Source organism: Bartonella rhinolophi (assembly GCF_036576165.1).
Taxonomy (GTDB): Bacteria; Pseudomonadota; Alphaproteobacteria; order Rhizobiales; family Rhizobiaceae; genus Bartonella.
The window spans coordinates 1-57671 of sequence record NZ_JBAFWY010000002.1 but is presented as its reverse complement, the minus strand read 5'-3'; the positions used below and the strand labels follow the sequence as shown (position 1 = coordinate 57671).

At 36.5% G+C, this 57671-nt stretch carries 44 protein-coding genes and 1 tRNA gene (1 of these 45 running past the window's edge); 21 read left to right on the top strand and 24 right to left on the bottom strand.

What is annotated here, in order from left to right; translation table 11 throughout:
* From lepB to rpoZ, 6 genes are all read right to left on the bottom strand, one after another.
* On the bottom strand, positions 1 to 23 hold the 5' portion of the coding sequence (lepB, locus tag V5N67_RS02585) for a signal peptidase I (protein ID WP_332060349.1). 790 nt of this gene lie to the left of the window's left edge; only the first 23 of its 813 coding nucleotides appear in the window; the start codon lies at positions 21 to 23; its stop codon lies off the left edge, out of view.
* An 85-nt stretch (positions 24 to 108) separates the two neighbouring features.
* Positions 109 to 507: a holo-ACP synthase gene (gene acpS / locus V5N67_RS02580; RefSeq protein WP_332060348.1), complete on the bottom strand. Its 399-nt coding sequence runs from the start codon at positions 505 to 507 to the stop codon at positions 109 to 111.
* Positions 504 to 1106: a DUF2062 domain-containing protein gene (locus V5N67_RS02575; RefSeq protein WP_332060347.1), complete on the bottom strand. Its 603-nt coding sequence runs from the start codon at positions 1104 to 1106 to the stop codon at positions 504 to 506. The genes acpS and V5N67_RS02575 overlap by 4 nt, the downstream gene beginning before the upstream one ends.
* Before the next feature lie 97 nt (positions 1107 to 1203).
* Complete coding sequence (gene pyrE / locus V5N67_RS02570; protein ID WP_332060346.1) at positions 1204 to 1782, bottom strand: orotate phosphoribosyltransferase; 579 nt, start codon at positions 1780 to 1782, stop codon at positions 1204 to 1206.
* Between the two features lie 17 nt (positions 1783 to 1799).
* Positions 1800 to 4028 (bottom strand): RelA/SpoT family protein, encoded by a 2229-nt coding sequence (locus V5N67_RS02565; protein WP_332060345.1) that lies wholly within the window; start codon positions 4026 to 4028, stop codon positions 1800 to 1802.
* Between the two features lie 121 nt (positions 4029 to 4149).
* Positions 4150 to 4548, bottom strand: a complete 399-nt coding sequence (gene rpoZ / locus V5N67_RS02560) for a DNA-directed RNA polymerase subunit omega (protein ID WP_332060344.1) — start codon at positions 4546 to 4548, stop codon at positions 4150 to 4152.
* 586 nt (positions 4549 to 5134) lie between these two features.
* On the opposite strand from rpoZ, the gene V5N67_RS02555 reads away from it, so the two are divergent.
* On the top strand, positions 5135 to 5803 hold the full coding sequence (locus V5N67_RS02555; RefSeq protein ID WP_332060431.1) for a uracil-DNA glycosylase: 669 nt from the start codon (positions 5135 to 5137) through the stop codon (positions 5801 to 5803).
* Between the two features lie 47 nt (positions 5804 to 5850).
* Here the strand turns inward: V5N67_RS02555 and smpB are convergent, their stop codons facing one another.
* A complete protein-coding gene (gene smpB, locus V5N67_RS02550; RefSeq protein ID WP_332060343.1) occupies positions 5851 to 6327 on the bottom strand; it encodes an SsrA-binding protein SmpB in 477 nt (158 codons plus the stop codon).
* Between the two features lie 14 nt (positions 6328 to 6341).
* The gene (dapA, locus tag V5N67_RS02545) at positions 6342 to 7226 is read right to left on the bottom strand and encodes a 4-hydroxy-tetrahydrodipicolinate synthase (protein ID WP_332060342.1); all 885 of its coding nucleotides are present in this window, start codon (positions 7224 to 7226) and stop codon (positions 6342 to 6344) included.
* Positions 7227 to 7475: 249 nt separating this feature from the next.
* Between dapA and V5N67_RS02540 the strand changes: the two genes are divergently transcribed.
* Positions 7476 to 9563, top strand: a complete 2088-nt coding sequence (locus V5N67_RS02540) for a lytic transglycosylase domain-containing protein (RefSeq protein WP_332060341.1) — start codon at positions 7476 to 7478, stop codon at positions 9561 to 9563.
* A 95-nt stretch (positions 9564 to 9658) separates the two neighbouring features.
* Here the strand turns inward: V5N67_RS02540 and V5N67_RS02535 are convergent, their stop codons facing one another.
* Entirely contained in the window at positions 9659 to 10441 is a 783-nt protein-coding gene (locus tag V5N67_RS02535; protein WP_332060340.1) for a TonB family protein, read from the bottom strand.
* Positions 10442 to 10686: 245 nt separating this feature from the next.
* On the opposite strand from V5N67_RS02535, the gene V5N67_RS02530 reads away from it, so the two are divergent.
* The 5 genes from V5N67_RS02530 to V5N67_RS02510 all read left to right on the top strand — a co-directional run bounded on the left by V5N67_RS02530 (position 10687) and on the right by V5N67_RS02510 (position 17018).
* Positions 10687 to 12882 (top strand): TonB-dependent hemoglobin/transferrin/lactoferrin family receptor, encoded by a 2196-nt coding sequence (locus V5N67_RS02530; RefSeq protein WP_332060339.1) that lies wholly within the window; start codon positions 10687 to 10689, stop codon positions 12880 to 12882.
* 277 nt (positions 12883 to 13159) lie between these two features.
* On the top strand, positions 13160 to 14197 hold the full coding sequence (locus tag V5N67_RS02525; protein WP_332060338.1) for a hemin-degrading factor: 1038 nt from the start codon (positions 13160 to 13162) through the stop codon (positions 14195 to 14197).
* 21 nt (positions 14198 to 14218) lie between these two features.
* Positions 14219 to 15121: a heme/hemin ABC transporter substrate-binding protein gene (locus V5N67_RS02520; protein WP_332060337.1), complete on the top strand. Its 903-nt coding sequence runs from the start codon at positions 14219 to 14221 to the stop codon at positions 15119 to 15121.
* Positions 15122 to 15126: 5 nt separating this feature from the next.
* On the top strand, positions 15127 to 16227 hold the full coding sequence (locus V5N67_RS02515; RefSeq protein WP_332060336.1) for a FecCD family ABC transporter permease: 1101 nt from the start codon (positions 15127 to 15129) through the stop codon (positions 16225 to 16227).
* A complete protein-coding gene (locus tag V5N67_RS02510; RefSeq protein ID WP_332060335.1) occupies positions 16224 to 17018 on the top strand; it encodes a heme ABC transporter ATP-binding protein in 795 nt (264 codons plus the stop codon). Before V5N67_RS02515 ends, V5N67_RS02510 begins: the two co-directional genes overlap by 4 nt.
* Before the next feature lie 505 nt (positions 17019 to 17523).
* On the opposite strand, the gene bgtC is transcribed toward V5N67_RS02510, so the two are convergent.
* A complete protein-coding gene (gene bgtC, locus V5N67_RS02505; RefSeq protein WP_332060334.1) occupies positions 17524 to 18501 on the bottom strand; it encodes a gene transfer agent tail collar protein BgtC in 978 nt (325 codons plus the stop codon).
* Positions 18502 to 21295: 2794 nt separating this feature from the next.
* On the opposite strand from bgtC, the gene thiC reads away from it, so the two are divergent.
* From thiC to V5N67_RS02460, 9 genes are all read left to right on the top strand, one after another.
* On the top strand, positions 21296 to 23128 hold the full coding sequence (gene thiC, locus V5N67_RS02500) for a phosphomethylpyrimidine synthase ThiC (RefSeq protein ID WP_332060333.1): 1833 nt from the start codon (positions 21296 to 21298) through the stop codon (positions 23126 to 23128).
* A complete protein-coding gene (thiO, locus tag V5N67_RS02495; protein WP_332060332.1) occupies positions 23125 to 24075 on the top strand; it encodes a glycine oxidase ThiO in 951 nt (316 codons plus the stop codon). The genes thiC and thiO overlap by 4 nt, the downstream gene beginning before the upstream one ends.
* Before the next feature lie 3 nt (positions 24076 to 24078).
* Entirely contained in the window at positions 24079 to 24276 is a 198-nt protein-coding gene (gene thiS, locus V5N67_RS02490; protein ID WP_332060331.1) for a sulfur carrier protein ThiS, read from the top strand.
* Between the two features lie 3 nt (positions 24277 to 24279).
* Positions 24280 to 25053 (top strand): thiazole synthase, encoded by a 774-nt coding sequence (locus V5N67_RS02485; RefSeq protein WP_332060330.1) that lies wholly within the window; start codon positions 24280 to 24282, stop codon positions 25051 to 25053.
* Positions 25050 to 25655 (top strand): thiamine phosphate synthase, encoded by a 606-nt coding sequence (locus tag V5N67_RS02480; protein WP_332060329.1) that lies wholly within the window; start codon positions 25050 to 25052, stop codon positions 25653 to 25655. The genes V5N67_RS02485 and V5N67_RS02480 overlap by 4 nt, the downstream gene beginning before the upstream one ends.
* Positions 25646 to 26401 (top strand): hydroxymethylpyrimidine/phosphomethylpyrimidine kinase, encoded by a 756-nt coding sequence (locus V5N67_RS02475; RefSeq protein ID WP_332060328.1) that lies wholly within the window; start codon positions 25646 to 25648, stop codon positions 26399 to 26401. Before V5N67_RS02480 ends, V5N67_RS02475 begins: the two co-directional genes overlap by 10 nt.
* A gap of 137 nt (positions 26402 to 26538) precedes the next feature.
* Positions 26539 to 27366 carry a uracil-DNA glycosylase gene (locus tag V5N67_RS02470; RefSeq protein ID WP_332060327.1) on the top strand — a complete coding sequence of 276 codons (828 nt, stop codon included), beginning with the start codon at positions 26539 to 26541 and terminating at the stop codon, positions 27364 to 27366.
* A 78-nt stretch (positions 27367 to 27444) separates the two neighbouring features.
* On the top strand, positions 27445 to 30072 hold the full coding sequence (gene pepN, locus V5N67_RS02465; RefSeq protein ID WP_332060326.1) for an aminopeptidase N: 2628 nt from the start codon (positions 27445 to 27447) through the stop codon (positions 30070 to 30072).
* Positions 30073 to 30342: 270 nt separating this feature from the next.
* Complete coding sequence (locus tag V5N67_RS02460; protein WP_332060325.1) at positions 30343 to 32673, top strand: ATP-binding protein; 2331 nt, start codon at positions 30343 to 30345, stop codon at positions 32671 to 32673.
* 334 nt (positions 32674 to 33007) lie between these two features.
* Here V5N67_RS02460 and V5N67_RS02455 read toward each other — a convergent pair whose 3' ends face one another.
* From V5N67_RS02455 to V5N67_RS02400, 12 genes are all read right to left on the bottom strand, one after another.
* Positions 33008 to 33835, bottom strand: coding sequence for an outer membrane protein (locus V5N67_RS02455; protein ID WP_332060324.1), 828 nt, complete (start codon positions 33833 to 33835; stop codon positions 33008 to 33010).
* 779 nt (positions 33836 to 34614) lie between these two features.
* The gene (locus tag V5N67_RS02450) at positions 34615 to 37539 is read right to left on the bottom strand and encodes a bifunctional [glutamine synthetase] adenylyltransferase/[glutamine synthetase]-adenylyl-L-tyrosine phosphorylase (protein WP_332060323.1); all 2925 of its coding nucleotides are present in this window, start codon (positions 37537 to 37539) and stop codon (positions 34615 to 34617) included.
* Positions 37540 to 37634: 95 nt separating this feature from the next.
* Complete coding sequence (locus V5N67_RS02445) at positions 37635 to 39017, bottom strand: sensor histidine kinase (protein WP_332060322.1); 1383 nt, start codon at positions 39015 to 39017, stop codon at positions 37635 to 37637.
* Entirely contained in the window at positions 39014 to 39700 is a 687-nt protein-coding gene (locus V5N67_RS02440) for a winged helix-turn-helix domain-containing protein (RefSeq protein WP_332060321.1), read from the bottom strand. The genes V5N67_RS02445 and V5N67_RS02440 overlap by 4 nt, the downstream gene beginning before the upstream one ends.
* A gap of 78 nt (positions 39701 to 39778) precedes the next feature.
* Positions 39779 to 41293 (bottom strand): Do family serine endopeptidase, encoded by a 1515-nt coding sequence (locus V5N67_RS02435; protein ID WP_332060320.1) that lies wholly within the window; start codon positions 41291 to 41293, stop codon positions 39779 to 39781.
* A 246-nt stretch (positions 41294 to 41539) separates the two neighbouring features.
* Entirely contained in the window at positions 41540 to 41932 is a 393-nt protein-coding gene (locus tag V5N67_RS02430) for a cytochrome c-type biogenesis protein (RefSeq protein WP_332060319.1), read from the bottom strand.
* Positions 41929 to 43914, bottom strand: coding sequence for a heme lyase CcmF/NrfE family subunit (locus V5N67_RS02425; RefSeq protein WP_332060430.1), 1986 nt, complete (start codon positions 43912 to 43914; stop codon positions 41929 to 41931). Before V5N67_RS02425 ends, V5N67_RS02430 begins: the two co-directional genes overlap by 4 nt.
* Positions 43904 to 44401 carry a cytochrome c maturation protein CcmE gene (gene ccmE / locus V5N67_RS02420; RefSeq protein WP_332060318.1) on the bottom strand — a complete coding sequence of 166 codons (498 nt, stop codon included), beginning with the start codon at positions 44399 to 44401 and terminating at the stop codon, positions 43904 to 43906. Before ccmE ends, V5N67_RS02425 begins: the two co-directional genes overlap by 11 nt.
* A 193-nt stretch (positions 44402 to 44594) precedes the next feature.
* Complete coding sequence (locus tag V5N67_RS02415; protein ID WP_332060317.1) at positions 44595 to 45329, bottom strand: tetratricopeptide repeat protein; 735 nt, start codon at positions 45327 to 45329, stop codon at positions 44595 to 44597.
* A 279-nt stretch (positions 45330 to 45608) separates the two neighbouring features.
* Positions 45609 to 47021: an ATP-binding protein gene (locus V5N67_RS02410; protein WP_332060316.1), complete on the bottom strand. Its 1413-nt coding sequence runs from the start codon at positions 47019 to 47021 to the stop codon at positions 45609 to 45611.
* A gap of 3 nt (positions 47022 to 47024) precedes the next feature.
* A complete protein-coding gene (locus tag V5N67_RS02405) occupies positions 47025 to 47690 on the bottom strand; it encodes a response regulator transcription factor (protein WP_332060315.1) in 666 nt (221 codons plus the stop codon).
* Positions 47691 to 47708: 18 nt separating this feature from the next.
* A complete protein-coding gene (locus tag V5N67_RS02400; RefSeq protein WP_332060314.1) occupies positions 47709 to 47942 on the bottom strand; it encodes a hypothetical protein in 234 nt (77 codons plus the stop codon).
* Between the two features lie 360 nt (positions 47943 to 48302).
* On the opposite strand from V5N67_RS02400, the gene V5N67_RS02395 reads away from it, so the two are divergent.
* From V5N67_RS02395 to V5N67_RS02380, 4 genes are all read left to right on the top strand, one after another.
* Entirely contained in the window at positions 48303 to 50453 is a 2151-nt protein-coding gene (locus V5N67_RS02395) for a transglycosylase domain-containing protein (RefSeq protein WP_332060313.1), read from the top strand.
* A gap of 17 nt (positions 50454 to 50470) precedes the next feature.
* Positions 50471 to 51067, top strand: a complete 597-nt coding sequence (locus tag V5N67_RS02390; protein ID WP_332060312.1) for a DUF1214 domain-containing protein — start codon at positions 50471 to 50473, stop codon at positions 51065 to 51067.
* Positions 51060 to 51599 (top strand): DUF1254 domain-containing protein, encoded by a 540-nt coding sequence (locus V5N67_RS02385; protein WP_332060311.1) that lies wholly within the window; start codon positions 51060 to 51062, stop codon positions 51597 to 51599. The genes V5N67_RS02390 and V5N67_RS02385 overlap by 8 nt, the downstream gene beginning before the upstream one ends.
* A 601-nt stretch (positions 51600 to 52200) precedes the next feature.
* Complete coding sequence (locus V5N67_RS02380; protein WP_332060310.1) at positions 52201 to 52986, top strand: DUF1499 domain-containing protein; 786 nt, start codon at positions 52201 to 52203, stop codon at positions 52984 to 52986.
* Between the two features lie 166 nt (positions 52987 to 53152).
* On the opposite strand, the gene V5N67_RS02375 is transcribed toward V5N67_RS02380, so the two are convergent.
* Positions 53153 to 53227 (bottom strand) — tRNA-Gln (locus V5N67_RS02375).
* A gap of 1010 nt (positions 53228 to 54237) precedes the next feature.
* On the opposite strand from V5N67_RS02375, the gene V5N67_RS02370 reads away from it, so the two are divergent.
* Complete coding sequence (locus V5N67_RS02370; protein WP_332060309.1) at positions 54238 to 54840, top strand: superoxide dismutase; 603 nt, start codon at positions 54238 to 54240, stop codon at positions 54838 to 54840.
* Positions 54841 to 54921: 81 nt separating this feature from the next.
* Here V5N67_RS02370 and V5N67_RS02365 read toward each other — a convergent pair whose 3' ends face one another.
* Positions 54922 to 57015, bottom strand: coding sequence for a S9 family peptidase (locus V5N67_RS02365; protein WP_332060308.1), 2094 nt, complete (start codon positions 57013 to 57015; stop codon positions 54922 to 54924).
* Positions 57016 to 57671 lie beyond the last annotated feature (656 nt).

Sequence of the window (57671 nt, the reverse complement as noted above, 5' to 3'; positions counted from 1 at the left end):
TACACTTTCTCTTTCTGGATCATGATAGACCACCTTCCCATTACAGATACAATTCATCTGCTCATCATAATATTCAAATAACAAAAACATGATCTTCCACAATATTTATCAACGTGGAAGTGCCTCAATAACAATAAATGCCTGCGCCCAAGGAAAATCATCTGTTAAGCTGAGATGAACAACAGCATCATAATGAGGAGGCAACAACTTTCGCAGCTGCATTTGTGCGCGACTTTTTAATTTCATAATTGGTTTTCCAGATGGTAAATTAACTACCTCCATATCTTGCCAACTCACACCGCAAGCGATTCCCGTGCCTAGAGCTTTAGCACATGCTTCTTTGGCAGCAAATCTCTTGGCGTAAAAAGAAGATTTTTTTACGAGATTTTCAGATTTTTTCTGCTCAATATCCGTAAAAATACGTTGAACAAAACGATCTCCATAACGAATCAACATTCTCTCAATGCGTCTGATATCAATGAGATCATTTCCAAGCCCAATGATCATGAGATATTACCCGAATTTCCTTGCCATAAACGTCTCTTTTTCATAATCTTTTGATATCGCTTTTGTTGAAAACGGGTTATTGCTCTGTAAACACCTATATAAGAAAAACTGCCTAAAATAAAACCTAAAAAGATACCACCGATAATCATCGGCATCATGATCGAATTCCATGCATCCTTGAAAAGAAGAGACGCATTCGAAATCGTCAAACCATCAAATAGAGCACGAATTTGAGAAAGAGAGATTTCATTCACATCGCTAAAAAGCGATAAACACAAGTAACCTATCTTATAATCTACCATAACAATAAACAAAAATGTTACTGGATTAGAAAAAACAGTCCCGATGATCGCTGCTGCAAAATTTCCGCGCAAAATCCAAGAAAAAACTATTGCCAGAATAATGTGCACCCCTAAAAGAGGTGAACAAGCTAAAAAAATACCGATAGCAAAACCCAATGCCACTTTATGCGGTGTTGCCGATATACGCAAAATACGTTTCCGCATATAGCAAAATGAACGAGAAAATGAACGACGCGGCCATAACCAAAGTCGTATACGCTTTACAAAATTCATTGATTCTCGATGGCGAAAAAGCATACGGTTCTCAATATATATCCTATGAAAACGAAATAATTTATATGATTCAAATTAATCGCAGCGAACTTTTGCATAAAAACAAAAAAATATAAAGACATTAAATATTTCGACTTCCTGGCTTGACTGCTGGGATCATCGCAAGCTCAGCAGGCAGTGCATCACTGGCATAAGATACTATCTCACACTCAGCAAGGGCAATCAACGGAACTCCAACATCAACCTTCCCACCAGAACGATCAAAGATACACGCACTTGCCACCACATCTGCTCCTGCCGCAACCAGAGCCTGGATTGTCTCACGAATAGAAAGACCCGTTGTTACAATATCTTCAACAATCACAACCCGCGCACCCTTCTCTATTTCAAAACGACGCAACTGAAATACGCCACTCACACGCTCTACCCAAAGAGAAGGAATACCAAGATGACGCGAAGTTTCGTATGAGGGAATAAGACCGCCAATTGCAGGACCAACCACATAATCAATTTTTCCTTTAACGCATCTTTTGATTTTTTCAGCTAACCCGCAACACAATTTTTCCGTCAAGTCAGCATGCATGAATACTTTCGCTTTCTGCATATAAGTAGCACTATGGCGACCTGATGTTAAAATAAAATGCCCTTCCATAATGGCGTCTGCCTGTTTGAAAATATCAATCACATCCTGTGTATTCATTACAAAATCTCTCATTTTTATCCATGAACCCGATGCACTGTACCAACCGAATCTGCTTCTTTTAACTGAGAAAAGATACGATTCAAATGTTTTAAATCCCAAACCTCTAAATCAATTATAATTTCTGTAAAATCTGGTGCAGTACGAATAAAAGATAAATTTTGAATATTAGCATCATTGGCAGAAATAACCTGAGTAATTTCTGCTAAAGAACCAGGGCTATTAACAACTGAAACATTAATACGAGCAGGAAAACGTTCACTCATTTGGGCATCGATATCCCAGCGGACATCAATCCACCGTTCTGGCTGATCATCATACGCCATCAAAGCCGAAGATTGTATTGGATAAATAACAATCCCTGCACCGGGTTGCATAATGCCAACAATCCGATCTCCTGGCACAGCTCCTTCAGGAGAAAACCGAACCGGAATATCTCCTTGGGTTCCTCGAATAGGTAAGGCTTTACATTGATGCCTCTTCTCTGAAGTTGCACCATTTTCATTTTCTGGTACTTTAAAAATCATACCTTGAGCATTTTCAATGTTGAACCAACCTTCTTCCCCAGGTCTAAAAGATGATTTTTGTACCACACGGTGATCTTGATAATCAGGATAAACCGCTTTAATTACATCAGCAGAAGGCAATTCGCCACGTCCAACAGCTGCCAAGACATCTTCCACATCCTTGCGTGCCAAACGTGGCAACACTTGCTTAAGGACATCTTCTGAAAATTGTTTGCCCATATATTCAAACGAACGCTCAAGAATGCGATATCCTAGACCCGAATATTGCTTACGTACTGCTGCGCGAGTTGCTCGACGAATAGCTGAACGCGCTTTTCCCGTTACGACAAGAAATTCCCAAGCTGCTGGAGGAATTTGAGCTTGTGAACGTATAATGTCAACTTCATCACCATTTTTTAATTTAGTCATTAAAGGCATAATGCGACCATTAATTTTTACCCCCACACAGGAGTCACCAATGTCGGTGTGAACTGCATAAGCAAAATCAATAGGTGTCGCACCTTTAGGAAAGGCAATCAATCGACCTTTCGGAGTAAAACAGAAAACTTGATCCTGAAAAAGTTCAAGCTTTGTATGTTCTAAAAACTCTTCTGGATTATCCCCATCTGATAAAGATTGAATCGTTTGACGCAACCATGCATAAGCGTTAGTTTCATTAGATAATTTTGAAGTAGAATAATGAGAACCATGTTCCTTATAAATGGAATGCGCCGCAACGCCATATTCAGCAATTTCATCCATAGCAGCAGTTCTAATCTGTAATTCAACACGTTGTCTTGAAGGACCTACAATCGTTGTATGGATAGAACGATAATCATTTTGCTTTGGGATAGAAATATAATCTTTAAAACGACCAGGAACCATTGGCCACGTAGTATGGATAACACCAAGAGCACGATAACAATCATTTACCGTTTTAACAATTACACGAAATCCAAAAATATCGGACAATTGTTCAAAAGATAATGCCTTGCTTTCCATTTTACGAAAAACTGAATAAGACTTTTTTTGACGACTTTTAACATCAGCTTTAATGCCATGCTCAAAAAAAAGTTTTGTCAATTCATTTTCAATCGTAGAGAGTAAATCACGATTGCGCTTCGATAATTCAGAAAGTCGATTAGTAATAGTATGATAACCTTCTGGATTCAAATAAAAAAAAGAAAGATCCTCTAATTCTTCGCGCATATCCTGCATCCCCATACGGCCAGCAAGCGGCGCATAAATATCCATTGTCTCCTCAGCAATTCGCCGACGTTTATCATCACGCATAACAGCAAGGGTACGCATATTATGAAGACGATCTGCAAGTTTAACCAAAAGAACACGAACATCATCAGAAATAGCAATAAGAAGTTTACGGAGATTTTCTGCTTGTATTGCCTTCTTCGACACAAGATCAAGCTTGTTAAGCTTTGTAAGTCCTTCAACTAACTTGCCAATTTCAGATCCAAACAGCTGATCAATTTCTGCCCGTGTTGCGCTTGTATCTTCAATGGTATCATGCAAAAGAGCAACAGCAATCGTCGCCTCATCTAACCGCATATCTGTTAAAATAGCGGCAACTTCTAAAGGATGAGAAAAATAAAGATCCCCTGAAGCACGCTTTTGGTGACCATGCTTTCGCATTGCATAATCGTACGCTCTATTTAACAGAGCCTCATCCACGTCAGACTTGTAACGTTGAACACGCTCAACAAGCTCACACTGACGCATCATACAAGAAGATCCTTTATATTTTCACAACCTAACCCTTATTGAACGTGAATACTCTCTCACTAAAAAGCATCTACTCCTCATGACAACCGTATAGTAGTTTTCATGATGCGAACCGCTAAAATTAATAATCGTCACTCTTCTCTGGAACAACCAAACCTTCTATACCTGCTAAAAGATCTTCTTCCGACATATAATCAAACGGACAGTTTTCTTCTTCCGATGATGTACCGAAAACACTGTCGCTTTCCCCTGAGTGAGAAATAAATTCATTCACCGCTTCTGGCTCATCCACTTCTACATGCTTTTGCAACGAATGGATAAGATCTTCTTTCAAATCAGCAGGCGATAACGTTTCTTCTGCTATTTCACGTAAAGCAACGACTGGATTTTTATCATTATCACGATCAATAGTAATCTGCGCACCCTGTGAAATTTGACGCGCCCTATGCCCAGCTAAAAGCACTAACTCAAATCGGTTATCGACTTTATCAATGCAATCTTCTACCGTTACGCGAGCCATCTATGCCTCTTTCTAAAGATTTAAAATTTCGTATTAATATATTTATATACAACAATCAAAATAAAACACAAGAAAAACAACACAAGCTTTAATACTTTTGCAAAAAAGCTTCTTGGAGAAAATTTTTTAAAGCTTCATAAAAAAGCATAACCTCTGCAGCTCAATTATGAATGCTGTGCTAAAAAAGATTCTCATAGTACTAACTTCAAACAAAAACACTATATCCTTAGTTAATGAAATTATGCTCTAAAAACTTTACCCTTTAAAGTTATATCAATCATTCAATTTTATTAAAATTTTTTTAAAGCAATGATAGCCTCATGCAGGCTATTTAATGATAATATATTTGTTAAATATAAAAAATTTTATCCCACTGAATGCTATATTAATTAACCATCCTTTTTATCATGTTAATCGCTAAAAAACTGCCTCTATTTCGAAGCTATATGCAATAATTTTATATCATAAGTGATATTTAAATAGCTCATTTATATTAATCATGCGATTATCTACAAAAACATAATCCGTCATATATCTCATAAACAACTCAAAAGGATTTTGTATAAAAATGATTGATGCCCATGCCATGCATAACCAATTAACATCGCTTTGTCCAAAACCACCGCAAAATTGCGATTTATGCCCCCGCTTGCATAAATTTATCAGCGATTGGCGAATAAAAGAACCAAGCTGGTATAATGCACCAGTAAGCCCATTCTTTCCCTATAAAGGCGCAACCACAACACGTCTTCTGATTGTCGGACTTGCTCCTGGATTACGCGGTGCAAACCGAACTGGCCGCCCATTTACTGGTGATTATGCTGGACGACTACTTTATTCCACTTTAAAAAAATTTGGTTTTGCCCAAGGCACCTTTGAGGAAAGAGCAGACGATAATCTTGAACTCATTGATGTAGCAATTGTCAACTCAGTACGCTGCGTTCCACCAGAAAATAAACCCACTGGTGCCGAAATTAACACTTGCCGATATTTCTTTTCGCCCCTTTTAACAAATCTTCCCAATCTTAAAGCTGTTATCACTCTTGGCACTATTGCTCACCATTCAACTATACGCGCTTTAAATGCAAAAATTTTGGCACACCCTTTCGAACATGGAAGAATCAGTGACGTTGGCAGATTACGTATCTTTTCGAGCTATCACTGTTCGCGCTATAATACCAATACTGGTCGCTTAACAGAGGCTATGTTTCATCAAGTTTTTCAAGCAGCAAAAATATATCTAGATCAAAACTGAAAGCCCATTAAATTGTACAATAAAAAAGGATATATTAACCAATTTTATCATCCATATTTTTTTAAAAGTCGTGCTTTTTCACGTCCCCAATCACGCTTTTTTTCCACTTCACGTTTATCATGAAGTTTTTTTCCACGCGCCAGAGCAATCTCTAACTTAACACGCCCTCGTTCATTAAAGTAAAGTTTAAGTGGAACAATTGTCATTCCTTCGCGAGAAGTCGCGTTAAAAAAACGCGCCATTTCACGTTTTGAAACTAATAATTTACGCAAACGACGCGGCTCATGGTTAAAACGATTAGCCTGTGTATACTCAGGAATATAGCTGTTAACTAACCATAACTCCCCATTTTCAAAACTAGCGTAACTTTCAGCAATATTAGCATGATTGGAGCGTAAAGATTTCACTTCTGCTCCCTGAAGTACAAGGCCAGCTTCAAGATTATCGAGAATTTCAAAATTGAACCGAGCCTTACGATTGTCAGCAATTATTTTTCGTACTAGCGCGTTCTTTTTTTTGTTCATAGCTTTATCAAATCTTACTCTTTAACAAGACCTGCATGTTGCAGAGCCGCATCAATAATCTTCTTTGTACTGTCTGCTAACGGAACAATCGGAGAACGAACTGTTTCACCACAAAGCCCCATTTTTGCAGCAGCATACTTAATCCCCGAAGGATTTGGTTCAATAAACACTGCACGATTGAGAGGCATCAAACGATCATTTAATTCTAATGCTGTTTTATAATCACCACGCAAACAAGCAGCGTGGAGCTCTGCACAAAGCTTTGGAGCAATATTAGATGAAACCGAAATACATCCTACACCTCCATGTGCATTAAAACCTAATGCTGTACAGTCATCACCAGAAAGCTGCACAAAATCCTTGCCACATTTTTCACGTTGTTCACTGACACGCTCAATTTTACTTGTCGCATCCTTAACACCAATGATATTTTTAAAGTCCTGACAAAGATCTCTTATAGTTTCCACAGCCATATCAATAACAGAACGCCCAGGAATATTATAAATCACAATCGGGATAGAAACAGCCTTCGCAATAGAGGAAAAATGCGTATATAAACCACGCTGATTAGGTTTATTATAATAGGGAGTTACAACCAAAACCACATCTGCGCCTGCCTTCTCTGCGTGTTGTGCAAGCTCTACAGCTTCGCCTGTACTATTTGATCCCGCTCCAGCAATAACAGGGACACGCTTAGCAACTTGTGCAACACATAATTCTATAATTCGTTTATGTTCTTCATGACTTAAAGTTGCCGATTCACCTGTGGTACCAACAGGACTTACACCATTGATACCTTGTGTGACCTGCCACTCAACAAACTTGCAAAATGCTTTCTCATCAATAGCGCCACTTTCATCAAAAGGTGTGATAAGCGCGGTCACGGCTCCCTTGAGCATGATAAACTCCCTGTAATGTTAACTTTATTAAAATAGTCGCCTTTACAAACTTTCCACGATAAAGCATAATCTTGCTCTATCGTTGAAGCAAGATGAATTTCACAAAAGCTCTCACAAGGTTAGCACGTATTCTCATTCAATTTAGAGTCTTTCCTAAAAATACTATCTACACATTAACCCGTTTTTCACGCTTCCACTTTAGAAATCGTAGAGTGTTTATAAAAAACAAGGTCTCAAGGTCTTTTTTCTATGCGTACGCTCTCTGCTCCTCTTTTTGTATTAACCTTTACTGTACCTATACTGGCAATAACAACTTTATCTTCAAATACACTTGCGCAAACAGTTCTTTTACCCAAAAAAGTGCCAATCCCTTTAGCGCGGCCTATCACCGTCATAGTAAAAGAAAAACCCACGAAGTCATTAAAGCAGATTACGCCTACGATCAACAGTAACAGTACACTTAATCAACTTAAAGCTGGCTTAAACGCACTTGCAAACAATGATATTGCAAAAACAATAACCCTTCGTAATTCAATGAATAAAAATAGCCTTGATCGACATATTTTGACATGGGCTATCAGTATATCAAACCAAACTAACATCCCAAGTGCTGAAATATTCAATGCTATTAATGAACTCAAAGGATGGCCTGGTATAGCTACCATGCAACAAAATGCTGAACATGCTTTTATCAATGAAGCGCATTCCGCATATGTAATCATCAAAAAATTTGCTCATCGCCCCCCTATCACAGCACAAGGTATGGCTGCATTTGCTAAAGCACTTATCGCAACGGGACAAACCGCCAGTGCACGACAAATCATTGCGCCATGGTGGCATAAAGCAAAGCTTAACGCCAAAGAAGAAGAGCTTATTTTAAAAAGTGCAAGTGCTGCATTAAAGCCTATTGATCATCTCAAGCGCATGCAATTTATGCTCTATGCACATCGAATTACTTCAGCTGAGCGAGTTGCAAAATTAGCTCATGCTCAATCTCTTTTTAACGCTTTTGTTGCCGTTAAAAAAAGTGATCCTAGAGCTATACAAAAATTACGCGCTGCTGCACGATCATGGAAAAAAGATCCTCTTTTACAGTTTGCTCAAATCCGTTATCTTCGACAAACTGGACAATACAGTGCAGCAGCAGCACTCATGATGCAAACGCCCCAAAATGCACAAAGCCTTGTTAACCCTGATGCATGGTGGATAATGCGACGTGCTCTTTCTCGTGAAATGCTCGATTTAAATAAACCTCAAATTGCTTATCAACTCGTTGCAACGCATGTTGGCATAACATCTTCATTAGCTGTCGATGTTGAATTTCACGCAGGATGGTATGCACTAAGATTTCTTCATAACCCTAGATTAGCAATGCACCATTTTGCACGTATTCCTCAATTATCTTCCGCGCCTCTCTCAGCATCCCGTGGATATTACTGGATGGGACAAGCGGCAGAAACTTTAGGTGAACATGAAAATGCTCAGCGGTATTTCCTTCGTGCTGCCCATTTTGGTGCAACATATTATGGTCAATTAGCAGCTTCACGGCTTAACCAAAAAAAACTAAAAATCTCTTATCCAAAACCAACGACTGCCGAACGACAACGTTTTAAGGAGCGAAATGCCATTAAAGTAATTCAACGACTCGAAGCAGCAGGCTATGCTAATTTCGCCAAAATTTTTTATAAAGAACTCGGAAGAAAGATAGAAAGTCCTGGCGAATTAGCTCTTCTGGCTGTGATGGCAGAAAAAAATGGCGACTATCACACTAGCCTTAAAATTGGAAAAACGGCTGTTTTTCAAGGTAAAAATGTCGGTGCACTTTCTCACCCTATTGGTGCTATTCCAACATCTACTAATATTTCTGCAACAAAAAAAGCGCTTGTCTACGCTATTGCACGCCAAGAAAGTGAATTCAATCCAACAGCTTTATCACAAGCAGGTGCACAAGGCATGCTCCAATTACTGCCAACAACAGCAAAAGCACTTGCAAAAAAACATTCAATCACGTGGTTGCCGAACAAACTAGGCAATGATGCCAGTTATAATACTATATTAGGCGTACATTTTTTAGATGAACAATTAGAACATTTTAACGGATCCTACATATTAACTCTTATCGGTTACAATGCAGGTCCTCGTCGCGCCCATGAATGGGTAAGACGTTACGGTGATCCGAGAGGAAAACCTCTCGATAAAGTCATCGATTGGATTGAACGCATCCCTTATGCAGAAACACGTAATTATGTGATGCGTGTTATGGAAAATTATGAAGTTTACAAAGCCAGACTTACTGGAACGGCAGATATAAAAACTGACCTTGTTTCTGGCAGATAGAAACCATAAAGATTCTCTTCACTGAAAGAATATTTTATTCTTTTCTCTTACTCAAAAATCATAAGACACAATTATAAAAACCAACAATGCTAAAATTAGCTAAAGATTAAAGATACTCTGATAATTTTATTCACTTTTGACGCTGGTGGAGGTGGAAAACTACCCACACGCTGCAGCGCTGCCATAGCCAATCGATCAAGTTCTTGATCCCCAGCAGAGAGTACAATACGGCTAGAAAAAATATTCCCCTGTTCGCGCACTCTAAACTCTAACTGTACCGTTCCTTTTGTACGATTGGTACGCTGTCTTGCAACATAATTTCTCTGTCTTTCTAATTGTGCTTGTACCTTTGCCAGCCACTCTACTGACAATGCATCCTCAAGCTCTGCCCCATTACTACCATAGCGCACAGAGGACGAACGCACTGCCTTTGCGCTACGCTGTTTTACTACAGTCTTTGATTGTGGTATCGATTTTTTGACAAGTACCTTGTGCTCCTCTTTTGAGGGAAGAGTCTTTTCCAAAGACTGAGGTACTGTCAAATCATTTTGTTCTACTATATGCTCAGGCTCTGCTGGTTGAACCTCATCATCTGATTCTGATACCTCTGACTCCTGCTCTGAAACATCAGGTTGCAATACTTCTGAACTGGTATCGACATCTGGCAAATCTCTGTTGGTATCCAATAAATCTGTGTCAACATCTGGATGTATAGTCTCTTGCACAAGAGTTAGCATAATAGTTGGCGAGAACGTGCCATTACTTACACCAGCACGGCGAAAATAAAACTGCGCTCCCAATGCTAAATGTAGAGAAAAAGCACCAATAAACGCACCGACCCAAAGAGTTGATAATCGTTTAGTTTTTTCAAAATTCATAATTTTTCTCACCGCTATGCTAGGCTTAATATTTGGTGCTTAACTTCATTAAAACAGGCTATTTTAAAATTGCAACTTTTTTCTTGACTGATTTTGTCATGTTTAATATGGTTTTTCCGTGATTTTGTATTAAATATCGAATCATTCCTGTTTAGCTAGCTACTTTGTAATTGGCAAAGCAGGTGTTTTTTATGCGTAAATTTCAAACTATGGAGGGGGTATTTAAGAAAAGGTTATAATGCGTTATGCGAATAAGACGAAGAAATATCTATAAAAGCTATATAATTTTGGGTGCGCTTTCAGTTTATATACCTTCATTCGTTTTTGCACAAAATAATGATAAAGGTGCTGTAACTGAACTAAAACCAATCGTTATTCAAGGAATGAAAATAAAAGATGTGTCAGATTCAGTAACTATTCTGACAGATCGTAAAACCGCTAAAGATATTAATGAGAAACAAATAACTGATGCCTATGATATTAGTCGTCTTGATCCATCCATAACTTACAATCCAAAGAGTAACAGTTTTGTGATTCGTGGTTTAAATTCAGAGCGTGTTCTTACAACAATAGATGGTATTACTCTTCCGTGGCTTGATGATATAGTACGCAGCCAAGCATTCGAAAAAGCAACGGGAAACACAACGTTTGACTTTAATGCACTTTCCACAATTGATATTATTCAAGGTTCAGATTCTAGTCTTTATGGATCTGGTGCACTAGGAGGAGTTGTTTCTTTACGCACCCTTAATCCTGAAGACCTTATTACTGAGGGAAAAAATTGGGGTGGTCTTATAAAAGGTGGTTATAATTCTGTTGATGACAGTTGGCGCGTAGATCAAGCTATTGCAGTACGAAATTCCCAAACATTTTTGCTTTTTCAAGGATCTCGTACAGAAGGTCATCAACGTAAGAATATGGGAACAATAGAGGGCTATAGAGAACGCACGCGTAAAAATCCTGTCCACTTTGATCAAACTAATTTGCTTTTTAAAATTCACCAATACATTGATAACAACCATCGTCTTAGTTTTACGGCGGAACGCTTCGGTTATAATAGTCTCACTCATTCATTAAATGCATCTGCGAGATATTATCCAGGTTCTGTTTATGAAAAAGACAATAAACGTCGTGAACGTCTCTCTCTTTCTTATGATTATAACGGAAATGGAGATACTATTTTTGATGCGTTTCATGGACAGCTTTATTGGCAAAAACAGTTTAATAATCACATTTTTAATGGATATCGTGTTGCACCACCAAAAGGAGACTATCTGAGAGATAATCTTATACGTAACACTAATTATGGTTTAAATGCCAATGCTCTCAAAAAAGTCAATATTGGTAATGTAAGTAGTACATTTAAGCTTGCCACAAATGTTTTATCATCTAAATTTCATCAGTATATATTAGGTAAAGACAATTGTCATTTGGAAGAAAATGCAAGAGGGTGTGCTTTTTTGCCGGCTAATCGGTCAGAATCACCAGATACGGATAGTTACAGTTTTGGTTTAGCCTTTGAAGATGAAATTGGCTTTGCAGATGACCGTTTCCGTCTAACACCTGGTATTCGTTATGATTGGTACAAGCATATTCCTCAAAAAACAGCCGCTTATGGGAAAACATTAGGTTCTGCAGAATATCCTTCAGAAAGAACTGGCTCACGTTTTTCTCCTAAATTACGTATGGAGTTTGATACTTATAATCACGTGACATTTTATGCTCAATGGGCGCAAGCTTTCCGTGCACCACGTGTCTCAGAACTCTATCTTTCCTATACAAAACCTTCTCTTTATTATTCAAAAGGGAACCCAGATCTGAAGCCAGAGACGAGCAATGGATATGACGTTGGTATACGGTATGGAAATGTAAATTTCGGTGGTTCTGTCAATGCCTTTATTAATCAATATAAGGATTTCGTAGATACTATAGATAAAGGGCCATCAGAAGAATTTAGACTTTCACGTCGACATTACGTAAATCGTTCAAGAGTACGTATTTCAGGCGTTGAAACAAAAATGCATTTGGTTCTTAATAATGGCTTCCGTAGCAATTTTGCTCTTGCCTATTCGCAAGGAAAAGATCTCGAAAAAGGTGAATACCTTAACTCAATTTCACCTTTAAAGGCGGTTATAGGATTAGGATATGCAAAGCAAGTTTGGGGAACAGATGTGGTGTTTACTTTAGCAGCTAAACGTGACAAAGTTGCTCAAAAAGATCCAGAATACCAAAAAATTCCAGGATATAAGGTTGTCGATGTTTCAGGTTGGTGGAAACCATTGGGAGAAAGAGGACCTGTTATAAGAGCTGGCGTTTATAATTTGTTCAATGATAAATATTGGGTTGTATCAGATTTTCCTAGCAGTAAAGGTTCAACACCAAAAGATTATTACAGCCAACCTGGCCGGAACTTTAAGATATCATTGACGCAAAAATTTTAGTTACTTCTGTTAACTCTTGGACTGATTGAAAAAATTATATCGATAAAAAAATAGAGTGTTATGTTTTTGTTTTCATTGTTTTTTGAAGCACAAAAATTTGAAATAAAGACTTTAATTATTCCTGATTTATCGTTTTTTGATCGTCCTAGTATTAATAGTAATGGCTTATTTGGTGATAGGTTGAACTATTAGTTGATAATAGCTCAACTTTTCGCCTTTTAGGTGTGAGATTTGAAAAAATAGCCCTCAAATTAGTGGCATAAAGAAAGTACACTCTATGTTATACACAGCCGAGAAGATCATTAATCTGCATAAAGAAAAAAAAGAGATACTTAATCGTGATTTTGCAGTCTCTATTGGTATATCTGAAGCAGAACTTATTGCTGCTTACTGTACGACTGGAAAAGCAAAAAGACTGCAAGCTGATGTTGCCACTTTTTTAGAAAATGCTCCTAAACTTGGGACAGTTATGGCGTTGACACGCAATGAACATGCTGTTCACGAAATAACAGGATGTTTTGAAAAAATTTTTCAAAGCCAGCATATTCCTTTTACACTTGGTGAAATTGACTTGCGTATTTTTCCTAAACAATGGAAATTTGGTTTTGAATATGACACCATCATCCTTGAAAAGCCCACGAAAAGTCTGCAATTTTTTGACCAATATGGCGCTGCTATTTTCAAACTCTATCCTAAAGATACAACAAATATGGAAGAGTGGGCTAAACTTGTTGACAAATTGCTTCATGAAGACCAATCTTCCGTTCTTAATATACTTCCCGCCCCTACTTTAGCTCAACGTGCCACGGTAGAAATGGATGTTGAAAAATTGAGGGATTCATGGCGACAAATGACCGATGTTCACCAGCTGCATAAGGTTATTTCTGAACTCAAAATTAACCGACATGATGCTGTAAAATATGTAGGAAATGAATTTGCTGATGAATTAAAAAAGGAAGCTGCTGAAATGATGCTCAATCAAGTAGCACAACAGGAAATACCAATTATGTGCTTTGTTGGCAACAAAGGATGTATCCAAATTTTCAGTGGGCAAGTAAAAAATATTAAAAAAATGGAATCTTGGCTGAATATTCTTGATCAAAAATTTCACATGCATTTGTTAGTTTCTGGTGTGGATAGTATATGGCGTGTTCGTAAGCCTACAAGTGATGGCTATGTAAGTTCACTTGAAGTTTTCGATAAAAATGGTGAGATGATTATTCAATTCTTTGGTATGCGCAAAGAAGGTCAAAAAGAACGTGAAGATTGGCGCTCTTTATTGAATAGTTTACCTCCAATACAAGAAAAACAATAACCTAGGAAGGTAAAATCGGATATGTTTGCGTCCCTTTTGCATAGATTTTCGAGCCTTTTTCTTTTTTGTATACTACTTTCTTTTTTCTATTTTTCTAAACAAGTGATTGCTGAACCTACAGAGCATTTTCCTGAAAATGCTCGAATTGTTTCCATTGGTGGAGCACTTACAGAAATTGTTTATGCATTAGGAGCCCAAGATAGGCTTATTGCCCGTGACAGTACAAGTGTCTATCCACAAGAAGCACTCAAACTTCCTGTGCTTGGGTATATGCGTACTCTTTCACCTGAGGGTGTTTTATCACTTGCCCCAGAAGGCATATTGCTTATTGAAGGAAGTGGGCCTCCTTCAACAATTGATATTCTCAAAAAAACATCGATCCCCATAGTGATTGTGCCAGAAGATTATTCTCGTGAAAATGTAATAGAAAAAATTCGTCTTGTTGGAAAGGCTATTCATCGAGAAATGCAGGCAGCTGCATTGATTGAAAAAGTGAATCGTGATTTTATGGATAACGATGCTCTTTTAGCAAAAATACCACAACCAAAGCGTGTCCTTTTTATTTTATCTGTACAGAATGGACGTGTTATGGCGTCTGGAACAGATACAGCCGCCGATGGCATGATAAAACTTTCAGGTGGTATTAACGCTGTCTCCGATTATAAAGGATACAAACTTTTAAATAATGAAGCGTTATTAAAAATAAATCCTGATGTTATTCTACTTGCTAAATATGGTGGCAAACCTGTTAATATTGATGCAATTTTAGCCATACCAGCAATTCAAGCAACAACTGCAGCAAAAAATCATGCCATTAAACAGATGGATGTCATGTATCTTTTAGGATTTGGTCCGCGCACTGCAAATGCATCAAAAGAGGTTATTAATATACTTTATGGTATCAATCAAAAAGATAAGAGCTGATCAAAATGATCGATAATAATACACCCATAACGCATATACCTGAAATAAAAGAAAGTAAAAAAATAAACCGTGCACACTTGGGAAAAATTTTATTATTAAGCTTAATAATGTTTCTTATCTTCAGTGTTTTTGGTGGACTTTTAAATGGCGCATCAAACGTTTCTTTTATTAATCTCCTTCATGTGATGCTTACGCAAGATTTTTCAGTAAGCAGTAAAACTCGTGATTACCTCATATTTATTGATATAAGGCTTCCTCGTATTATTTTGGGGTTGTTGGTTGGAGCGTCTTTAGCTGTCTCTGGTGTTCTTATGCAAGGGCTTTTCCGTAACCCTCTTGCAGACCCTGGAATTGTAGGTGTATCAGCAGGTGCAGGTCTTGGAGCTATTTTAGCAATTGTTGTCGGTATTACCTTTCCTGTTTCACTTGCACCTTTTCTAGAGTCTTACAAAGTTATCATAGGCTCCTTTTTAGGCGGACTTTTATCAACAATTATCCTTTATACAATAGCAACACGTCATAATTGTACCTCTATTGCAACAATGCTTCTTGCAGGTATTGCCCTTGGTGCTTTAAGTAGTGCTATTATCGGAATGTTAATTTTTATTGCAAATGACCAACAATTACGTGACATTACCTTTTGGAATCTTGGCTCTCTTGCAGGTGCAACATGGTTAAAGGTTTGGCTTGTTTTTCCTTTTATCTGCGCTGGTCTTCTTTTTTCTCCTTTTTTATCACGGGCTCTTAATGCCCTTACCCTTGGAGAAGCTGTGGCTAGCCATATTGGGTTTCATATTCAACGGGTTAAAAATATTGCTATTTTCCTTGTTGCACTTATGTGTGGGAGCGCAGTCGCTGTCAGTGGTGGGATTGGCTTTATTGGTATTGTTGTTCCACATATTTTACGTCAACTCATTGGCCCCGATCATCGTTATCTTATCCCCTGTTCAGCTCTCTTAGGAGCGGCATTACTTATTTTTGCCGACACATTTGCACGTTTAATTGTCGCCCCCGCAGAATTGCCTATTGGAATTGTTACAGCGCTCTTTGGCTCTCCTTTTTTTCTTTGGATACTTATATGTAAGCGGGGGACACACTTTTCATGATTGAGGCAATTAATATTTATGTTCGACGTGGAAAAAAGCAGATTCTTAATCGTATTGATCTCCAAGCTAAAAGTGGTGCTCTCACTGTCATTATTGGCCCTAATGGATCTGGAAAAAGTACTTTTATTAAAGCACTAAGTGGAGAAATTCCCTACAGTGGAAAAATAACTCTAAACGGTTACGAAGTTACACAAACAAAAGCTTATGAAATGGCAATAATGCGTGCAGTGCTACCGCAATCAACAACATTAGCATTTCCATTTTTAGTTCATGAAGTGGTGGAACTTGGTATCTCCGTAAACAGATTCACCACCACAAAAACTGAATTACAAACCCTTCCCCAAAAAGCTTTAGAACATGTTGGGTTAGCTGAATATAGCGATCGATATTATCATCAATTATCAGGTGGAGAACAAGCTAGAGTACAGCTTGCCCGTGTACTTTGCCAAATCTGGGAACCCGTTTATAATGGAGTCCCTCGTTGGATGATATTAGATGAGCCTATTGCTAATCTTGACATTCAACATCAGCTTGTTGTTATGGATATTGCAAAAAATTTTGCACGTCGTGGTGGTGGTGTTCTTGCTGTTCTTCATGATCTTAATCTTGCCGCACATTATGCAGATAAAATAATATTGTTAAAACAGGGAGAGATTTATTGTGAAGGAAGTGCCTCTACCGTTTTGACAACACAAAACCTACGTGATGCCTATCATTGTTCTTTAGCCGTTTCTGAATTGCCAAAAACAGACACACCTTTTATTTTGCCGCAAACAGCATCCTCCCTATAAAATTAGTGATTTTTCAACAATCTGCTTGATTAAATCAAAAAATCAGACTGTACGGCAAAATAAAGCACGAAGAACACTCAAAAAAGTTGTTTTAAATGGTACTTTTTTCTATGGGGCAACATTACATATTACAAATATGCTATTTCTTTTGCCCCATATTGAAAATTTTATATATTCACACGTTCTAAAAAACGCACCTTCAACCTTACAACAAATCACTTAGTAACAAATGACCAATAACTTTTATCAATTTTCTTCATATTGTTACACGCAAAAAAACAAATAACTTTCAACTATTTTTTTGTAATATTTTTTGTGATAAATTGAGGTAATAAATACCTAAAATTACTGACTAAAAAATTATTCAAATATCATTTTTGATACTCTCAAATACATCAGTAACACGTCAATTATTTATTATTCACATAAAAAATAACTTGGATTTACTCTACATCAGGAATATTATCATCCAACGGAAAACAATTATTTACCACACAATAAAGCCTCATGATTTTATGGCATAAACAACCGTTGCATTAACAGGGCGTGTTTCTGTCCCACCCGTTGAAGAAATGGTTGCTTTATGCGTGTGTATACCTGCAGGTTTTGTTACATCAAGGAACAATATAGAAACAAAACCTGAACCATGACCAACTCTGTCACTACCAACCTCTTTACCACGATGCGGAAATCTGTGCGTATGCTCGCCTGCCTCCTCAATGGTGCAAGCATGCGTATGCGACTTTATGCTATCTTTTTGCATATCTGCAAAATTTCTATTTTGGTCTAAACCACGACCATCATCAAAGCCACGCAAAAACATCCCTCTAAAATCGGGAACTTTAAAGGTTGTATCACTATCTTTCCCCCATTGTTCACCTATTGCCTTAAATAACTGCGGATAATCTTCACGCTTATAAGCTGTACCATCACATAAAAGCCAACCACTGGGTACCTTTTGCATAGCAAATGTAGCAATGAACCCACAAGGAAAGATCTCTATCTTTGGTGGTGGAAGAGGTGTGGGATTTAATAAATACCAGCCATCACGATCTTTCACTGAAATATCTTTATTATATACCATTTCATAAATAGCATCTGTTTGTAGCTCACCACCTTCTAATGGTGTAACACCTGTATCTGTCGCTTTATAGATAAGCTTCTCTCCTATATTATTAACGGTTACTGTTGTCGTACCAATATTTACGCCACACGCTTTAAAACGTATAATGATATCATTCTTGTATTTTACTATAGGCGAAACCGTTGTCAGCGTAATTGATGTTGTTTTATCTTCTGCATTCACAACAAACTTTGAATCAATAGAACCACCACTATCTGCAAGATACTCACGCACACGCTGCATCATTGCCCGCGCACTATCATTAACAGAACTAGGCGGCTGTCCTTCTGCCCAATTAATGATACTATCTGAATTTGCATTTTCATCAGCCGTTAGCGACCAATCATAAATATCAGACATTACATCCACCCCTTTTTTTTCAATAATTTTTTCGTAATTTTTCGCTACCCAAGAAGCAACCAATTACCTTCTTGATAATCAACTCACAGCGTTAAATTTGTAAATATGTACTAAATTGTGAAAGTCATCTTACTATTATTGGTTTGATATATACTATTTACTATTGTATGTACTATTCGCGTTTAATTGATTTTATTTTTCGCTCCTTTCGAATTCAATAAACTAAGTCCACCACATATTTTTTAATGAACTTAATACCAATTTTTCACTTGCAATGTAATAATCTTATTTAGTTTTGCTCGCTTTATCACTGCCTCACTGTAGTCATTGTGCTGTACATTTTGATCCCTCTCTTGTTATAAATTATAAATATTGTTCATAAAATTCCTTACTATGAGTTCAATATAATCAACGTTGAATATAATCGCTTATTAATTTAACAAAAGGCTACTGAACATTATAAGACCACTTGTATTTTTTAGCATTTTTAGCGTCTTTTAATTGTCCCAAAGCAATTTTTACGCCTTTTATTTATATGCTACCTATGTGCTTTGAAATTGCGCAATAACTTTGATGTTTTGATCTGTAATCGAAAAAATTTTACAAGTTATTTGCTTTACTCTCATCAAAAATGGATTACTATTTTTGATGATAATTTTCTGTGCCAAAAAAACTAAGAGGATTTTCTCTTGTTTTTTATTCTGCCTGCCGTATTTTTAGTCTGCACGCAAATGATTTTTTTACGCATACCTTTTTTTGTTAAGCCTGTTCCTAAACATGTCCGCACAAAATCAACACAAGCATCCTTTTTGAATGCTTTCTCTCCCTCATTCAATGCATCATCAAAGATGACATCTTTCAATACAATAGAATTTTTCCCTCCCCTGACTTAATATGAGAATGACGTACTAACTGCTAACAATGCAATACGCTCTCTCCACCAAGCTTGAAGAACATATAAGAGATGTACTTGATTTACGCGAGCTGACAACCCGCTCATCTAACGCTGCCCCTCTTTGTGTGTAAAGGACACACTCAGCCTTTTAAAATTATCTCGCTGTAACTGCTTGCCCCCATTCAGTACAACTATTAGTCTATATATTTTATTATATGTAGAATTTTTTTGCAAGAACAATAAGTGCCTTTTGAAAAGCTCTTAAGTTATTAGCATTCCATTTTCTCATGTAATATTGAAAAATATGCTTGCCACACCGCTTCAATTACAGCTCTATCTTATCAAACCAACAACAAAAAGCACACCTAATTAATTTAACACTTGCAATATTGCTAATCAATACCAGAATATCGAGATATTATGCGATCATTTAGCGACTTAATCAGTGATTTATCAACTTTATAATAAGCCTTTTTAAAAGTCATAACTTTTAATTGCTTATTTAACCTCTTCTTCCAAAGCAGTTTCAACAAAGCGATTCTGAAATTAACGGACATAAAGAATAATGCTGAATACTCCTTCCATACCATATCTTTAGCCTTGTAAAGCAGCCACATTAATAAGATACCTTATCTTCCCCAAGCAAGAACACCGTAAGCCACATGCACACACTATCCGCTTTTTTCCCCAAATTAATAAACTTCAAGATCATTTAAATTTGTTGTATCGTCCGTTCATTTTTCGATACGCTTTAATAGCATCACTCCTCTTTCCCATCACTAAAAAAGATAAGATTTTTTCTTAACAAACAACGATAAATAAGCAGTCAAAAACTTAAGCACCTATTTTAAAGGTAAAAGATCTAACTACTGTCACCATATTTCTTCTCCATTTGCTTAACAACTTTGATCATCGCCTTTTTATTATTTTTGTCTTTTTTGCACTCATGACCAGATCACTGCCATCATATCTGTCCTATTTTAATCAGATTTATTTTGGCATTTTAAATTTCTGCATATTGATTCATAATAACAACCGTTACTTTATTAGCTCCTGATACTTTGATGATATTTTGGTTATAAATCGTTGTTTCAAAAAGCAAAAGAAGCAACTAAATCATCCTCTATGTATCTTATCTCTTCTTGCAAAAAAGTGAACATTGCTTTTACAATACCATAAATTTTTTACAGCTATGCGCCCACCTATTTAAAAGAAAGCTTTGTTCTAAATTTTGTAAGATGTGCAACCTAATAAAGATATCAAAAAATCAGCACAAAAATTAAAAATTTTTTCAGTAAAATACGCAATATAAATGTAGGTACAACAGTTTCATAACTCAAAACATTTTTTAGATCAGTAGAAGGATAATATAGCATTTTTTCACACAAATTTCATATAAACAAGGAGTATTAGCTGCAAAAATTCGTTACCGAATCAATTAGAAAGCTATAAAAAAGTGAAAAATGAGGTGCAAAAATTTAAGAGAAGCAACAAGATTCAAATCTCTCTTTGTTAAAATAAATTATTGATTTTACTATTTTATTATCACTATATCTTCAATCTTATAGAAAATTGCCTATCATAATACACACTTTAATTTTTAAAAAAACTTACTAAAATCGTTAAAAATGTATCTTTGCGATTGACAATATAAGTATTTAAGCCAACCATGTATACGCTAATAAAAGTGCTTTAAGGGGGGTATAATGCAAATATTCTTAAAAATTTTGCATTGGTTTTTTCAATAAAATTTCTTGAGCATTTACCAAATGCGTTCTTGTGTAAAAGCAGCATTACATGTGCCGCCGAACTCAAGCATATGTAAAATTGATAATTTCAATACATCCTCGTTAACATCACAACCTGTTTTTGAACTCTGTGGCTATAAGGAAAAAATTTGTGCAAAAAAATACTTCATCAATCAATTGCAATCCCTTTCCCGCTTCACGCAAAATTTATCAACAGAGCCCTCTCTTTTCTGATGTGCGCGTACCATTTCGTGAAATTTCATTGGCAGATGGTAGTGGTGAAAAACCTTTAAATATCTATGACACTTCTGGTCCCTACACCGACAAAGATATGGTCATTGATATTACAAAAGGCTTGCCCGCCATTAGCTCATCTTGGCTCTCTAAACGTGCTGATACTGAACCTTATCCTGCACGAACAGTAAAACCTGAAGATAATGGATTCGCCCATGATAAAAACTCCACACCAACCTTTGAACAAAAACGGGTTATTTTACGAGCCAAAAGTGGTAAATCAATTACACAGATGGCTTATGCACGCGCAGGCATTATTACTGCAGAAATGGAATATGTTGCTATACGAGAAAATGAAGGACTAGCAATACAAGACCAGAAAAAAATGCAATCAGGTGAAGTATTTGATGGATCAATTCCAGAAATTTACACTGCAGAATTTGTTCGCAATGAAATTGCCTGCGGACGTGCCATTATTCCACAAAATATTAATCATCCAGAATGCGAACCAATGATTATTGGGCGTAATTTTCGTGTTAAAATTAATGCGAATATTGGCAATTCAGCAGTTACTTCATCTATGGAAGAAGAAGTTGATAAAATGGTTTGGGCCATTCGCTGGGGAGCAGATACAGTTATGGATCTCTCAACAGGTCGAGGAATTCATAACATTCGTGAATGGATTATTCGAAATTCCCCAGTTCCCATTGGAACCGTTCCAATTTATCAAGCGCTCGAAAAAGTACAGGGTGTCGCTGAAAACTTAACATGGGATATTTTCCGTGATACTCTCATTGAACAAGCAGAACAGGGTGTTGATTATTTTACCATTCATGCAGGACTAAGATTACCTTTTATTCCTTTGACCATTGATCGTACAACAGGTATCGTTTCACGAGGTGGTTCTATTATGGCAAAATGGTGTCTGCATCATCACAAAGAAAGTTTTTTATATGAGCATTTTGATGAAATTTGTGATATTGCACGCATGTATGATATCTCTCTTTCATTAGGGGATGGGCTGCGTCCAGGTTCCATTGCAGATGCCAATGATGAGGCTCAATTTGCCGAACTTAAGACTTTGGGAGAATTAACAAAAATTGCTTGGGAAAAAGATGTACAGGTTATGATTGAAGGGCCCGGTCATGTACCGATGCATAAAATTAAAGAAAATATGGACAAACAATTAGATCTTTGCCATGAAGCACCTTTTTATACTTTAGGGCCCCTTACAACCGATATAGCTCCTGGATATGATCATATCACATCAGCAATTGGTGCCGCTATGATTGGGTGGTTTGGAACTGCTATGTTATGCTATGTAACACCTAAAGAACATTTAGGACTTCCTGATAAAAATGACGTCAAAACTGGCGTGATCACTTATAAAATTGCTGCTCATGCTGCAGATCTTGCTAAAGGTTTACCCAGAGCACAACTGCGTGATGATGCTCTATCGCGTGCACGATTTGACTTTCGATGGTATGACCAATTTAACCTCTCTCTTGATCCAGAAACAGCCTGCACTTTTCATGATGAAACAATGCCTAAAGAGGCCCATAAATTGGTGCATTTTTGTTCTATGTGTGGACCAAAGTTCTGTTCCATGCGCATTTCTCATGATATTCGTGACGCAGCAGCAAAAAAAACAAAAGATGAAGGTATGGTTGCTATGGCCGAAAAATATCAAAAGAATGGTGATCTTTATATAGAAGCTATTCCTACTGAAAAAGAGATAGTAAACAGTTGAAGAGTATTCTTATCAAAGGTGCAGGTGTAGGCGGTTTAACAGTCGCTTTTATGCTACAACAAAAAGGCATTTCTGTTACTATATCGTCTCCTCCTCACTCTCCTGTAGGAACTGCTAGTTGGTATGCAGGAGGAATGCTCGCGCCTTATTGTGAAAGAGAAAATACTGAACAAATTGTTGAAGATCTTGGTATACAAGCCATACAATGGTGGCGCAAAACCCTTCCTAATCTCGTAATACAAAAAGGCACTTTAGTTGTTGCACCTATACGAGATATGGTTGAGCTTGAACGATTTTCAGTGCGCACACATAATCACAAAATGATAAATAGTGCAGAAATAACACGCCTTGAACCAGATCTCTCAGAACGTTTTAACTGTGCGCTCTTTTATGAAAATGAAGCGCATATTGATCCTCGCAAAGCGCTTATTACTTTAAAAGAAAACCTCATAAAGAATGGAACATCTTTTGTTGGTACAGAAATATCTGAAACAAATTTTGATATTGTTATTGACGCGACAGGAATAGCACGTTTAGGAAAAGATAAAAATATACGGGGTGTACGCGGTGAAATGCTGCTAGTACGGAGTACAGATATTAAAATTTCTCGGCCAATTCGCCTTCTCCACCCACGTATCCCACTTTACATTGTACCTCGACAAGATAACATTTTCATGATTGGCGCTACAATGATTGAAAGTGATTTCAATGGTGCCATCTCAGCAAGATCAATGATGGAATTACTCAACGCTGCCTACACCTTACATCCGGCTTTTGCCGAAGCAGAAATTATCGAAACTGGTGTTGGTATACGACCGTGCTATCCTGATAACTTCCCTTATGTGCATAAATATGGTAATCATATTTTTGTGAATGGATTTTACAGACATGGTTTTCTTTTATCTCCAGAAATGGCAAAACAAGCAATAAAATTGGCATTGGAGTAAAGCATGCAGATATTTGTCAATGGTGAAGCAATCCAAACAGAGATCGTCTATCTCAATTTATTGCTTGAAGAACTGGGTTATGAAGGAAACTGGCTAGCAACTGCTGTTAACACTGAAGTTATTCCCATAGATGCACGAAACCGATTTATCTTACATGAAGGAGATAAAATTGAAATTTTAAGCCCAATGCAAGGAGGCTAAACTATGCTGAATCTTTATGGACGTACATTTTTTTCTCGTCTTATGTTAGGCACAGCTCAATATCCTTCACCAGCAGTTCTTCGTGATGCTATTCATAAATCTGGTACAGAAATTGTGACTGCCTCATTGCGCCGAGAAACCGCAGGAGGAAAACAAAGCGGCCAATTTTGGCAATTTCTTACAGAACTTAATGTAACAGTACTTCCCAATACCGCGGGTTGTTACACTGTTAAAGAAGCTGTGATAACTGCTCAATTAGCACGAGACCTTTTTAAAACTACTTGGATTAAACTTGAAGTTATCGGAAATCCAGATACCTTACAACCAAATGTTTTTTCCTTAATAGAGGCAGCAAAAATTTTAAACAATGAAGGTTTTAAAGTCTTTGCCTATACAACAGATGATCTCATTGTGGCTGAAAAGCTCGTAGACGTTGGCTGTCGTGTCATTATGCCTTGGTGCGCTCCTATTGGATCTGCCAAAGGCCCTCATAATACTGATGGGTTGCGCTCTATTCGCGCTTACCTTCCTGATATTACCCTTGTTATTGATGCTGGTATTGGTCGCCCATCGCATGCTACCATTGCTATGGAACTCGGTTATGATGCAGTACTCCTTAACACAGCAGTTGCTAAAGCAAATGATCCTGTCTTAATGGCTGAAGCATTTTCTAAAGCTGTTCAAGCAGGACATATGGGATATAAAGCAGGCATTCTTGAAGCACGCAATGTAGCTGTTCCTTCAACACCAATCATTGGAAAAGCAGTATTTTCATGAAACTGGATCCATTTTATCTCATCGTTGATAATGCTGATTGGGTTGAACGTTTAGTTCCTCTTGGAGTCAAACTCGTGCAATTGCGTATAAAAAATGAAACTCCCAGAATGATCAGTCAACATATCAAACGAGCAAAAAATATATGTGATAAATTGGGAACACAATTGATTATCAATGATCATTGGACGATAGCAATTGATGAAAAATGCAACTTTATTCATTTAGGGCAAGAAGATTTACAAAATGCTGATCTTCCTGCAATTCGTAAAAACGGTATAAAACTTGGTCTTAGCACACACGATGAACATGAATTAGATAACGCAATATCTGTTAATCCTGAGTATATTGCACTTGGTCCTATTTATCCAACAATCTTAAAAAAAATGAAATGGATGCCGCAAGGGCTAGAAAAAATTAAGCAATGGAGAAAACGAATTGGTTCTTTACCTTTAGTTGGCATTGGTGGTTTAACACCAGAACGCGCCGTCGATGTTTTAAAAGCAGGAGCAAATAGTGCTGCTGTTGTGACAGATGTTATCCTCCATAAAAAACCTGAAGAACGTGTCCAGCAGTGGATAAAGGTAACACAAACATGGCGTTAATGCCTTCTATTCTTATCATTGCAGGAACTGATCCAACAGGAGGAGCTGGAATTGTTCGTGATATAGAAACAGCAACATATTTTCAAATAAAAGCAAATTTAGCAATTACCTGCGTTAATGTACAAGATGATCGTCGCGTTGTTGAAATTGTTCCAATGAATGGAAAGTTTGTCGCCGCGCAAATGCGTGTAGCCCTAGAAGCTCATTCAATAAGCGCAATAAAAATTGGTATGACAGGAACACAAGAAATTATAGAAGAAATCTGTAATGTTCTAAAAGATTATCCTCATATTCCAGTTATTTTTGATCCTGTACTTGTTGCCTCATCAGGAGGGAAACTAACAACGGAAACAATCATAGAAACTATGATTAATAAATTGCTTCCCTACATTGATCTTTTAACACCTAATATAGAAGAACTCGCCCTTCTCAGCCAAAATTCATTAGCATTTCATCATAAAGAAGCAATAGAACAAGCAAAAAAACTTTTGTCATTTGGTCCGCGTTATATATTGATAAAAGGTGGGCATGCAAATGGTTCTCTTGCAACCGATAGCTTAATTGACAAAAATAATATAATAAATATTTCTGCTCCACGCTTAGCAGGAACAATGCGTGGAACAGGTTGCATCCTATCAAGTGCTATTGCAGTACACTTAGCATTCAATGAATCTATAATTTCAGCCGTAAAAAAAGCAAAAGCATACACTCACACATTATTTTTAAACCATTGTGAAGAGCGCTAAATTAACATTACGTCACTCCTAATACCCATGTTTTGTCAACGTTCTTATATAGAGGTTAACAATGAAAACGTCATAAAGCTTGAAGAATAATTTTATCTGGTTTATTCGTTAATGAATAGATTATCAGAAAACACACAATGTCAAACCAACCTCAATACTCAATCTCATATGAAGAACTTCTAAACTTCTATAAAGAAAGTGGTGCTGATGGTGTGCTGACTGATGCACCCATTAACCGCTTTGATCAAACTGTTTTTTCAGAAAAAAAGTTAAAGCAGATAATTGATACTTCTCATCACCAACGAGTACCACCAACCATCAAACAGCGTGAATCTCCACTGCCTCACTCTGATATCACACAACATACACTCTCAGCTGTAGAGATAGCAAAAAATACTCATACACTTAATGAATTAAAATCTGCTCTCCTCGCTTTTAATGGCTGCTCATTAAAACTGACAGCAAAGAATACCTGTTTTGCAGATGGAACAGCAGGAAGCCCACTGATGCTCATTGGAGAAGCACCAGGACGAGAAGAAGATATACAAGGTATCCCCTTCGTAGGGAAAGCAGGTATATTGCTTAATAAAATACTAGCGTCAATCGGACTCACAAGACAAAATGTTTATATAACCAATACTATTCCATGGCGTCCACCAGGAAATCGCACACCAACACCAAGAGAAGTTGCCTTATGTCGTCCTTTTGTTGAACGACATATTCAACTCGCTAACCCTCGTGTCCTTATAGCACTAGGAGGAGTTGCTACACAGTTTCTTACTGGAACTCAAAACGGAATTATCCGAACAAGGGGAAAGTGGCTCACCTATATAGGAGAAAATGAAGTAAAAATACCTGTCATGCCTACCTTTCACCCTGCTTATCTTTTACGAACGCCCAGTCAAAAAAAGCTCACATGGATGGATTTTTTAGAAGTTAAAAATTACTTAAATAATCTATCATAGTTCTTTAATATTACTTTACTTAAAAATATAAATTACTTTTTTGAGCATTTATAATCTTGAATATAGTTAGGAAAAATTATGGAACAACTAACAACGCCTATTTATCATTTAGAAGATTACCAACCAACCCCCTATGCTATCCCTAAAACAGAGCTTTACTTTCGTTTAGAACCAACAAAAACCCATGTAACAGCAACATTATTCATTGAAGCACGTCAAAACACAAAAGAGATAACGCCTCTTGTACTTTCTGGTGATAATCTTACATTAATTTCTGTTGCTATTAATGGTGAAACACTGGCCAAAGACGCTTATAAAAGCACTCCTTCACATCTCGAAATTACAACTCCACCAATAGCTCCTTTTACATTACAATTGGTCACAGAAATTAATCCTGAGAGTAACCGTCAACTCATGGGACTCTATCTTTCAAACGGTGTTTATTGTACACAATGCGAAGCAGAAGGGTTTCGTCGTATCACTTATTTTTACGACCGCCCAGACGTACTTTCCACCTATACAGTAAAAATTGAAGCAGATTCTCAGGCAACCCCTATCTTGCTTTCCAATGGTAACCTTGTAAAAATAGGAGTTCTTGATGAAAATCGTCATTTTGCCATTTGGGAAGATCCTCATCCAAAACCATCTTATCTCTTTGCTTTAGTTGGTGGAAATCTTGATAAACTGGAAGACCATTTTACCACTATGTCTGGTCGAAAGATCACACTTAGCATTTATGTAGAAAAGGGGAAAACTGAACGAGCAATTTATGCAATGGATGCGCTCAAACGTTCCATGCATTGGGATGAGCAGCATTTTGGACGTGAATATGACCTCGATGTTTTCAATATTGTCGCTGTTTCCGACTTTAATATGGGCGCAATGGAAAATAAAGGGCTCAATATTTTTAATGATAAATATGTTCTTGCAGACCCTGAAACAGCAACCGATCATGATTATAGAAACATTGAACGTGTCATTGCACATGAGTATTTCCATAATTGGACTGGTAATCGTATTACCTGCCGTGATTGGTTTCAGCTCTGTTTAAAAGAAGGACTAACAGTTTATCGCGATCAAGAATTTTCCTCAGATCAAAATGTCCGCAGTCTACAACGCATTGAAAACATAAGAACACTGAAAGCTACGCAATTTTCCGAAGATGCAGGACCACTCGCTCATCCTGTACGCCCTCGTCAATATAGTCAAATTAACAATTTTTATACCACAACTGTCTATGAAAAAGGAGCAGAAATCGTCCGTATGGTACATACTATTTTGGGCTCCGTCTTGTTTCGTAAAGGTATAGATCTCTATTTTGAACGTCATGATGGACAAGCTTGTACAATTGAAGATTTTATCGCCTGTTTTGCTGAAGTCTCTGGTCGAGACTTTTCACAATTCATGCTGTGGTATGAACAAGCAGGCACGCCTAATGTGGAAATCGACAGCCATTATAGCGATGGTGTTCTCACAATTCATGCAAAGCAATATGTGCCAGCAACACCGCAGCAAAATATAAAAAAACCTATGCTTATCCCTATCGCATTTGGCCTCTTAGGAAGCAACGGAGAACCCCTTACTTATGAATCCGATACGAATATTCAATCAGATATTATGCTTCTCTCCAAAGAAAACCAAACATTTACACTAAAGGGGCTACGCGAAAAACCTGTTTTATCACTTCTCAGAGATTTTTCTGCGCCTATCACTCTGCAAACCCCATTCAATGAAAGTGAACTTATTTTTCTTGCCAAAAATGATAGCAATCAAATCAATCGCTGGCAATCGCTTAACCATTTGATGATGCACGCCCTAACTCAAGCCATCCAAGATACAACACTCGCAAAAGATGCTATGCCCTCTACTTTGCTAGAATTGATTGAAACCATTATTACAAATGAAAGTCTTGAGCCTGAGTTTCGCGCATTTTGTTTAAGTTTACCTAGCGAAGTTGAGCTTGCTCACATAATCGGTAAAAATATTGATCCAGATCGCATTCATCATGTACGCAATCAATTTTTAGCTTCTATCGCACATACCCATAAAGAGCTTTTAACCAAAATTTATGCCCAGATGCAAATAGAAGATCCCTATTCACCAAACACTGTGCAAGCTGGAAAACGAGCATTACGGAATATTATATTAGACTATCTTTCCATTGCTGAAGCCACACCAGAGCGTGCTGCAATACAGTACGCAATGGCTAATAATATGACTGATCGTATAGCTAGTATAACCATTTTAGTGAGACATTTTAACGAAAGTGAAGAAACACAAAATGCCTTAAATAATTTTGAAAATCGTTATCGGCATGACCCATTGGTTATGGATAAATGGTTTTCTATTCAAGCAATGGTTGCGGGAGCATCAACGCTTGACAATGTTCAAAAACTCACGCAACATCCACTTTTTTCAAAAGATAACCCCAATCGTGTACGTGCCTTGATTGGTATTTTTGCATCTAATAATTTAACAGGTTTTAACAGAATTGATGGTGCATCTTATCATTTTTTTTGCCAGATCATTTTAGAAATTGATAAAAAAAATCCACAACTTTCTTCGCGATTACTAACAATGATGCGCTCTTGGCGACAATTAGAGCCTATTAGGCAACAAAAACTTGAAACTGCATTAAAAGCAATCGCAGCGGCTCCTCAACTGTCAAGCGATGTGACAGATATAATTAAGCGTATACTTACTTAAAAAATATTTATAATCAATATATTATACTATTTTTTTAATAATATAGACGAGATCTTCAATAACGCTAAGCCCATAAATAGGAAATGAAAGCTTATTTATGGGCAGTGTGAGGATCTCTTTTTATGCACCGTACTTATAAGGATAAAATTACTTTTTCTAAAAAAAAGACTGGACAGAAGACTCCTGTTTTGATTCACTGTCCATATTGGAGGTATTGTAAATACCAAAGCAGTTTTAGTCACATTATTATCATAGCTAGAGGAATTAGAAATGGCTAAATTGGACGCATATAATGCGCCAACAGAAGTGCATGCTGCCTCAGAACCGAGGGACCAAAATCGCAAAACACGAACAGCGCACATCAGCCTACTGCTTTCTGGCTCAACATATCAAAAGATTTTATTTATTGAACCTTGGCTACGACGCTTTATCCCAATTATAATTGTTATATTCCTTGTTGTGCTAGCAGCAGTTCGCTTCATGCTCGCTTATGACTGGCGTCATACAATTGATAAAAATACGCGCTCTACAATCACTCTCTTAGCTACTCACATTACCAGTATAATTGATCATGACTTACTTGCTACCACTCCGAAAGGAAAAGCCGCTGTTCTTCCTCATGGTCATTTGCAAAATATTCTTATCGATTTTTATAATCAAGGTCTTATTAATACCAGCACTGTTATCGCTATAGTAGATCAAAAAGGTAACGTCCTCGCATCATCCAGCTCAGAAATAATTTTAGGAAAACCCTTACAAGATTTTACTTCTGAGAGTACTGTTCTACAATCTCTTGGACGACATGCTGGTACAATGCAAATCACAATAGGGAATGATGACCCTGCTTTTGCTTCATTTAGTCAGACAAAAAATGGACAATATGGCGTATTCGTCAGTGAAAAAATACAACACACCTACGCAGAATGGCAAAGAATTTTCTCATTAAACATGACTTTGTTTATAGGAACTACTGGTGTTATTTTGGCTCTCCTTTATGCTTATTACAATCAGATTATACGAGCACGCAATACAGATATAATTTCAGAAAAAATTCAAAACCGCATTGATATGGCAATGATGCGTGGACGTTGTGGGCTTTGGGATTGGAATATGGCGAATGGACGCGTCTATTGGTCGCGGGCAATGTATGAAATGCTCGGTTATGTGCCTCAAGATGCACTGTTATCAATTTCCCAGATTACCGCGATTATTGACCCAAATGATGCAAATTTTTTTGATCTTGCACAAGAATTAATGAACGGTAAAAAAAAGCACATTGATATTAACGTTCCCATGCGTCACGCCGATGGTCATTATGTATGGATGCGCATTCGTGCCGAAGTTACTGAAGAAGAAGAGCCTCACTTGGTTGGAATTTCTTTCGATATTAGTGAACAGCGCCAATTAGCTGAACAAACAGCACAAGCAGACCTTCGTATCCGTGATGCTATTGAAAACATTTCAGAATCTTTTGTATTGTGGGATTCAGAAGGACGCTTAGTCATGTCCAACAGCAAATTTTGTGAATATGCAGCTATTCCTAAACAGGTTCTACAATCAGGCATCGAACGTGCAACAGTCGAAGCTATGGCTCGCCCTGCAATCAATGAATATCCTCTCAAAGATGATGGTCTTGGTAATTTAACCAGTATTCGTCAAACTGCAGATGGCTGTTGGCTCAAAATTAATGAACGACGCACACAAGATGGAGGACTTGTTTGCACTGGTACAGACATTTCTGAGCTTAAACAACAACAAGAAAAATTTGAGGACAGTGAAAGACGCCTTTTTTCTTTCATTCAAGAACTCAAACGAGCACGAGGAAATGCCCAGCAACGTGCAACAGAAGTTGAAAAACTGAATAAAAGTCTTAAAGCAGAAAAAGAGCGGGCAGAAAGCGCTAACAAAGCTAAATCAGAATTTTTAGCCAATATGTCACATGAATTACGCACTCCACTTAATGCTATTCTCGGATTTTCAGACATCATGTTGCAATCCACCTTTGGTCCTCTTGGCTCACAACGCTATAAAGAATATATGCATGATATTTATAATTCAGGAACCCATCTTCTAACCCTTATCAATGATATCCTTGATATGTCTAAAATTGAAGCTGGAAGATTTACCCTTGATTGTAAAAATATCGATCTCGAACCTATCATCAGTGAAGCAGTACGAACACTGACACCGCAAGCTCAGGAAAAAAATATTTCTGTTACAACTAATATTGCTCCAGAACTGCACGCCGAAGTTGATTGCCGTGCTATGAGACAGATTTTCCTTAACCTCATCTCTAATGCTGTTAAATTTACACCTTCTGGTGGTAATATTGATGTCTGCGCTTTCCAGAAAAAAAATAACCTTGTTTTTAAAATTAAAGATACAGGTGTTGGTATTCCTCAATCAGCAATCAAAAAACTAGGGCAACCTTTTGAACAAGTTGAAAATCAATTTACTAAAACACATACTGGCTCTGGCCTTGGATTGGCTATCTCACGTTCTCTATTGGAGTTACACAAAGGAAGACTTGAAATTACCTCTCAAGAAATGAAAGGTACAACTGTGATCATTACAATGCCAATTCAACAAAATAAACCTTAAAAAAATAAAGCACCATTCTTACTGCAATGACATTTTTTACTATTGATGTCCCCCAAAAAGGACTCGCAACTATACTCAGTTTGGCATACTTTTAAATATAACATTATATCAAATTTTTGCTTAACATATACATCACTTCTTGCAGTGCCAATATATTATTACACACGAAAGCAGAAAAAAAATTTGCTGAGAGAGATAAATTAAAAACAATTAACTTGATTTCTCCCACACTTTTTTCAAAATGATGTTTTACAGCACATAACGAGATAATTCAAAATATAAAAGCCTCATTCGAAAATGAGACTTTTAATAAAAAACTTAACCCTACAATAAATTAGAATTTGTAAGCTATGCCAACGCGGAAATCATTAGTTTTGTAACCAATTTCCATTTTATCATGTGCAAACTTCTTTTTACCAAAATCTGAATAGCGATACTCTGCGCGCATAATCATATTATCAGCCATTGCAAAATCAACACCACCTCCCAGAGTATAACCAACCATGGTCTTTTTTTCATCATAAAAGAAATCAGCAAAATCAACTAAATTACGTTTCTTTTCATCTGATTTTTTATAGATATTTCGAAGCTGTGTATAAGCAATGCCTCCCGCAACATAAGGCATCACACGATCAGCAGAAAAACCAACGCGCACACGCGTAGCACCAAACCACTTTTGTTTTAAAGTATAGCGCATAACCCCAGGAAACGCCACTAAATCCTCGTCACGATATTCCTCTTCTTTCTCCCTGTCACTCCGATCACTCCGCTCTATTTTTCTTAGATTTATTGATATCGCATTAATAGCTTTTGTATCCTTTTTACCAGACCACATTATGTCTGTATCAATCCCTATAATAAAACCACGCTCGATATCAACATTAGATCCTGCATAAATGCCACCTACAAAACCAGAAAGTTGAGGTAAATTTTCCTTTTTAATTGGGTTCACTCTCCTTGTATTTCCATCTCCTAAATAACTCAAGGAAGTCCTCCCTGAAAGACCGCCAATTTGGCCTCCAAGGTAAAACCCTGTCCATGAAAAAGCTGGAACTATAACTGCAGACGCTGTTGGCTCAAAGACTGTATCCTCTGATGCCTGCGCTACAGATACTAAAATTAAAGCAAAAATGGATGTTGTGATTAAATACTTTGTAGTCATAATTGCTCCCCTAAAAGCTCATGTGACACATATAATAAAAAATGGTTTCATATTTTTTTGGAAAAATCTATAGTAAAAATGACACAGTTATAAAAAAAATAAAAACTTAATTAAAAACTATTTAAACTTATATCTTTTTCAAAAAAGTTATCATTATTATCAGCTTTTATGATCATAACTTAATATTACTTAGCTCTACAAAAGTAATGTCATATCAATGCTTAAAAGAAAACTACATTTGCGAACGTAATCGATAAAAATTTTTACTCGCTTTGCAAAATATAATCTCATGTTTATTGCAATAAAAAACAATATGTTTCCTATAATTTTTGTGATATTTTTTCTCAATTGATGTAATAAAAGTGCTAATGTTTGTTTCTTTTTTGAAAAAGCCTGTAGAAACTTTGAAAGCATGTAGCTCTCTAACCTGATGCTTCTTTATACCAACATGCGTTGTGGTACTATCTATTATTATACCACTTAAAGAGAGAAAAAGTGCAATTTAAATTTTGAATAAATCATAACACTAAACATGCTAATCTAGCATAAAAACAACCCCAACCAGCAATGAAAATTAACCAAAAATAACTTTAACCATCTGTTTCAATAAAATGCATAACGAAATAAAATATTCGAAAACTAACATGATAAATCAAAAAATGAGTGAAAATATACATAACTCAGGTAAAATTACTATTTTATCAATAAAAATGCTTTTCAATTGAATAAATACCTTCGCTCTATACCCAAAAATCTATGGAGTTAAAACTATAACAACTTCAATGTTTCATGATCTGTGTAAAAATTGAACGTACCGATTGCCCTGCTTCCTTAATTAAATTTTCCACACGAAGTAAATCAGGCTCTCCAATACTGTTTAATAAAAGGTCACTTAACCTAGGTGGCATATCATTAGGATTGAGGGTGTCATTTAAGCAGAGTCGTATAATTTGGCTCAAATTTGTATATAAACTATATGCACGATGTAAATCAGAAATACATGACTGATTGAGAAAGCTGTTTGGTAAGTGAACCAAAATATCTTCTGTAGTCGCTCCAATTTGAAATGCAGTCACATGAGTAATAAGAGCATATTGGGCAATAAACTCAATATCCATGATACCACCAGACATAGTTTTCAAATCCCATAGATTTTCTGACGGTTTTTCTTTTTCAATCAAAGTACGCATTTCACACACTTCTTTTGCGACTCTCTTCTTATCACGAGGAAAAGCAATAATTGCACAAACCTCATTTTCTAACTTTTGCAAAAAATCCCGATCCCCAGCTATTCCCCGCGCTCGTGTTAAAGCAAGGTGTTCCCATATCCACGCGTCTTCACAATAATATTTTTTAAAAAATTGAAAAGAAACAGCAACAGGACCTTTATTTCCTAATGGACGCAATCTTAAATCAGCTGCATAAAGAATACCTTGGCTTGTAAGAGTTGATAAAGCAGCAACAAAACGTTGTGTTAAACGAGTATAATATTGAGAAATATAAAGAGGTTTCTCTCCATCAGATATTTCTGCATCCTCATCATGTTCATAAAGTACAATAAGGTCAACATCTGAACCAGCAGTTAATTCACGACTTCCGAGTTTACCCATACCCAGTATGCCAACACGCCCTCCTTTAATATTTCCATGAAAAAGAGCAAATTCTTTTTGGACCACAGAAAACGTTTTTTTTATCATAAGATCAGCAAGCGCAGTGAACGCAAAACCTGCTTTATTTGCTGCAATTGTATCGTTTAGAATTCGAATCCCAATCAAAAAACGTTGCTCATCAGCAAAAATTCTTAAGTGATCAAGAGTTTCTTCATAAGAAGTTATATTTTCAAGAAAATATTCAAGCCGACTTTCTAGATAAGATTCTGTTGGTACTTCTGAAAAAATTGTTGAATCCAACATCCCATCAAAAACATGTGGTTTACGTGTAATAATCTCTGCAAGACGCGGAGCGGCTCCCATGATAAGCACTAACATATCCAAAAGAGATGGATTAGATTGCAATAAGCTAAACAACTGAATCCCTGAAGGTAAACCTTGTAAAAAGCTATCAAAACATAACATTACTTCATCTGCTCGTTTGGTAGCGCCAAAAGCTTTCAAAAGCGCCGGTGTCAATTCCGTTAATCTTTCACGTGCTTCAGAAGATTGGGTAACTCTGTAACGTCCACAATGTAATGTCCGCATAATACGACAAATATCACTTGCTCTTTCAAAACCCAAATGGCTTAACGTTATTAATGTCTCTGGATCATCTTCTTCTCCTGTAAAAACTAAATTGCCAATTTCTAATCCAAGTTCTTGCTCGTTTTCAAACAGTGCTGCATAATGTTTTTCAACAACTCGAAGCGTTTTTAATAAATCGCGAATAAAACAACTACTTTCCTGATATCCCATCAAATAGGCAACACTTGTGAATTGAGAAACATCGCTTGGTAAAAGATGCGTCTGTTCATCTGCAAGCATCTGAATACGATGTTCAACATTCCGCAAAAAAGCATAGCTTTTTATAAGGCTATCTCTCGTTTTTTCACTGATCCAACCGAGAGTATGGAGTTTTGCCAACATTGCAACTGTCTGACGCCCACGTAATTGGGGAAAACGTCCACCAGCAATTAATTGTTGTGTCTGAACAAAAAATTCAATTTCACGAATACCGCCTCGTCCCAGCTTTACATTATGACCATAAGCTGCAATTTTACCATAATTTTTATATGCGTGAATTTGACGTTTTATCGAATGGATATCAGCAATAGCAGCGTAATCTAAATATTTTCGCCATATATAAGGAGAAAGCTCTTTGAGAACGTTAAAGCCAGCTTTTTTATCGCCAGCTACGGGACGTGCCTTAATCATAGCTGCTCGTTCCCAATTTTGACCACGTCCTTCATAATAACGTAACGCAGCCCTTACTGGCAATGCCAAAGGAGTTGAACTTGGATCTGGTCGAAGCCGAAAATCAAGACGAAAAACATATCCTTCTGCAGTACGTTCTTGAATAATACGGATCAATCGACGTACCATTTTAGAAAAAACATCGATACTCTCATAAAGATTAACAATATGAGGTGACATTTCATCAATAAAAACAATCAAATCAATATCAGAAGAATAATTAAGTTCTTCTGCACCTAATTTTCCCATAGCCAAAATGATTAAACCGCAGTCTTTTTCTGGATCATCACGGCTAGATAGGCTTATTTTGCCCTGATCATATGCTTCTCTCAAAAGAAAACGCAAAGCCACGCTTAATGCGACTTCACCCAAACGGGTCAACCAAGAACATGAAACTTCGTAAGTAAAAACACCACTTAAATCAGCTAAAGCAATTAAAGTATGTGCTTCCCGTTTTTTGCGTCTTAAAGCTGCCATCAAGAAAGTTTCATGAATAGATTCATTTTTATCAATGAGTGCAATATCATCTATAATTTCACTTAGCCTTGTTTCTATATCAACATTCAACAAGGGGCTAAGATATGACGGATTAGCAATTAACACTTCACGCAAAAAAGGCGATAAGGTCATAACTGCACTTATAAAATCAACCTGCTTTCCTTTATCTGCAATATAAGCAACAAGCGGTTCTAAATTTTCTTTCTTTGCCTGCTCTTCAATGTCTTTCAACCATTGAAAACCACTCTCATCAAGAGGGCGTAAAGGAAGAAGTTGTGTTTTTAAAAAAGCACTTTTCATCTCCACTCCCTTGAAAAATCATTTTCCATTTTATTGCATAAGACCCAGAAAAATATGCGCTATACGTAAAAAGAGTCAAATAAAGAACTCATACTTTAAGGAAACAACAAAACAGCTCTAAGCCCTGGATTTGCATTTTCAAGCAAAAGCTCACCTCCATGAAGCTTCATAACAGCCTTTGCTATACTTAAACCAATACCAAAACCAGGCTGTGTACGACTTTCTTCAAGACGAACAAATCGTTCTGTTACTTTTTCACATTTATCCGCTGCAATTCCTCGACCATTATCACGAACAACTACCATCAAATGCTTTCCACGGTATTCCATTGAGAGGCAAACCTCAGCTTTTTCTTCATCATTAGACGCATATTTAATCGCATTATCAATAAGATTAAAAATTGATTGTGCAATAAGCTCACGATTCAATTTCAGCTCTTTATCAAATGTATTCCCTAACCGAAGCAAAACCCCTGATTCTTCAGCAAAAGGTTCATAAAGCTCAACTGCATCTTCAAGAATTATCTTCATATTCATAGTCTCAAGATGCTCAATCGCACTGCTCGCTTCAATGCGCGAAATCATTAAAATAGCATTAAAAGTACGAATAAGCTGATCGGATTCAACAATGACACCATCGAGTGCTTGTCGATATTCAAGCTCTGTCTTTTTCCCTGAAAGGGCTTCTTCAGCACGATTCCTAAGGCGCGTTAGCGGTGTCTTAAGATCATGAGCAATATTATCCGATACTTGCTGCAAACCAATATTTAATTCTTCAATGCGATCTAACATAACATTAAGATTAGCCGACAATCGGTCAAATTCATCACCCACCCCAGAAACAGGTAAACGCCCACTGAAATCACCCTCCATTAAACGCTGAGATGCAGCTGTTACATGATCAATCCTTTGTAATGCTCGTCTACCAACAAAAAACCATATTAATAAAGCCCCCCCAACCATTGCTGCAAGAGCAATCATCACTGCTTTACGAATAACCATTGCAAAGCGTTCTGGCTCATCTAAATCTCGCCCTATAAGAATTTTCATAGCATTTGGTAAATCAACAATAACAGCAAGAGCGCGATGTTCACTTGTTTTTCCATGTTCTCCAAAACGCGAATATAAGAAAGAATTCAAAAGAAAGCCATTATTACTTAAAACGCCAATTTCAATACGTGCAACATTCCCTGCTAAAATGCGTCCCATAGGATCAGTAACAAGATAAAGGAAAGCTCCTGGTTGTCGTGAACGATAATCAATCGTGCGCATCAATAAAGGTAGTCCACCATATTTATAAGTATTTTCAATATATTTTAACTCTTCATACAGCGCTTGTTCAGTCTGCTCCGTTAACAATGAAGCAGAAAATGCCGTCATATAAATGGAAAGCCCTGTTGCAACTAATCCAAACAGCAAAATATAAAGCGCCGAAAGCCTCAACGCAGTTGTACGCATTATATTGATCAAACGATTCATATTTTGTTATCTGCTGCTTTCAGCATGTATCCAGCCCCACGTACAGTATGGAGAAGAGGGACATCAAAATCTTTTTCAATTTTTGCTCTTAAACGAGAAATATGAACATCAATTACATTTGTTTGTGGATCAAAATGGTAATCCCAAACATTTTCCAAAAGCATAGTGCGTGTCACAACTTGACCAGCATATCGCATCAAATATTCTAGTAAACGAAACTCCCGTGGCTGCAATGTGATATTCCTGTTACCACGTTTTACTGTATGTGCTAATCGATTGAGTTCAAGATTTCCTACGCGATAAATGGTCTCCGCCCCTTTAGGATTATTACGCCGCTGCAACACTTCAACACGAGCAAGAAGTTCGGAAAAAGCATAAGGCTTCGTCAAATAATCATCCCCTCCTGCACGCAAACCCGTTACACGGTCATTCACCTGCCCCAAAGCAGAAAGAATAAGAACTGGTGTTTTATTGCCTTTAGCGCGTAATTCAGCAATAATAGAAAGACCATCACGATGCAGAAGCATTCGATCAACAACCATTACATCATAGCTTTCTGTTTCAGCTAACATATATCCTGTATCTCCATCATATGCAACATCAGCCGAATGCCCTGCTTCTAAAAAAGCTTTTTCGAGATAACGCCCCGTCTCACGATCATCTTCGATAACGAGTATCTTCATAAAACGCATCTCCGTTATTTTATCAAATGGAATTATAGGACAAAGATTTATAAAACCTCTGTCCTATTTTAAAAAATATCATTTTTTGAAAATTGGAAGAGCTACATAAAGATAGCGATCTTTTGTTTGCACGTATAAGGCTATATAATTTTGTCCTAGCTTTTGTGCATTCTTGATCGCATCAGTAATATCAGATACCTTTTTAATAGGTTTATAATGAACTGCCACGATAACATCACCAGGGCGTATTCCCTGATATGCAGCATCTGAATCTGAATCTACATTAGTTACGACCACCCCTAAACCATCATCAGAAGGAGAAATAGTTAAGCCATAATCTTCCAATACTTCGTCTGCATCATTGCGCCCACTTGAATATTTTGAGTTCTCTTTCGCACCTGCATCCTCAGGCATTGTGTCGAGTTTAACCTTAATACTTTCCTCTTTACCAGATCTCCAAATACCTAAAGTTACTGTTTCTCCTGGTTCACAACTCGCAATACGCTTTGCTAAATCACGAACATCAGCAACCTTTTCGTTATTTATTGAAACAATCACATCACCTGCTTTAACACCAGCCTTTTTTGCTGGTCCCTTTAATGGATCACTTACTAAGGCACCTTTTGCTTCTTTCAAACCAATCGCATTAGACATTTCTTTCGTCACAGGCTGAATCTGAACCCCAAGCCAGCCACGCAGAACTGAACCTTTTTTAATAAGTTGTTGCACGATCTGTTTTGCTGTCGTTGCTGGAATCGCAAATGCAATTCCAATATTTCCTCCAGAAGGAGAATAAATTGCTGTATTAACCCCAATAACCTTTCCATTCAGATCAAAAGTTGGACCACCAGAATTTCCTCGATTAACAGCAGCATCAATCTGAATAAAATCATCCTCAACACCAGCACCAATATCACGTCCACGTGCTGAAACAATACCTGCTGTCACAGTCCCACCAAGGCCAAAGGGATTGCCGATAGCAACAACCCAATCACCAATGCGAAGCTTTTCATCATCACCAAAATCAACATACGGAAATTTTCTTTTTTCATCCACTTTTAATACTGCAAGGTCAGTCCGCGGATCCGTCCCAACGAGTTTTGCATTCAGTTCTGTTCCATCATCCAAAACAACAGAATAACTTGTACCATCAGAAATTACGTGATTATTGGTTACAATATAACCATCAGACGAAACAAAAAAACCTGATCCAAAAGCTATAGGACGAGGTCTACGCAAACGCTGTAACGATCTGTTATCTGGCCTATTACGCTCATAAAATTCTTTAAAAAACCATTTAAAGGGATGTTGATCTGGGATTTGATCAAGACCTGGACCATTAAAGAAATCACCCCAAGACCACACTTCTTTCTTTTTATCGCTCTTCACTTGCACTGAAACAACAGCAGGTTTTACCTGAGAAACAATATCCGCAAATCCCCCTCCCTGTTGCTGTAACGGAGTAACCACAGAATTTGCATGAGCTGCCGTCACCCACAAACTTGATCCCCACCCACTAAAAAACAGTGCACCTTCCAACGCCACAGAAAAGCTTACTGCAACTAATGTTGAAAAAAAAGTTTTTTTAACCATTCTATATGTGCTCCTATTCAGTAATATTATCTTGATTGCACATAATTTATAAAATAGCAGACCTTACCGTTTTCTGTCTAAATTATTAAAATTTTGTAAGATTAGATACAGCAATTATAATTATAAAAATAAAGTGTTGGTTTAAACGCAGCAAGCTTTTCCCCATTAAATATTTATTTTAACCTAGCGATATTTTGAACTATTGTTCCTCATCAATACCTAAAGTGATTACTTTTCGCATCCGTATTATCGCCTTACTCTGAAAAAGGTGATACTTATACCAATGATCATAATTATCAAAGGCGATAACCATAAAAACCATGTTGTTTTATTAAAAGGCGGTTTCAATAAAATAAATTCACCATATCGCTCAACAAGAAAATCAGTAATCTCCTGATTGCTATCACCCATTTTTAACCGTTCACGGATCAAAAGCCGTAAATCGCGTGCAAGTGAAGCATCTGAATCGTCAATTGATTGATTTTGACAAACAGGACAACGCAAATGTGATGAAATATCACGTGCACGCGATTCAAGAATTGGGTCATTTAAAACTTCATCTGGCTCTACTGCACTGGCTAACGACAGAGAAAAAATAGCAACTAAAAAAAACCAAATCCCAGATAGCGTCTTTTTCATCTCAATGCCTTTCTGACAAATTTAAAGCAGGAAACCATCCGTTGATGCAGCCCAACACGAAACCAATAACCAAAAAGAGAAAAACACCCACCCATAGCCATCATTAATGCGCCCAACCAAACACAAATCACGTAAGGCTTCCACCAAATATGCACAGCAAGTCCCTGATCGTTTATACGTCCTGGTACAATATACAACTGAGACAAGCCATGATTTTGAATACCTACCTCCGTTGTTGATGTATTTTGACTTGCGTAAAATCGCTTTGACGCCATTACGTTGCGTACTGTATTTTCATTTTCATATATTGCAAAATTAAAATTTATTGCAGAATAATTTGAACCTGCATCTTTTTGTACTTTGTCAAAGCGAACTATTTTATCCGCTATCGTCACCATATCTCCTATATCCATGGTTAAGATACGCTCTTGCGTAAAAGTTGCAACACAGACAATCCCAAACAGCGTAACACCTAACCCCATATGTGCCATTGCAGCACCAAAAACTGACCATGGCAATCCAATAAATCTTTTAACCCGCACAACCAAAGCTATCTTGTGATGTCCACTCTTCCTCCAAAGATCAGCTAAACTTCCTAAAAAAACAAAGACTGAAAGCCCAATTCCTAAAGCTGCAAAAATATCACGCAAAGAAGTTACATAAAATGTTATAAAGCAAACCACGCAAACTAATGCCAAAACAAACCACAATCGTTCAAAAATCGCGAGAAAATCACCACGTTTCCATGCCATCATTGATCCAAATGGAACCAACAACAACAGTAATATCATTAAAGGTCCACAGGTAAGATTAAAAAAGGCAGCACCTACAGAAATTTTTTGTCCAGTAAATGCCTCAATAAAATAAGGATAGAGCGTACCAATCAACACTGTTGCTGTTATTGTTGTGAGCAATAAATTATTTAAAACAATAAAACCTTCACGTGAAATTGGTGGAAATAATACACCTGCTTTTAAATTAGGTACTCGCAAAGCAAAAAGAAGAAAAGCTCCTCCCGTGAAAAAGAGTAGAATAGCAAGAATTGCTTGCCCACGTGCTGGGTCAATAGCAAAGCTATGAACAGAGATTAAAAGGCCTGAACGAACAAGAAAAATTCCTATAAGAGAGAGAGAGAAAGTAAGGAGAGCTAAAAATAATGTCCAATTTTTCAATGTTTCCCGTTTTTCAAGAACAAGAGCAGAGTGCAAAAAAGCTGTTCCTGAAAGCCATGGCATAAATGCAACATTTTCAACTGGGTCCCAAAACCAATAACCACCCCATCCTAACTCATAATAAGCCCAATAGGATCCAACCATAATACCCAATGTCAAAAAAACCCAAGAAAGAAGAAGCCAAGGACGAACCCAACGCGCCCAAAATCTATCGATATACCCTATAACCAATGCAGCTATTGCAAAAGAAAAACAAATAGAAAAACCAACATAACCCAAATAAAGAAGTGGCGGATGAATCGCTAAAGCAATATCCTGTAAAAGAGGATTGAGATCATTTCCCTGCAATGCTGGTGGATGAACACGTAAAAATGGGTTAGATACAAAAAGAATAAATAAAATAAAAGCGCTTGTAATTAAACTTTGGCAGCTTAAAACTAATGTCTTAAATTGTTTCGGTAATTGTTTACCAAACAACGCCATCAATGTACTAAAAAAAGCGAGACTTAAAACCCATAATAACATGGATCCTTCGTGATTCCCCCAAACGCCTGTGATTTTATAAAGCATAGGCTTTTCTGAATGACTATTCTTAACAACATTCAGAACAGAAAAATCAGACATTATATGAGAATAAACAAGAATTAAAAAAGATAATAACACCAATATAAAGGTGATGTATGTCGATGGAACCCCTACCTGCGTTAACATGTATGATCCCCGCAAAACACCAAAAATGGATAAAATTACCTGTAAAAAACTTACTGCAAACGCTGCAGCTAAAAAAATATGACCTAGTTCAACGAGCACAGTCAAATTGCCCTTCCATACCGTAGAGCTTTTTTAAGCAATCAGCTGTTTTTTTAGACATATAAGTTTCATCGTGTTTTGCTAAAACGCGTGTACCAATAAAAAGTCCTTGCTTATCAAAATATCCTTCTACGATAACACCTTGTTCTTCACGAAAAAGATCTGGCAATATACCATTGAAAATCACTTTTTCGCGTTTCGCATTATCAGTTACAAAAAAAGTAACTTTCGTCCCGCCAATATATTCTACCGTTCCTTTTTCGACAAAACCACCTAAACGCAAAGGACGTCCCATTAAAACATCTTCCCTTGTGATTTCAGACGGCATTCGGAAAAAGCTTACCGTATTACGCATTGCATACATAATGAGACTTGCCGCAATTAACATAATAAAAACGCACAGTAAAATCATTAACAATCGCGTTTTTTCCCGTTGCTTTACAATAGCTTTCAATGAAGAAAAATTTTTAAAAGACTGACTCTTCATAGACCCATCTACGAAAATATTTTTATAAATACGTTATATAGGCACCAAATTATTATTCATATGCCTTATCTCTTAGAGAGCTTCGCACATCTTTTATATGGGTGCAACTTCTTATCCAATATCTCTCCCCTCCCCAATGCCTTCTTCTTATTTTAACAACCTAAAACTGATCTACAATCACTTTCTGAATCTTCTAATTGAGTGTATTACGTAACTGAATTATCATTGCTTCAACACGCAATCGCCCCGCAAAATCTTCAGGCATTGTATCAAGAAAATTTTGTAAAAACTGTATTGCCTGCACAGACTTCCCTGCCTGACGAAGAGCATCAGCAAACAATAAACGAGGATAAAGATCTTTGGGTGCTAAATTCATAGCCTTTTGAAAAACGTTTTGCGCTTCTCTCGTAATCATCCCTCCCTCATAACCGACTAACGCTAGACCATATCCTACAAGTCGTGGAGCGGATTCTCCATTCAAACCAAGCGCATCTAAATACATGTTTACTGCATCCTGAAAACGACCTTCTTCAAGGTATCCCACTGCTAATGCATCTGCTAGCTTACCATCATAAGGCGCACGCAAAAAAAGCACTTGCAAACGAACAAGTTGCTCACGTTTACTGAGCGTCTTGAAATCCTTCTCCATTAACTCACTAAAAAAATAACTTTTAACCTGTGGACTACCTGTCAAACTGTAAATACCCCATGTCATAAGAAGCACAAATAAAATAATAAAAATTTTAAGAGCATATGTATTTTCATAATGCGTATAAGGTTTATCAAATTCAACAAAACGCATATAGCTGCTATAAATATCAACAGCTGAAACTCGCCTATCTTTTCTTGGAGCACAGCTAAAATGCAATGCAAAAAAAACAATCATCAAAAATAGAAGAAAAATTGCGGCAAAAACTAACAAGAGCATATCACTTTAGCACCAATAGAAAATAAAAAAGCGTCGCTAATTATTCCTCTTATTCATTAAAACACCGATAAAAAACGATAAATAACCATTCTTCATCCCTAGCATTGTAAAGTTTATCATCAACTCCTCCAAATGCGCATAAAAGCACAAAACAAAACTTTATCTTATATTTTAATTACAGACATAAAATGATTTTTTGCTCTGTTATATCGTGTGCACAAATATTGCTCCATCTTTACAAAATTTAATATAATACACCCTTAGAAGAGGAAAATATGCTTATCGTCTTGGTAATAAAACTTTTGCATATAACCCACCTAAATCAGAACGCGATAAGAAAAGATTTCCACCATATTCATTAACCATATCTGAGACAATCGCTAATCCTAACCCTGTTCCTGGTTTACTTTCATCAAACCGATGACCTCTTTTTAAAGCTCCATCAATTTGTTCTTTTGTTAAACCAGAACCATCATCTTCCACGATGATATAAAAAGATTCTTCTTCTTCAACATTTTTTTCTAAACAACAAGAGATCAAAACTTTAGTGCACGACCACTGGGCAGCATTCTCAATCAAATTACCAACAATTTCCTCTAAATCTTCCCTTTCACCAGAAAAAACAATATCATCTATATCCATGATAAATTGAAACTGTTTCTCAGGATGAAGCTTTTCCATAACACGCATTAAACGCTCAATCACCCTGCGGACAGGTGTATGATAAACAACACTGTCACATTGTGCTGCAATCCGAGCACGCTGCAGATAATGATTTATTTGTGCCTGCATTATCTCAGTTTGCTCTCTTAATAAAATCGCCTGCTCTCCGCACATCTTATCAGCCTCATTCATAATAATTGATAGAGGTGTCTTCAATGAATGAGCAAGATTGCCAACCTGCATCCGAAATCTTTCAATAACACGCTGATTATTATTAATGAGAGCATTCATTTCTTGTGCTAACGGCATAACTTCGCTAACTAAATCCGTATTCACGTAATTAATCCTACCCTCGCGAATATCATTCAATGACTGTCGAATAAGCTTCAACGGTCGAAAACTAAAGAAAATAATAGCAATATTGACAAGGACACTGCCTATACCAAAACTCCAAAGAAAAATTTGTAAAGTTCGCTGAAATTCTTGTACTTGTGCATGTACTTCATCGATATTCCCAACAAGACGAAAACGCGCAATATGATTTTGATTATCCAAAACAACATCACTCTCAATTACTTGTAGATTTTGACCATTGATCCCCTTTATCCGATAAAAACGAAAGAATTTTTTGTTAAAAGATACGCCTACATCATTCGATGAAAGTATTCTCCTCATTCCTAGCGACGGGGATGTTAACCTTCCTTGTAAATTAGGTGATATAGCAACAACTTCCCAATACCAACCCGATGTTGGATCTAAATAACGGATATCATCAACCCCAAAACCTCCTTTTAAATTTCCCTCAGGTGACACAGTTACTGTCGCAATAAGACTGTACAGCTGAGCAGAAAGGATGCGCTTTAGACTTTGTTCACTTGAGCGTTGATAAAACAAAATACTAATCGCAGAAATTGATGAAATCGAAATAACAACCCATAATGTTGAAAAAATCATAACGCGTAGACTGAGAGATTTACCAACGAGAAAAAATACCTCTCTCAACCCACTACTTTTTTTCAGAACTCTCATTGATCACCTAGCGCTCGCTTTCACGCGATAACCCATTCCACGAATGGTTTCAATCAAATCTACCCCAAGCTTTTTGCGCAATCGTCCTACAAAAACTTCAACAGTATTTGAATCTTTGTCAAAGTCTTGATCATAAAGATGTTCTGTAAGCTCCGTCCTTGAAACTACCCTATCGCAATGGTGCATAAGATATGAAAGAAGTCTGAATTCGTATGACGTCAATTTAATTAACTGACCATCAACAAAAACACGAGAAGTCTTGGTATCTAATAAAACCTCACCACAATGTAGTGCGCTTGTCGCATGACCAGCAGCTCGACGAATTAATGCCCGCAACCGTGCCATTACTTCTTCTAAATGAAATGGTTTAACAACATAATCGTCGGCACCCGCATCAATGCCAAGTACCTTATCAGACCAACGATCTCGTGCTGTGAGCATTAAAACAGGCATAGAACGCCCCTCTTTGCGCCATTTTTCAACAATACGGATTCCATCTAAACGCGGCAAACCAATATCGAGGATTACAGCATCATAAGACTCCGTACTGCCTAAAAAATAAGCTTCTTCACCATCAAAAGCGCTATCTGAAACATAGCCCGCATTTTTTACAGCTTCTGCTAATTGATGATTGAGATTCCGATCATCTTCAACAATTAAAATACGCATTATAATACACGAAAAGGTTTAATCTGCGGGTACGGAAATCTCCAAACGACGTAATTTTTCACCATCATGAGTAGGCACTATAATCATAACAATACACTTCTCTTTTCTATCCTGAAAAACGGGGGTTGAACGTACTAAAACCCCCCTTTGTTGAGCAGCAACCTTCCTACCAACTTCGGCGCATCCAGCAGCAAAAACAGAATCCCCCCACAGAAAGGCTGCTATTATTATATATAAGAAAACTTTTTCCATTATGAATATTTCATAATCTATTTTATCTGAATATAATATGAATAATGTTTTTTCTATTCAAAAATTACGTCTAAGGGATAATTTATTCTCTGTGCAACAGAATAATAAGAAAATATTTTTTCAAAATTGAGTAATTAAAAAATACAGTCTTTTTTAAGAATTCCGCAATAATTGAAAAATACAGTTTTTTTTAAAAATATAAAAATTAAATACACAATCTATAAGTTATGAGAACTGTGTTATTGTAATATTTAAATAATATCTTTCTTTGTTAAAACTATAGCAAAAAAATACTTTCATTCCATATAATCATTACAGAATTATTTTGTTGCATTACTTTGTTATAGGCTCTCTCATTAGATGTTTGATTTTTTTAAAAAAAAGAAAGCACAACACAATAAACCATTTCACAGTCCTGCTCTCATTGAATTAGATGCACAGCTAGACACAGCACTTTATCGCATACGCTTTGCTCATAGTGTTTTCTGGAAAAAAGCAAAAATTATCTCACAATGTTTTCATATACGAGGATGGAAGCGATTTATAATCGAAATTCTTGATGAAACACTGACATTAGGATTGATTGGTTTCACCATTTTCACCATCGCTGGCATTTCTATTTTTGAATTAACCCAAAAAGATTGGTATTCGCCCAAGAATTTTTCCATTCTTTTTTTAGATCGATATGGACACCCCATTGCTCACCGTGGCGCACTACCAGTATTATCCGTCCCAGTTGAAGAAATGCCCGATCATGTTATTAAAGCGGTTCTAGCAACAGAAGATCGCCGCTTTTTCAATCACTGGGGAATTGATTTGCACGGTCTCACACGAGCAATCTTGCAAAATATGCAAGCGAAAGGTGTCGTTCAAGGTGGCTCAACCATTACACAGCAACTAGCTAAAAATTTATTTTTAACAAATGAAAGAACCATAACCCGCAAAATCAAAGAAGCTTATCTTGCTCTTTGGCTAGAAGCAAATTTTAGTAAAAAGCAGATCTTGCAACTTTATCTTGACCGTGCGTACATGGGAGGCAGTAATTTTGGTATCGCGGCAGCTGCAAAATTTTATTTTGGTAAAAATATTCGCAATGTATCCCTTAGTGAATCGGCTATGTTGGCAGGTCTCTTTAAGGCTCCAAGTAAATACGCTCCTCACAACAACCTACTTGCTGCTCAAACACGTGCCAATGTAGTGCTTTTCAACCTCGTTAATAGCAAATTCATGACAGATAGCCAAATTATCAATGCCCACCGTCATCCTGCCAGTGCTATTACAAAAACAAAAAATAATCAGCCTGATTACTTTCTTGACTGGGTATTTAGTGAAGTCAAAAAAATTAGTGATCAACTTCCAAGTCATACTTTAATCGTTCAAACCACTCTTGATCCTGATATTCAAAAAGTAGCAGAAGAATCAGTCAAATATCATTTACACCGATATGGTCAACAATATCGCGCAACACAAGCAGCTGTTGTCATTATCGACAATAACGGAGCTGTACGTGCAATTGTTGGAGGACTTGATTATAATAAAAGCCAATTTAACAGAGCAACACAAGGTGGACGGCAACCTGGTTCTTCATTTAAACCCTATGTTTACGCAGCTGCAGTAGAACGCGGTCTATCACCCTCAACAATCGTTTTAGATGCCCCTATCAATTGGGGAGGCTGGTCTCCCAGAAATAACTCTGGCCGTTATCTTGGTAAAATTGATTTAGCGACTGCCTTAGCCTTTTCTATCAATACAGTGCCTGTCTATCTTACACGTCAATATCTTAAGCATGACATTCAACCAATTATAAATTTGATTAAAAATATGGATATTACTACTCATATTGTGTCACATAAAACGATTGTTCTTGGTACATCCAATATGACACCAATGGATCAAGCAACTGGTTTTAATGTCTTTGCTAACGGAGGTATGGCTGGAAATCGCCATAGCTTCACAAAAATCAGTACAACAGATGGACATGTGGTGTGGAATTGGGAGCATAACGGGAATAAATTACATCGTGTCATCAGTGGACAGTCAGCAGCTTACATGAACCAAATGATGGTTGGTGTCACAACACGAGGATCGGGTAAACGTGCTGCTCTACCTATGACACTTGTTGCTGGGAAAACTGGAACATCACAAGCTTATCGTGATGCGTGGTTTGTTGGCTTCACTGGTAATTATACTGGAGCTGTATGGATGGGAAATGATGATTTTTCATCGATGAATCGTGCTTTTGGTGGTGGTGTTCCTGCCATGATATGGCACCGTATCATGCTCTATGCACACCAAAATATAATGATAAAACAACTTTATGGTGTAAAAAATTCTCTCCGCCCTTATCAGTTTAAAAAACTTCCCTCTCACGATAATTTTGTGTTTCCACCTCAAATACCTCATACACTCTCACCTGAAACATCCAATATTGTGCGATTGATTAATAAAGATTTAAAAAATCCGTCTGCAATCTTTCCAAAAACAAAAATTATTAAAGATTCAACGCTTTAAATTAGAGATATCCTATAATGTTTCTTAATATTGCTCTTCCTTTTTTAATCTTTGTGTTTTCTATTTTATGCGGAATATTTAGTGTTAATTATATGCTCAATTCCTTTAACAATTTTGGACGATTCGCAATTGGAGAATGGAATGCTTACCCACAAGTAGGAACCACCCAAACTGATCCTTACACCCGAACACGCACTGCTATACGAGGCAACATTTCACTTGGACGAACAGAGGGTCTTGTCTTTCAAATTTGGAAAGATAATCACGGACGTCCACTATATCCTCATTGCCATTATTTGCTAAAAGGACATATCCCTGAAGCCCGCCTCTTTACCCTTTATACAGCTGATAAGCTCCTTAAACCATATACTTCATCCAAAAAAATACCCTTTGAACTTTACACACATAATATTATTTACGAAAATGATGGCTCATTCCGCATCAATATTTCACCAAGACCACAAAGTGGGAATTGGCTTGCAACAGTTAGTCAGAAAAAATTTGGGCTCATTCTTACTTTATATGATACCCCAATCATCTCTGCAACTGCATTACAAAAGCTCATTATGCCATCTGTAGAACAAATTTCATCAGGACAAAAAAACTGTGACTAAATTCATTCACGCTGGTCTTCTTGCAAGTATTGGTGCTATCATTGTCCATATTTGTATTTTATTTCTCATTCCCTATTACGCACAAAATAATATATGGATACGGCTTAAAAAGTCGGCAGATCCTTATCAATTTTCTGATATAGATATTAGCAATCCCATCTATCAATCTGCTGACCCATTCTTTATTCTTAAAGTTTGTAGATTTAATCTCGACAATGGCCCTGTTCATTTAAAGACCTTGCAGACAACACAATTTTGGTTACTATCAGTCTACACACAGGATGGAATTATTTTCTACAGTCTTAATGATCGAACAGCTCCTCATGCAGCACTTGATCTTATTATTGGAAAACCTGTACAAATAATAGAACTCAAAAAATCAAAGCCTAAAAATAATACTAATGCAGTTTTAGTTGCTAAAGATTTAAATCAAGGTTTTGCTATCTTACGCACCTTTGCACCTTCTTCACTTGCAAAACAGACAAGTGAAACCTTCCTTTCGTCTGCAACCTGTCGCAGGTTCAAGGGATAAAAAATTACTGAGCTGCAATTATACAACCCCTCTGTTTCCGTCAAAGCGAGAAAAAACACACAAAAATAGCAATTTTTAACTTCAACCAACTAAGCATAAATTAGGATACAATTCTTATTTCAACTTTTAAATACCTAAACTTTTTAATGTAATAAAAATTATAAAAAATGGTCCGCGTAACAATCGCGAAAAAACTAACCTCTCTTATGTCCTTAATATAACTAAACGAGCAGCAAAATCGCTCCTCGTGTCACATTAGCCAATAAATGAACGGTTATAATAAATTAAGAGTAAACAGCCAAAAATTTTGGGATAAGCTACCTTCATATTAACTCAACCACAAAGCTTGTTATCTGAACTTTATTTATCCTGATTATAACCATTATTTGTAAAACTTAATCAATGATACGATAAATCAATAAAGAGAATAAAATTGCCCACATGAATTCACTAGAATAACTCTTAAAGTTGATATGTTAGAGAGTATCCTTGTCCTCAAAAATAAGTGCTTTACCTTTTGTCATATAACCAGAGATTTTCTGCAAGATATACACTCTGAAAAAAAATTTTTACTGTCTACTGTTTAGGAAAAGAAAGCTTAATGAAAAAGAAATATGTTCGGTTAATCTCAAGAGCAGCGATATGGTCTCCCCGTTTTGGTGTATTAGCTTTCATGATTTTATTATTTTCTGTACTTTTACAGCACTTTTCTATGATTTATGTTACTGACTTCATGATTTTGATAACAATTGCTACTTGTTTTATTGTTATTTCTTTCTTTCTTGCTATAAAAGCACTTTACAGTTTATGGGTGTATGGTGCTCAAGGTGGAATGAAAGCTTTAAAAGGCATTATTTATTCATTGATAACTGCCACACCCTTGGTATTATTTTTCGGATTGTGGTTTACATTACCAGCTATTTATGATGTTTCTACTGATACACAGAAACCGCCAGCCTTTTTTCGTACTATACGTCCCAATGATGCTTTACCACTCAAAAGTGTTTTGATTGAACAAGCGGCATTACAGATATCAGCATGGCCTGAAATGTCGGGACGTCGTTATGATGGCTCCCCTGATCGTATTCGTGAATCAGTTCTCAATGTTTTAGTTGCTCACGGTTGGCCTGTTGTGACCCAACGGAGATTTAAGGGTGAAGAAGACGAGTTCTATATTGAAGCAATAGCAAAAACTTTTTATCTTGGTTTTATTTCAGACATTGTGATTCGCTTAACTAATGAAGGAGATACAACCTTTGTTGATATGCGTTCTGCTTCACGCTATGTACCAAGAGATTTTGGTACGAATGCTGCTTTTATTATCGATTTTATGAATGCGCTTGACACAGAAATAGCTTCACTCCCTCTTCCTCAGGATAGTGAGTAAAAACCTAAAGTATTAACAGGATATATTTAATAAAGCAGCTTACTTCCAAAGAGCTTTTACACGAGCAAAAATAGATAAATTAGTGATTCTTTATAAAAATTTATAAGCACATTAAAAAGCAATTATCAATATCAAAGCAATTCGACTCTTTTTAACGAATAGAACTTGGCTGGGGTACCTGGATTCGAACCAGGGAATGCCGGTACCAAAAACCGGTGCCTTACCGCTTGGCTATACCCCAAAAAAGAACATATTCACACTCACATTCGCACCTTATAGCGATTCCTATGATCGTGTGCAACATCTGAAAATCAAAGCTCATACTTTTTTGGTATAAAATTTAAAAGTTTTGTTAGTACCGCGTTGATACAAAATTTGTAGTAAGAATGAGTATTTGATTAAACTCTTAAAAATAAATTTTTTTATCTATCAGTTCTTTAAATTTTTTGTATTTTGCCATTTTATTTTCTGATTTCATTGATAATCAAATGGTTTTAATTTTATTAATATATTCAATAAATCATCATTCTGCACAGCTTGTCATAGTAATTTTTTAATATGTGTTTAAACCTAATATATTAAAATGATACAAAAAGAATATAAGAATTTTGTGTATTTATATACTCTTTGACCATATTTTAAATTTTCAATTATTCAACATATATAACGATTCATCTTTTTTCATACATAGACTGAACTAATTCATATATAACAAATATTATAGAATTATCACAGCGAATCTCATTTTTAAGCAATATGCGCAAATTATTAATCTTAATTTGGTTTATGTAATGGTGCTAAGAGCTGTAAAAAAACAGTAATATCTGCAAAAATCAGCCTCCATCAGTCCATTAAGGCAGTGTAATTAAATAACAACACATTTAGTAACGAATAAGCGAGAAAAATTTTTCCAAAATAGGCAGAAAATTTCAGTAAAATTTGAAGAAATATTTTAAGTGGGAAAATTAGCAAAAACGGATAAGTGTTTAAGTTTACTGTTCACTTTTTAGAAAAAAGATAAGCATATTTCCCATTAAATGAAGGATATAGGAGTTTCTTCAAAAGTAAAATGATATAAATTAATAATTTTATTGATTAAGCGAGGTTGCACCTCCAAAAGCTCATTTATGAGGGAATGGTTATTAAAACTAATTTATACAAATAGATATTCAACATTTGCTTTTAGATGCCGTAAATGGCAAATTAAATGTGTGGAGTAAGCTTAACAATTAGAATCGAGGAGATTTTTACATGGCTTTTGAATTGGCTGAATTGCCTTATGATTATGATGCCCTTTTGCCTTATATGTCACGCGAAACACTTGAGTATCACCATGATAAGCATCATCTTGCCTATCTTACCAAGACAAATGATCTTGTAAAAGAGTTAGGCTTAGAAAATGAAAGTTTAGAAAATATTATAAAAACAAGCTTTAAGCAGAATGTTGGTTTATTTAATAATGCAGCTCAATGCTATAATCATAACCATTTTTGGCTTTGGATGAAAAAAGATGGTGGTGGTCAAAAACTACCTGAAAAACTAGCAAAGGCTATTGAATCTGATTTGGGCGGCTATGATAAATTTCGTGCAGATTTTATCAATGCAGCTATTACCCAATTTGGTTCTGGATGGGCATGGGTTGCTGTAAAAAACGGTAAGCTTGAAATTATGAAAACGTCTAACGGTGAAAATCCTTTAGTTTATGATGCTCAACCTGTTTTGGGTGTTGATGTATGGGAGCATTCTTATTACATCGATTATCGCAATGCGCGTCCGAAATACCTTGAAGCCTTCGTGGACAATTTAATTAATTGGGATTATGTTTTAAAACTTTATGAAGACTGTGGATTTTAAGTTATTTACATAATTTTCCACGTTATATTAAAGGCTCCATAATTCGATAAATTATGGGGCCTTTTTATAAAAAAGATAAAATTAACAGAAATTTTTTCCAACTATTTTTAGAATATATGCATAGATATACGCGGTTTCTTTCAACTGTGAAAAACGCCCCGCTGCGCCCGCATGGCCTGAGTCCATATTAATGCGCAATAAGATCACATTATCGTCTGTTTTTAAATCACGCAATTTTGCTACCCATTTTGCAGGCTCCCAGTAAGTTACACGCGGATCTGTTAATCCAGCGACCACAAGGATAGAAGGGTATTTTTGAGTCTTGACATTATCGTAGGGCGAATAAGAAGCAATAAGATTATAATCTTCTTGTGATTCAAGAGGATTTCCCCATTCAGGCCATTCTGGAGGTGTTAATGGTAATGAAGCGTCTAACATAGTTGTTAAAACATCCACAAAAGGCACATTAGCTACGATTCCAATAAAGTCCTGTGGAGCTATATTTGCGATAGCACCCATCAACATTCCTCCTGCTGAACCACCATAGGCAATAAGTCGATCATGAGTAGTGAATTTATTGTTTACAAGGTAGCGACCACAAGCAATAAAATCTGTAAATGTATTGTATTTAAAAAGATGTTTTCCTTTCTCATACCATTCAACACCTTTTTCTTTTCCTCCACGAATATGGGCGATTGCATAAATAAAACCTCTGTTAACTAAAGAAAGTACATTACTATTGAAATTAACAGGAACGGAGATTCCATAAGCACCATAACCGTAAAGTAGGCAAGGTGCACTACCATCAAGAGCAGTTGTTTTATGATAAAAAAGTGAAATGGGAATTTTTTCACCATCATCCGCAATTGCTGTAACACGTCGTGTTACATATTCATCTTGATTATGCCCAGAGGGAATTTCTTGCGTTTTTAAAAGCATTCGTTTGCGGCTTTTCATCTCATAATCAAAAACTTGATTAGGTGTTGTCATAGATGAATAAGAAAAGCGAATAGTTTGGCTATTATACTCTGCAGCACCGTGTAAACCTAAAGAATAAGCTTCTTCTGTAAAAGCAATGGAATGAATTTGTTTGCTAATACGCTCCATTACTTGTATACGAGGCAACCCTTCAAAGCGTTCGATCCAGATAAGAAAATCTTTATAAGCATCATGAGATATGATCAAACGCCCAAGCTGGTGCGGTACAAGGTCAGACCAATTTTCTGATTGTGGAGATGAATATGGTGTTACCATAATTTTAAAGTCTTTAGCATTACCTAAATTGGTAAGAATATAAAAGACATCACCGCCTTCTGTAAGTGAATACTCAATACCTTTTTGTCGCTTCCGCACACATTGGGGAGCAGTAAGGGGCGCCTCAGAAGGAATCAGCCAAATTTCTGACGTCTCATGATCATGAATATTAATATAAATAACATCATTAAGCTTAGAACCACTCACATGTAAAAAAAACCCTGGATTATCTTCACGAAAAATAAGCTTATCTTGCGATTGATCGGTATTTAATTGGTGATAATAAAGTTCAGAAGGTCGGTGATTTTCATCCATCTTAGTATAGAAAAAACCTTCAGATTTAGCATCCCATACGATCTGCCCAGATGTATCGGTAATTATATCCATACAATCAGATAATGTTTCTAAGTTACGAACCTTTGCTATGTAAAATTCTGACCCTTTGTCATCATAGGTCCATACAACATGCGTATGATCAGGAGATTCCTGAACTGAACCAAAATTGAAATATTCTTTACCTTCAGCCAAAGCATCACCATTAAGATAAAAGTTTTTTTCTCCTCCATTCCTTGATGTACGAAAATAATGTGGTTGTTGACCTCCGGCAACATAAGAAAACCCGTAAGCAAAAGAGCCATGTTTGATAGGAACGGAACTATCATTTTCTTGAATGCGGCTTTTCATTTCGGCAAAAAGCAAATCTTGTAATGGTTTTGTATCAGCCATTTGGGAAGCTTGATAAGCATTTTCCTTTTCAAGGTGATGTCGAATATTTTCATGAAGACAGCTTGGATTTTTTAAAACATCTTGCCAATTAGATGCACGCAGCCAATGGTAAGGGTCATCACGACAAATTCCATGATATATTTTTTTATGAGTGATTTTAAGTGCTTTTGGAGGAAGTACAGAAGAGTTGGTCATACACGATCCTGTGTTAGCAAATGTTGAAGATTTTATTTATATGTTAGAATCATACCATTTATATCATAGCGTAAATCTGTAGCTTTTGCTTATTTGCAAAACACAGCTAAGGTAAACTTTACGTTTACACTGTGAATTTCTCTTTACCGCATACTACTTAATATTGTTTTCTCTATACGTGTAGTGCCACTCTAGATAAAATAAATAAATCAGAAAAATCTAACCTATTGGTAATCGAATCAAATTTTTCAAAAAGTAGAATCAACTGCTGAGCACAATATTAGATGGCACCGGTACAACCCAAGAAGGAAAAAAACCTTTAACGTTCGTGCCATGTGTGATTGTGTATGTTATTTTAGTGTTAACGTTTTATTTTCTCTACGGCATACATTTTGACTTTTTATTTTGTTTACCGTTCTTTGCAAAACTTTAAAAATCACTTAAATCACTTTTGATGTTTAAAAAAAAATCATTTTATAATATTATAAATTGTATTTTTCAGAGTAAATATTTAAGCTGTAAGATTATTAAATTACAAAATTAAAGTCTTGTTTTATATATCACAGTTGTGAATTTAATAATTTTATTTATAAATTTGCTATAAGATAAACAACTTTATGATATATTCTATCTTTATAAATGATATTCTATAAATT

Excerpts from the sequence above, each read along its gene's own strand:
- acpS (WP_332060348.1), bottom strand. The coding sequence starts at position 507 with ATGATCATTGGGCTTGGAAATGATCTCATTGATATCAGACGCATTGAG.
- V5N67_RS02575 (WP_332060347.1), bottom strand. The coding sequence starts at position 1,106 with ATGCTTTTTCGCCATCGAGAATCAATGAATTTTGTAAAGCGTATACGA.
- pyrE (WP_332060346.1), bottom strand. The coding sequence starts at position 1,782 with ATGAATACACAGGATGTGATTGATATTTTCAAACAGGCAGACGCCATT.
- V5N67_RS02565 (WP_332060345.1), bottom strand. The coding sequence starts at position 4,028 with ATGATGCGTCAGTGTGAGCTTGTTGAGCGTGTTCAACGTTACAAGTCT.
- rpoZ (WP_332060344.1), bottom strand. The coding sequence starts at position 4,548 with ATGGCTCGCGTAACGGTAGAAGATTGCATTGATAAAGTCGATAACCGA.
- V5N67_RS02555 (WP_332060431.1), top strand. The coding sequence starts at position 5,135 with ATGCATAACCAATTAACATCGCTTTGTCCAAAACCACCGCAAAATTGC.
- smpB (WP_332060343.1), bottom strand. The coding sequence starts at position 6,327 with ATGAACAAAAAAAAGAACGCGCTAGTACGAAAAATAATTGCTGACAAT.
- dapA (WP_332060342.1), bottom strand. The coding sequence starts at position 7,226 with ATGCTCAAGGGAGCCGTGACCGCGCTTATCACACCTTTTGATGAAAGT.
- V5N67_RS02540 (WP_332060341.1), top strand. The coding sequence starts at position 7,476 with ATGCGTACGCTCTCTGCTCCTCTTTTTGTATTAACCTTTACTGTACCT.
- V5N67_RS02535 (WP_332060340.1), bottom strand. The coding sequence starts at position 10,441 with ATGAATTTTGAAAAAACTAAACGATTATCAACTCTTTGGGTCGGTGCG.
- V5N67_RS02530 (WP_332060339.1), top strand. The coding sequence starts at position 10,687 with ATGCGAATAAGACGAAGAAATATCTATAAAAGCTATATAATTTTGGGT.
- V5N67_RS02525 (WP_332060338.1), top strand. The coding sequence starts at position 13,160 with ATGTTATACACAGCCGAGAAGATCATTAATCTGCATAAAGAAAAAAAA.
- V5N67_RS02520 (WP_332060337.1), top strand. The coding sequence starts at position 14,219 with ATGTTTGCGTCCCTTTTGCATAGATTTTCGAGCCTTTTTCTTTTTTGT.
- V5N67_RS02515 (WP_332060336.1), top strand. The coding sequence starts at position 15,127 with ATGATCGATAATAATACACCCATAACGCATATACCTGAAATAAAAGAA.
- V5N67_RS02510 (WP_332060335.1), top strand. The coding sequence starts at position 16,224 with ATGATTGAGGCAATTAATATTTATGTTCGACGTGGAAAAAAGCAGATT.
- bgtC (WP_332060334.1), bottom strand. The coding sequence starts at position 18,501 with ATGTCTGATATTTATGATTGGTCGCTAACGGCTGATGAAAATGCAAAT.
- thiS (WP_332060331.1), top strand. The coding sequence starts at position 24,079 with ATGCAGATATTTGTCAATGGTGAAGCAATCCAAACAGAGATCGTCTAT.
- V5N67_RS02485 (WP_332060330.1), top strand. The coding sequence starts at position 24,280 with ATGCTGAATCTTTATGGACGTACATTTTTTTCTCGTCTTATGTTAGGC.
- V5N67_RS02480 (WP_332060329.1), top strand. The coding sequence starts at position 25,050 with ATGAAACTGGATCCATTTTATCTCATCGTTGATAATGCTGATTGGGTT.
- V5N67_RS02475 (WP_332060328.1), top strand. The coding sequence starts at position 25,646 with ATGGCGTTAATGCCTTCTATTCTTATCATTGCAGGAACTGATCCAACA.
- V5N67_RS02470 (WP_332060327.1), top strand. The coding sequence starts at position 26,539 with ATGTCAAACCAACCTCAATACTCAATCTCATATGAAGAACTTCTAAAC.
- pepN (WP_332060326.1), top strand. The coding sequence starts at position 27,445 with ATGGAACAACTAACAACGCCTATTTATCATTTAGAAGATTACCAACCA.
- V5N67_RS02460 (WP_332060325.1), top strand. The coding sequence starts at position 30,343 with ATGGCTAAATTGGACGCATATAATGCGCCAACAGAAGTGCATGCTGCC.
- V5N67_RS02455 (WP_332060324.1), bottom strand. The coding sequence starts at position 33,835 with ATGACTACAAAGTATTTAATCACAACATCCATTTTTGCTTTAATTTTA.
- V5N67_RS02450 (WP_332060323.1), bottom strand. The coding sequence starts at position 37,539 with ATGAAAAGTGCTTTTTTAAAAACACAACTTCTTCCTTTACGCCCTCTT.
- V5N67_RS02445 (WP_332060322.1), bottom strand. The coding sequence starts at position 39,017 with ATGAATCGTTTGATCAATATAATGCGTACAACTGCGTTGAGGCTTTCG.
- V5N67_RS02440 (WP_332060321.1), bottom strand. The coding sequence starts at position 39,700 with ATGAAGATACTCGTTATCGAAGATGATCGTGAGACGGGGCGTTATCTC.
- V5N67_RS02435 (WP_332060320.1), bottom strand. The coding sequence starts at position 41,293 with ATGGTTAAAAAAACTTTTTTTTCAACATTAGTTGCAGTAAGCTTTTCT.
- V5N67_RS02430 (WP_332060319.1), bottom strand. The coding sequence starts at position 41,932 with ATGAAAAAGACGCTATCTGGGATTTGGTTTTTTTTAGTTGCTATTTTT.
- ccmE (WP_332060318.1), bottom strand. The coding sequence starts at position 44,401 with ATGAAGAGTCAGTCTTTTAAAAATTTTTCTTCATTGAAAGCTATTGTA.
- V5N67_RS02415 (WP_332060317.1), bottom strand. The coding sequence starts at position 45,329 with ATGCTCTTGTTAGTTTTTGCCGCAATTTTTCTTCTATTTTTGATGATT.
- V5N67_RS02410 (WP_332060316.1), bottom strand. The coding sequence starts at position 47,021 with ATGAGAGTTCTGAAAAAAAGTAGTGGGTTGAGAGAGGTATTTTTTCTC.
- V5N67_RS02405 (WP_332060315.1), bottom strand. The coding sequence starts at position 47,690 with ATGCGTATTTTAATTGTTGAAGATGATCGGAATCTCAATCATCAATTA.
- V5N67_RS02400 (WP_332060314.1), bottom strand. The coding sequence starts at position 47,942 with ATGGAAAAAGTTTTCTTATATATAATAATAGCAGCCTTTCTGTGGGGG.
- V5N67_RS02395 (WP_332060313.1), top strand. The coding sequence starts at position 48,303 with ATGTTTGATTTTTTTAAAAAAAAGAAAGCACAACACAATAAACCATTT.
- V5N67_RS02390 (WP_332060312.1), top strand. The coding sequence starts at position 50,471 with ATGTTTCTTAATATTGCTCTTCCTTTTTTAATCTTTGTGTTTTCTATT.
- V5N67_RS02380 (WP_332060310.1), top strand. The coding sequence starts at position 52,201 with ATGAAAAAGAAATATGTTCGGTTAATCTCAAGAGCAGCGATATGGTCT.
- V5N67_RS02370 (WP_332060309.1), top strand. The coding sequence starts at position 54,238 with ATGGCTTTTGAATTGGCTGAATTGCCTTATGATTATGATGCCCTTTTG.
- V5N67_RS02365 (WP_332060308.1), bottom strand. The coding sequence starts at position 57,015 with ATGACCAACTCTTCTGTACTTCCTCCAAAAGCACTTAAAATCACTCAT.